Consider the following 57,671-nt stretch of genomic DNA (forward strand, 5'->3'; position numbering starts at 1 on the left):
AAACCTGTGAAGATATCTTCACAGGTTTTCATTAATTTTTTTAATAATCGTCAACCTATTTTAGGACGACTCAAAAGAATAAAAATGTATCTTTCGAAAAAAATTACACAACATGAAAATTATTAGTAATTCAATAAATAGATTTATTAATTTAGAAACATCTTCAAGTATACTATTATTTATAGTATCTATAATTGCCGTGCTTTGGGCAAATTCTTCTTTTGGGAACTTTTATGAAGATTTTTGGAACCATCAATTTACAATTGGATTTGCAAATTCAGATTTTCATTTAGCCAAACCATTAATTTTATGGATTAATGATGGTTTAATGGCTATTTTCTTTTTTGTAATTGGTTTAGAAGTTAAACGAGAAATATTGGAAGGAGAGCTTACTACTTTAAGAAAAGCTTCACTACCAATTTTTGCTGCAATTGGAGGAATGTTATTTCCTGTATTAATATTTTCTGGTTTAAATTATGGTAAAATTGGTGCTGAAGGTTGGGGAATACCTATGGCAACGGACATTGCTTTTACATTGGGAATTTTGAAATTGTTAGGTAATAGAGTGCCGTTAGGGTTAAAAATATTTTTAACTGCATTTGCAATTGTTGATGATATTGGTGCAGTATTAGTAATCGCTATTTTTTATAGCGCAAATATTCAATGGGATTTAATTATGTACGCATTGTTATTGGTGGGAGTTGTTGGATTTTTGAGTTATAAACAAGTATATTCTAAGTATTTTTATTTTGTTATTGGTTTTATAGTTTGGCTCTTATTTTTAAAGTCAGGAATACATCCAACTATTGCAGGTATTTTAATGGCTTTTACTATTCCAATTCAAAGAAAAGTAGATTGTATGTCTTATTTTAAATCTGTTTCAAGTGAACTTAATATTTTTAAAGAAAATAGTTCATCCTCCAATACATTAATGAGTAAAAAACAAATAGAGGCGGTTGGTAATATTGAAACTTTAACAGAAGAAGCTTATTCGCCATTACAACAATTGGAACATAATTTACATGGTTGGGTTTCATATATAATAATGCCCATTTTTGCGTTAGCAAATGCGGGTGTTGTTTTAAGTTTTGATGGTTTAGGAGATGCAAGTCATATAACATTAAATATTGCTTTAGCATTGGTTTTAGGTAATACTATAGGAATTGTATTAATGTCTTTAATTGGTATTAAATTAAAACTTGCAGACTTGCCAGAGGGTGTAAATTACAAACAATTATTGGGTGTTAGTTTATTAGGTGGATTAGGATTTACAATGTCTTTATTTATAGCGAATTTAGCCTTTAATGACTTAACATTAATAGCCGCTGCAAAAATGGGTATTATTATTGGCTCTTTAATAGCAGGTGTTTTAGGATATTTAATATTAAGATTTAGCTTAAAAATAAGTGTAAAAAAAGCATAAATAATTTATCGTAAATTTAAAAAGGTTGCATAATTTAATTATGCAACCTTTTTTTTTGAATATTTATTTTATTATCTCTTCAATTTCTTTTTAACTTCTACTTCTTGGTATGCTTCTATTACATCTCCAACTTCAATATCATTATAGTTTTTAATTTGAAGTCCACAGTCATAACCTTTTGCAACCTCTTTTGCGTCATCTTTAAATCTTTTTAATGATGAAAGATCTCCAGAATGAATTACTACACTGTCTCTAATAATTCTAATTTTAGAATTTCTATAAATTTTTCCACTTACAACCATACAACCTGCAATGTTTCCAACTTTAGAAATTTTATAAACCTCTCGTATTTCAACATTTCCAGTTACTTCTTCTTTTAATTCAGGAGATAACATTCCTTCCATTGCATCACGTAAATCATTAATTGCATCATAAATAATTGAGTATGTTCTTACATCAATTTCTTCATTATCAGCTAATATTCTAGCATTTCCAGAAGGTCTCACATTAAATCCAACAATAATAGCATCAGAAGCGGAAGCTAATAACACGTCAGATTCAGTAATTGCACCAACTCCTTTATGAATAATATTAACTTGAATTTCAGCAGTTGAAAGTTTTTGGAACGAATCAGTTAATGCTTCTACAGAACCATCTACATCACCTTTTAAGATAATATTTAATTCTTTAAAGTCACCTAAGGCAATACGTCTTCCAATTTCATCTAACGTAATATGACGCTGTGTTCTAACAGATTGCTCACGTTGTAATTGAGATCTTTTTGAGGCAATTTGTTTTGCTTCTTTTTCATCATCAAAAATGTGAAATTTATCACCAGCTTGAGGTGCTCCATCTAAACCTAATATTGAAACCGGTGTTGATGGTCCAGCTTCTTTCATGCTTTTTCCTCTTTCGTCAAACATAGCCTTTACTTTACCGCTATGTTTACCAGCTAACATATAATCACCAATTTTAAGTGTTCCTTCTTGTACTAAAATAGTTGATACATATCCTCTTCCTTTATCTAATAAGGCTTCTACAACCGTACCAACTGCATGTTTATTAGGATTCGCTTTTAAATCTAACATTTCAGCTTCTAATAAAACTTTTTCAAGTAATTCTTCAACACCTTGCCCGGTTTTAGCTGAAATTTCATGAGATTGTATTTTTCCACCCCAATCTTCAACTAATAAATTCATTTGAGAAAGTTGTTCTTTAATTTTCTCTGGATTTGCAGCAGGCTTATCTACCTTATTTATGGCAAATACAATTGGAACATTTGCGGCTTGTGCATGGCTAATAGCTTCTTTTGTTTGAGGCATTACATCATCATCCGCAGCAATAACAATAATTACTAAATCTGTAACTTGAGCACCACGTGCACGCATTGCTGTAAATGCTTCGTGACCAGGTGTATCTAAAAATGCTATTTTTTGACCACCTTTTAATTGCACACCATATGCGCCAATATGCTGTGTAATTCCACCAGATTCACCGGCAATTACATTTTCTTCTCTAATATAATCTAATAATGAAGTTTTACCGTGATCAACGTGCCCCATTACCGTAATAATTGGAGCTCTAGTTTCTAATTCTGCTTCAGTATCAATATGTTCTTCAATAGATTCTTCAACTTCTGCACCCACAAAATCAACAGTATAATCAAATTCTTCGGCAACAATTGTTAATGTTTCAGCGTCTAAACGTTGATTCATAGTAACCATCATCCCTAAAGACATACAAGTGGAAATAATTTTGGTTACAGGAATATCCATCATTGTAGCAATTTCACTTACAGTGACAAATTCAGTAACTTTTAAAATTTTACTTTCAGCAGCTTGTAACTCTTGGTCTATTTCAGTCTGTTGACGATGTAAATCTCTTTTATCTCTTCTGTATTTTGCCCCTTTACCTTTTTTAGATTTCCCTTGAAGTTTTTCTAAAGTTTCACGTACTTGTTTTTGTACATCTGCTTCTGATGGTTCTTCTTTAATTATAGGTTTTCTAACTCCACGTTGTGCATTTCCACCTCTTGCTCCAGCACTTCTATTTTGAGCAACTCCTGGAGTTCCAGGTTTTTTATCATTTGAAAAAGGTGTTTTTTTAATTCTTCTTCGTTTCTTTTTATTAGCGTCTGAAGCAGCATCTCCTTCTTTTTTGGTTGTAGCAGCTGGTTCAGGTTTTTTCTTTTTAGGTCGTTCAAACTGTTTTAAATCAATAGTTTTTCCAGTAATTCTTACCCCTTCTAATTTTTTGTATTTTGTTTCAATAGATTGAGGCTCGTTAGACTCTACTATTTCTTCCGTTTTTTTAGTTTCTTCAACTTTAGGAGCAGCAGATTGTTGCTTTTCTGGTTTTACAAACTCTTTTTTAGGAGCAGAAACTGTTGGAGTTTTAGGTTTTTCGGTTTCAATAACTTTACTAACTTTAATTGGATCAGCTACTTTTGGTTTTTCCTCAATTATAGGAGTTTTTTCTTCAACTTTTTCGGGCTGAATTTTTACTTCCTCAATTTCTTTTGGTTTTGTTTCAGTAATTGGCTTTTCTTCAGAAATCAATTTATTTTCAGAAATCGGTTTTTCTTCAACTTTTTCTTGAATTTTTTCTTGAACTGGAGGAGGCGTAGGAACAGTTTCTTTTTTAGGTTCAATATTAATTTTACCAACTGTTTTTACCTCAAGTTTATCAGCTTTGGCTTTAACTACAACTTTTTTAGCTTCTTCCTCAATGCGATGTTTCTCTTGCTTCTCTTCTAAAGCAATACGCAATGCTTCTTTTTCTTTTCGTTTTTCTTCACCTACCTCTTTTGAAGCTGCCTTTTTAGTTCTGTCAGTTTGAAAACCATCCAATAATATTTCGTATTCATCATTAGAAATTTTGGTTGTTGGTCTAGCTTCAATATCAAAGCCGTGACTTGTTAAATGCTCAACAGCCCTGTCTAATGAGATATTTAATTCTCGTAATACTTTGTTTAGTCTCAATGTTTTGTTGTCAGCCATATAGTTATTTTTTAGCCAATTATTTTGTGAAGTTTTAAAGGGAATTAGTCTTCAAATTCTTCTCTTAATATTTTTTGAACCTCAATAATAGTTTCTTCTTCTAAATCGGTTCTACTTAAAAGTTCAGCTACATCTTTTTCAAGTACGCTACGCGCAGTATCTAAACCTATCTTTTTAAATTCTTGAATTACCCAAGCTTCTATTTCATCAGAGAATTCTGTTAATTCAACATCATCTTCAGCTTCAACACCTTCTCTTTGAACATCTAGTTCATAGCCAGTTAATTGAGAAGCCAAACGTATATTTACACCATTTTTTCCAATTGCTTTAGAAACTTCTTCTGGTTGTAAAAATACATCAACTCTTCCTTTTTTTCCGTCTTCTCGTCCTTCTTCTTCATGAATTTTCATTGAAGCAACTTTAGCAGGGCTTAAGGCACGAGCAATATACAATTGTGTATTTTTTGTAAAATTAATTACATCAATATTTTCATTTCCTAATTCACGAACAATTCCGTGAATACGAGAACCTTTCATACCAACACAAGCTCCAACAGGATCAATTCTATCATCATAAGAATCAACAGCTACTTTTGCTTTTTCGCCAGGTATTCTGGCAACCCCTTCAATAGTAATTAAACCATCAAATACTTCTGGAATTTCTTGTTCAAATAATTTCACTAAAAATTGAGGTGAAGTTCTAGAAAGAATGATAACAGGTTTGTTACCTCTTAATTCAACAGTTTTTACAATTCCTCTAACTGAATCACCTTTTCTAAAATAATCTGAACGAATTTGTTCGCTTTTTGGTAATACTATTTCATTTCCATCATCATCTAACAAAATTACAGCATTATGACGAATATGATGAACTTCTGCACTATAAATATCGCCTTCTAACTCTTTAAAGTGTTTAAAAGTATTTGTGCTATCGTGTTCATGAATTTTTGAAATTAAATTTTGGCGTAAAGCTAAAATAGCTCTTCTTCCAAGGTCAATTAACTTAACTTCTTCAGAAACATCTTCCCCAATTTCAAAATCTGGTTCAATTTTTCTAGCTTCAGCAAGTTCAATTTCCTCATTATCATCTTCAGACATTCCATCAGCAACAACAATTCTGTTTCGCCAAATTTCTAAATCTCCTTTATCTGGATTTATAATAATATCAAAGTTATCATCTGACCCAAATTTTCGTTTTAAAGCTGCTCTAAAAACTTCTTCTAAAATTGCCATTAGGGTAACTCTATCAATATTTTTATCACCTTTAAATTCTGAAAATGATTCAATTAATGCTAAATTTTCCATTCACTCTCTTTATTAAAATATTATTTTCACTTTTGCCTCTGCAATATCTTTAAATGATACTGTTGTTGTTTTTACTACCGTAATTTTGCCTTTTCCAACTGGTTTTGGTTCACGGGATGTCCATTCTAAATCTATACTTTCTGAAGCTACTTTTTTAAGTATTCCTTCAATTTTTGTGTTATCCTTTAATCTAACAGTTAAAGTTCTGTCAATATTTTTAATATACTGTCTGTTAACTTTAATAGGTTGTGCAACATCTGGTGTAGTTACTTCTAAAGAAAAATCTTCTTCTTCACGGTCTAAATTATTCTCAACACCTCTGCTAACTCTTATACACTCATTTAATGACACACCATTATCCCCATCAATTTCAACATAAATTTTGTTATCTGGTAAAAATTGAAGGTCTATTAAAAAGAGTTCGCTATTTTCTTGAATAGCTTGGTCAACTAAATTTGTTATTTTTATTTTATCCATTTTTTATAAAAAGAGGGGACTTATCGTCCCCTCCTTAGCTTCTAAATCCTAATAATTCTGTGCAAATATACTAAGATTTTTTTAATTGATAAAAAATCATCCTTATTATTAATATAAAATTATTAACTTTACATTAAACGGAATAATATTAAACAGATAATATGAAGAGTATTTTAGTCCCTGTAGATTTTTCAAAGCAAGCAGAGTATGCTGCTAAAGTGGCATCAGTAATTGCAAAACAAACAAATGCCAAAATATTTTTATTGCATATGTTGGAACTGCCTACAGGTATAATTGACCCAGCCAGTTTTGGTTCAGCAAATAATTCACCTACGGCGTTGTTGTTTTTGCAAAGAGCTCACGAAAATTTTGAAGATTTTAAAAAACTTCCTTTCTTGAAAGGTGTTGAAGTGGAGGATTCAGTGCAATTTCACAAGGCTTATGATGGTATTATTGATGAAAGTAAAAAACAAGAAGCAAGTCTTATTGTAATGGGATCTAAAGGAGCTTCAGGTATTGAGGAGATGTTAGTAGGTTCAAATACAGAAAAGGTTGTTAGAAATTCGGAAATTCCTGTACTTGTTGTAAAAGAGGATATTGATGATTTTAAAATTGAAAACATTGTTTTTGCTTCAAACTTTAAATTTGAAAACAGATCAGCATTTCAAAAAATATTGAATTTTGCATTGCTATTTAATGCTAAATTGCATTTATTGAAAATTAATACTATTCATAATTTTGAAACTACAAAAGATTCAAGTGATGCTATTAGAAATTTTATAAATGATTTTGATTTAGGAGATTTTTCACTAAATATTTATAATGATGTTTCTATTGAATTAGGAATCCTAAATTTTTCAAAAGTTATTGATGCAGACATAATTTTACTGAATACCCACGGAAGAAGAGGATTGGCCCATTTGTTTAATGGAAGTATTGGCGAAGATTTAACAAATCATGCTAAATTACCTGTATTAACCTTTAAACTTTAAAATAAATACTATATTAATGTATAAAAAAAGCGAATAATTTTTTATTCGCTTTTTTTTATGATTTTTTTAATTGTTATATTCTTTTGGAATTAAACATACTGGAATTGGATCCATTTTATGTTTGTTAGCGTTATTTCGATGTTTGTAAATTTTAAAAACTATTTTTTCGCGGTCGTTAAAATCCGATTCCGTTTTTCCTAATTCATCTTGTTTCATAGCCCATTCAAGTTCATCATAACTTGCGCCAATTTGGTCTTCATCTGTTCTGCTATCACCAAATAATCCATCTGTAGGTTGCGCAATTTGGATGGAATTTACAACATTTAAATATTCGGAAATTTTGTACACTTCCGATTTCATTAAATCTGCAATTGGGCTTAAATCAACGCCGCCATCGCCATATTTTGTATAAAACCCAACGCCAAAATCTTCTACTTTATTTCCAGTTCCTGCAACTAAATATCCGTGTAAACCTGCTAAATAATATAATGTTGTCATTCGTAAACGTGCGCGTGTGTTGGCTAAACTCATTGCAACAGTAGCTTCGTTTTCAATTGTAGGAACTGCATTTTTAAAATTATCAAAAGTTGAAGTTAAATCTACTTCTGTAGCAATAACTTTTTCAAAATTAGTTTTTAAATACGTTATATGTTCTCTACCTCTTGAAACCTGATTTGGTGCTTGATGAATTGGCATTTCAACACATAACACTGGGAATCCTGTTTTTGCACAAAGTGTTGAGGTTACTGCAGAATCTATGCCGCCGGAAATTCCAATAATAAATCCGTTTACTTTTGCATTGGTTGCATAATCTTTTAACCAGTTAACAATATGTTCAACAACTTTTTCTGTATTCATAATTAAACTTTTTTAGTAATTTTAGCGTTTTAAAAAATAAAAGTGTAAATATAAAAATTAATGAATAAAATTTTTGGTATTGCAGTTATTATATTCACAATTGTTTCTTGTAAAGAAGAAGCTAAAACCTTTGTAGATATATCTAATATTAGCGTTAATGTGAAAATTGACAGATTTGAACAGCAATTTTACACTGCAAATGAAAGCAATTTAGAAAAGCTAAAAAGTGAATATCCGTATTTATTTCCAACTCAAAATCCGGATAGTATTTGGCTTCAAAAAATAAATAATAGAGAAGAGCAATTATTATTTAAAAAATCTCAGGAAGTTTTTAAAAATTTTGATGATGAAAAACTACAAATAGAAGAACTGTTTCAACATATCTCTTACTATCATCCAACATTTAAATCGCCAAAAATAATTACGTTAATTACCAATTTAGATTATGAAAATAAAATAATGTATGCAGATAGTTTACTATTTGTTTCGTTAGATATGTATTTAGGTAAAAATGATGAAGTTTATAAAGATTTTCCAGAATATTTATCTAAAAATTACGACAAATCTCAATTAACAGTTGATATTGCCAATGCTATTAGTGAAAAGTTTTTAGTTAAAAGTAGAAATCGTCAATTTATAGATGATTTAATTAATGAAGGTAAAAAATTATATTTATTAGATAGTTATTTGCCATCGGCTACTGATGCTCAAAAAATTGGATATTCAAATGATGAAATTGAATGGATTTCTTTAAATGAAACTCAAATTTGGACTTATTTCATTGAAAATAATTTATTATATAGTACAGATGCTCAGCTGAATAAGCGCTTTATTGAAAATGCGCCATTCTCTAAGTTTTATATAAATATTGATAAAGAGTCGCCAGGAAGAGTGGGCGTTTGGTTGGGTTGGCAAATTGTGCGTTCTTATATGAAAAATAATAATGTAACTTTGCAACAACTTTTGCTAACAAATGCAGATGAAATTTTTAAAAAATCTAAATACAAACCAAAAAAATAATGGCTGTAAAAAATACTTCTAAAATTGAATTTATTGTAGGATTGGACGAAAATAAAGTTCCTGAAAAATTACATTGGACAGCTAATGATGGCGCAATTAATAATGAAGAAGCAAAAGCATTATTAATATCGGTTTGGGATCATAAAGCCAAAGAAACATTACGTATGGATTTATGGACAAAAGATATGCCTGTTGATGAAATGAAACAGTTTTTTCACCAAACTTTAGTTACAATGGCCGATACTTTTGAAACAGCAACAAATGATGTTAAAATGAGTGCAACTATGCGCGATTTTTGTGATTATTTTGCAGAAAAATTAGAGCTTAAAAAAACTAACTAGCCGTTTTAATTAATTCGATAATTTCTTTGTAATCGTATGGGTTGGAAAGAAAGTCTTTATCAGAAACATCAATTATTAAAGTATTTAAATTTTCTTCCGTATTTATAAAAGTGGAATAACCTTTATGAATTTTATCTAAATATGCTGGCGCAATATTTTGTTCATAATCACGTCCTCTTTTTTTAATGTTTTCAATTAAGCGAGGTGTGTTTTGGTATAAATAAATGTATAAATCGGGTTTAGAAATTTCTTTATACATAATATCAAACATTTTACGGTATAAAAAATATTCTTCTTTTTGAAGTGTTACCTGCGCAAAAATTAATGATTTAAATATATAATAGTCTGATACAATAAAGTTTTTAAATAAATCAAATTGCGCCAAATCATCTGATAATTGTTGATATCTATCCGCTAAAAAACTCATTTCTAACGGAAAAGCATAACGTTCATTATCTTCGTAAAACTTTGGTAAAAAAGGATTGTCAGCAAAACGTTCCAATACAATTTTCGCATTAAAATCTTCTGCTATTTTAGTAGCTAAGGTTGTTTTTCCAGCACCAATATTCCCTTCAATAGCTATATAATTATACTTTTCTGATAAACAAATTGGGCGTATTAGTTTTAAATCAACTTTTTCAATAGCACTGGAATCATTACAATTAGATAAACAAACCTGAATTTGTTGTTTTTCAATGGGATGCATAAAATTTGGAGCAATTTCAGCTAAAGGAACCATTACAAATTTTCTTTTCAGCATTTCTTTATGAGGAACCATTAATTCTTTGGAGATAATTATTTCAGTATCAAAAAGTAATACATCAATATCAATAGTTCTAGCTTGGTAACCCGCTTCCGTTTTTCTATTTCTACCTAATTGTAACTCAATTTTTTGAATTTCAATTAATAAATTTTCAGGATTTAAACTTGTAGCAACTTGTAAACAAATATTAAAAAATTCATCACTTTCAAAACCCCAGGCTGCTGTTTTGTAAACCGAGGAAATTTTGGAAACCTTCCCAATTTTTTCTGCTATTAAATTTACAGCTTGCTGTAAATTTTCTGCCTTATTACCAAGGTTGCTTCCAAGAGATAAATATGTTGTTCTAACTATTTGCATAAACTGACTGCAAAGAAAAGAAAAGTATTATTTAAAAATATATCTTTGTGCCTCAACTTATAAACATTTGTGTATTTTTTGACACAACAAAATTAATTTACTATGAATTTTTTAAGAAATTTAATTGCATCAATATTTGGAACCCTAATTGCATTAGGAATTATCCTTGTTTTAATTGTTTTAATTGCTTCGGCAGTAGGCGAAACTGAAAAAATAAGTGTGAAGGAAAATTCGGTTTTAGAAATTAGATTAGAAAAAACCGTAAAAGACTTTGCGCCTAAAAGCGATAATCCGATAGATGAAATATTTGGGTTTAATGATGATAAAATTGCATTAAACGATATTATTAACGCTATTGAAAACGCTAAAGATGATGCAAATATAAAAGGAATAAGCATTAGCACAATGGGCGTTGGTGCTGGAGTTTCTCAAACTCAAGCCATTAGAAATAAACTAGAAGAATTTAAAGCATCTGGCAAGTTTATAAATGCGTATGCGGATGTTTATGACCAAAAATCATATTATTTAAGTTCAATTGCAGATTCTATTTTTTTAAATCCGCAAGGTTCAGTAGATTTTAAAGGACTTTCTTCAGAAATACTTTTTTATAAAGATTTAGAAGATAAATCTGGTGTTACCATGGAAGTTATTCGCCATGGAAAATATAAAAGTGCTGTGGAACCCTATTTATATAATGAAATGAGTGAAGCCAACAGAGAGCAAATTTCTTCTTTTTTAAATGCTATTTGGATCGAAATTTTAGAAGATGTATCAAAAAGTAGAAATATAATAGTAGAAGAGTTAAACAACATTGCAGATAATCTATTAGGAAGAAATGCCGATTTAGCCTTAAGAAATAATTTAATTGATGGTGCAATTTATAGCGATGAATATGAAAATAAATTAAAATTAGCAGCAGGAATTGCTATTGATTCAGATTTAAATAAAATTACTATTGAAGATTATATTTCAACAGGAAAAGGAAGAATTTCTTCTTCAGCCTCAAATAAAATAGCCGTTATTTATGCGCAGGGAGAAATTATGTATGGAAAAGGTGATGAAAACTATATAGGTCAAGATTTAATTATTAAAGCGTTAAAAACCGCACGAGAATCAAAAGAGGTAAAAGCAATTGTTTTGCGTATCAATTCTCCAGGTGGTAGTGCTTTGGCTTCAGAATTAATTTGGAGAGAAATAGAACTTACTAAGAAAACATTACCAATTGTTGTGTCTATGGGAGATGTTGCAGCATCTGGAGGTTATTATATAGCTTGTAACGCAACTAAAATTATTGCGGAACCAACTACTATTACAGGTTCTATAGGCGTTTTTGGGGTAATACCTAATATAAGTAAACTGGCTAATAAAATAGGAATAAATGCCGAGCAAGTTAGTACTAACAAAGGAGCTAGTTATAGTGCTTTTGAACCAATGAGTGATAGTTTTAGAGCGGTTACAACTGAAGGTGTAGAACAAGTGTATAATACATTTTTAGATAGGGTTTCTGCTGGTAGAAACATAAGTTTTGCAGCTGTTGATAGTATTGCACAAGGTAGAGTTTGGAGTGGAGTAGAAGCTAAAAAAATAGGTTTAATTGATGAACTTGGTAATTTAGATGATGCCATTGCTGCTGCTGCTGAATTAGCTGAAATTACAGATTATAAAGTTAGAAACTATCCAGATTATAAAATTGAATTGGAAGACAGATTTGGTGGTTTTCCTTTTATGAAAACAAAAGAAAAATTGTTAATTGAAGAGTTTGGTGAAGAAAATTATAAAATTTATAAGACCGTTAAAAGTTTTTCAAATTTAAAAGGAATTCAGGCACGAATGCCTTATATAATTGAAATTCATTAATTAAAAAATATGAACTTTAGTTTAATAGGGTTTAATGTTATAATAACACTATTTATATATTAAATTAACCTAAAACGTTTTCGTAAAATAGTTATATGTCAAAATAGCATATAAACATGAAAAATTTGATGTATTTTAAACGCTACTACTGCAGTATATTTGTAGTATAATAATTAAGGTTTAGAAAACGTATACATAATTATTACTATTATATATTTGGTTAACGTTAAAATGGGGCTATTCATAAGGCCCCATTTTTATTTTTCTATGGTTTTCAAAAAAATAGAAGTTTTTAACTATTATTTTTGAACTACCAATTGTTTCATTTCATTTCTATATTTTAACGGACTTTTTCCTGTAAACTTTTTAAATAGTTTATTAAAATGGGAGAAGTTATTAAAACCACTTTCAAAACAAATATCAGTAATACTTGTTGGATTTTCGGCTAATAGCTTTGTGGCGTGTACAATTCTAAACTCATTTACAAATTGCGTAAATGTTTTACCAGTAACTTTTTTAAAATATCTACAAAATGCGGGAACTGTCATACTTACTTTTTCAGCAATCTCATCTAGTGGAATAGATTGTTTAAAGTTTTTACTTACATGTCCAAAAACAATATCTATCTTTTTGTTGTCTTGAGGTTCAACTTCAAAAGCAAAACCATCAACATTTAATAATGAATAATTATTAGTTGTGGCTAAATCTTTTAAAACATCTAAAAATTTTATAATTCTGTCAAAACCATCATAATGCAATAAAGCTTCAATTTTTGGTCCAATTACCTTTTTAGCTTCTACATTATATATAATACCTTTTTTTGCTCTAGCAAATAGGGCTTTTACTTGTTGCATTTCTGGTATTTCTAAAAAGCTTTCTCCTAAAAAGTCTTCTTTAAATTGTACAATAACTTCGGTTCCATTTGTTGAAAAACGATCCGTAAAGCCACTATGAGGTAAATTTGCCCCAATTAATATAAGCTGACTATTATTAAAGTAGGATAGATGACTTCCAATATGTCTTTTTCCTTTTCCTTTATTTACATAAACTAATTCTAACTCAGGATGGAAATGCCAAAAAGGTAAATTTATTTCAATTTTCTCATTATGCTCTCTAACATTTAAAGAACTTCCAAAGGAAGGGTTTATTTTTCTAAATGCGGGTTTAGTAGTTATCATATTTTTTTTGGTAAAAATAATAAATTGGTTTGAATGGATATATATAAAATTCACTTAAAAGTATTTTAAATTAACCTAAAACGTTTTCGTAATAGTTTTTAATGTTAAAAAAGAACATAAAGATGAAAAAATTGAAGAGTAAAGTTTTCGTTTTTCGATTTAAATTTGCAGTATACTAATTAATAAAAATCAAAAATTATGAAAAATCTATTTAAAAAAAGTGCTATAGTTCTATTGATGTTAACAGCAAACTTGGCAAGTGCAAATGTTAATTTTGAAAATATTAAAATTTTTTCAGAAAACACAAAATCGTTAAACCTTGAACTTATTAACAATGATGGTGGTTTAGATGTATATATTAAAGATATATATGGTGTTGAGCTTTACAAACAGCAATTTAATGGTAAGCAATTTTCAAAAAAGTTTGACTTAACATTATTGCCTGATGGAAATTATTTTTTTGAAATTGAGGGACAAACCAAAATTAGTTTGCTACCATTTAAAGTTTCAGGGTTAAAAGTTGAAGTTTTAGAAATGAAAAAAGAATTAATTCATAAGCCAATTGTTAGAATTCAAAATGATTTAATTTTCATTTCAAAATTTTCACCGGGGAAAGAGTTATTAAAAATTGCATTTTATGATGCGGATGATAATTTATTACTAGAAGAAAAATTAAGTAATAATATTATGGCTGGGAAAGTATTTAATATATCAAAACTTACTTCAGGTGAGTATAGATTAATAGCAAAAGATAGTGATAATAGAACGTATGTTCATAAAATTGTAAAGTAAAATAATTTATATTAATTCAATTAATTTTAGTTTAGTTTAAAAAAGGCACTATAAATAGTGCCTTTTTTTATGCTTTTAAATAAGTAACAAAGCTATAATTGTAGTTGTTTTGTTCATCTGCATTAAAATTTTCACGTGATACTTCCTTCCAAATTTTGGTATCAATTTTCGGAAAAAATACATCAGCTTCAAAATTATGATGGACAAATGTTAAATCTAATTTGTCCGCAACATCAAGTGCTTGATTGTAGATTTCTGCTCCACCTAAAATATAAGGGTTTTCATCACTTTTAGCAGCGTTAAGAGCTTCTTTTAGAGAGTTAACTACAATGCAACCTTCAACCTTGTAATTTGTATTACGTGTAATTATTATAGTTGTTCTGTTGGGTAAAGGTTTCCCTAACGATTCAAAAGTTTTACGTCCCATAATGATATGATGATTTAACGTAACTTTTTTAAAGCGTTTTAAATCGGCAGGTAAGTGCCAAATTAGTTTATTGTTTTTTCCTAATGCATTGTTTTCGGCAATTGCAGCAATAATTGTAATCATTCTTGGTTTAAATTGTTTTGTTTGTTCTCCTTTTTTTTTAATTCTAGCGCTGTTTTTAAACTATCAATTTTAATTTGACTTTCCTTGGTAATTTCTTTTTCCAATTCAGCTATTTTTAATTCTTGTTTTATGGTTAATTTCTCAATTTGTGCGCGTTCCCAATTTCTGTCCATAAATTTTTTAGTTACAAAAACATTTATAACATGTAATACAAATAAGAAAAACCATAGAAGGATTGCCCACACAAACCAGTCTTCAACAATATTTTCGCCAACTTTAAATATTTTATTTAAGATAATTAAAAAAACGGATCCTACTAAAAATAGAATAAAATGAAAATATAACCATTTTTTTTGCTTTACTCTGTAGCGAGCGTTTTCGTATAATTCTTGTTGTTCAGTATTTTGGCTCATAGTTACATGTTTTTAACCCATTCTTTAATATATTCTGTAAAGTCTTCAGTTTCTTTTAACTTGTCATCCTGTGTTTTGTCAAACACAAAATTTAATAACTTAGCAATATTTTTATCGGAAGTATTAAAAAGAATTTCAATCGATTGTAGCATTTTTAAATCATCAATTTCAATAATTCTTTCAATTATTTTGTTTTTTAGTTCAAGTGAATTCATAATTCTTTTTCTTTATAAACCTTAAAGTTATTAAATGTTTGTGACAAGGCTTATTAAAGAATTATTAATTTTTTAAAATTAAACTGAAACAATTCCTCTGATGTGTGGGTGTGGATTGTAGTTTTTTAAAGTGAAATCTTCAAAAGTAAAATCAAAAATGCTTTTTATTATTGGGTTGATTTCCATTTGTGGCAAAGTACGAGGTTCTCTTGAGAGTTGCAACTTTATTTGTTCGCTGTGATTGCTATAAATATGTGCGTCGCCAAAAGTGTGTATAAAATCTCCTGGTTTTAAATCGCATACCTGTGCCATCATCATTGTAAGTAACGCATAAGAAGCTATATTAAAAGGAACTCCTAAAAATATATCGGCACTTCTTTGGTATAATTGACAAGATAGTTTTCCTTCTGTAACATAAAACTGAAAAAAAGCATGACAAGGAGGTAAGGCAGCTTTTCCATTTGCAACATTTTCTGAAAATGAAACAGAAGTATCTGGTAGAACACTTGGATTCCATGCACTAACCAACATTCTTCTACTATCTGGATTTGTTTTTATGGTGTTAATTACTTCTGAAATTTGGTCAATTCCTTCACTATTCCAATTTCTCCATTGATGTCCATAAACTGGACCTAAATCTCCATTTTCATTTGCCCAAGCATCCCAAATTTTAACACCATTTTCTTTTAAATATTCAATATTTGTATCGCCTTTTAAGAACCACAATAGTTCGTGAATAATAGACTTTAAATGGAGTTTTTTTGTTGTAAGCATGGGAAAACCTTCACTTAAATCAAAACGCATTTGATACCCAAAAACACTTTTTGTACCAGTTCCAGTTCTGTCTTCTTTCAGAATTCCTTTTTCTTGTACGTGTTTAATTAAGTCTAAATATTGTTTCATAATAAATAAAAAGTTTTGTTTAGGTTATTATCCTATAATCATTCCTGCAATGGTTGCGGATAAAAGCGATGCAATTGAACCACCAATAAGCGCTTTCATACCAAATTCCGACAATGTTTTTCTTTGTGATGGAGCTAAAGATCCAATTCCTCCAATTTGAATTCCAATAGATGCGAAGTTTGCAAAACCACACAACATATAAGTAGCCATTATCACCGATTTATTATACGTAAAATGAGTTGCGCTTGCTACATTTTTTAATTCTGCTAACTGAATATATCCAACAAATTCACTAGCTGCTAATTTCACACCTAGTAATTGGCCCATAAGCATAATATCTTCAGTTGCTACACCTATTAACCACATTAAAGGTGCGAAAATTGTTCCTAAAATAGATTCCAACGTAAATTTTTGATACGGTGTATTTGCCGCCATCCAATCGTTTAAATTAGTAACATCTCCAAACCAACCTAAAATACCATTTAGCATGGCAATTAAGGCTACAAAAACCAATAACATTGCGGCTACGTTTGCAGCTAATTTTAATCCTTCAGTTGTTCCGTTAGCAATGGCATCTAAAATATTAGAACCAATTTTATCTTGTGAAACATTCACATCTGTATTAATAGATTCTGTTTGAGGATATAGAATTTTTGAAATTACAATTGCTCCAGGCGCAGCCATAACAGAAGCAGCTAATAAATGTTTAGCAAATTGTAAACGCAAAACAGGATCGTTTCCACCTAAAAAGCCAATATATGCAGCTAAAACTCCACCAGCAACAGTTGCCATTCCCCCAATCATTACCAACAATATTTCGGAACGATTCATGCGCTCTAAATAAGCTTTAATCATTAAAGGAGCTTCAGTTTGTCCTAAAAATATATTTCCAGCCACTGATAAACTTTCAGCCCCAGATATATGTAGTAATTTTGTAAGTACTAACGCCAAACCTTTTACAATAATTTGAATTATACCTAAATAAAATAATAAAGATGTTAATGCAGAGAAGAAAATAATGGTTGGTAGAATTTGAAAAACAAATATGAAACCAAATGAATCTCCGTTCATTAAATCGCCAAATAAAAAGATACTTCCAGCGGCAGTATAATCTAATATATTTGTAAAAATACCTCCAATAAATTCAAAAATAGCTTGTATAAAAGGGACTTTTAAAACCCCAATTCCAATTATTAGTTGTGCAGATAAACCAGCACCAACTGTTTTCCAATTAATTGCTTTTCTATTACTGCTAAATAAATAGGCTATAAGTAATAATGAAACCATTCCTAAAGCCCCACGTAACAAAGAATTTATAGAAAAACCTTGGTTGTCTATAATTGTTGAATTAATAGTGTCTTGTGCGTTAACTGTAATTATGCTAAATAGGAAAAGGGCAGATAAAGAAATCTTTTTTATCATATGTGAAACTTGTTATTAAGAAGTACGTTTGTTTATTTCGTCTCTAAGTTTTGCAGCTAATTCGTAATCTTCATTTAAAACAGCTTGGTCTAATTTTTCATTTAACTGTTTTAGTGAGTCTTTTGAGTAGGAAGCTTCTTTTTTAGGTTTTTTAATTAAATTTTCAATGGTTTTGTCTTCTTTTTCAGGCGATAATTCATCTTTAATTTTCAAATAAATTCCGGCCTTATCAAGAATGTTTTCATACGTAAAAATAGGCGCATTAAACCGTGTAGCTAATGCAATAGCATCTGAAGTTCTGGTATCAATTATTTCTTCAATATTATCGCGTTCACAAATTAAGCTTGAGTAAAAAACACCGTCAACTAATTTATGTATAATAACTTGTTTAATAATGATATGAAATCTATCAGCAAAACTTTTAAAAAGGTCGTGAGTAAGCGGTCTTGGAGGTTTAATCTCTTTTTCTAAAGCAATGGCAATTGATTGCGCTTCAAAAGCACCAATAACAATTGGCAAGGTTCTACTTCCTTCCACTTCACTTAAAACTAGTGCATACGCACCACTTTGCGTTTGACTATATGATATGCCTTTTATGTTTAAACGAACTAAACTCATAAGTTAAATTTAACAAAAAAGGCTGTCTAATCAAAGGACTTGATGTCCAATAATTAGACAGCCTTATTTAAGAGGCACAATTTAGTAAAATTTATGCGTTATTTGCTTTAAATTCTTTTAACTTTTCAACTAATTTAGGAACAACTTCAAAAGCATCCCCTACAATTCCGTAGTCTGCTGCTTTAAAAAATGGAGCTTCAGCATCGGTATTTATAACAACTTTTACTTTTGAAGAGTTAATACCTGCTAAATGTTGAATTGCTCCTGAAATTCCAATAGCAATATACAAATTAGAAGCTACTGGTTTTCCAGTTTGCCCAACGTGCTCACTATGAGGCCTCCATCCTAAATCTGAAACTGGTTTAGAACAAGCAGTTGCAGCTCCTAAAACGCTTGCTAACTCTTCAACCATTCCCCAATTTTCAGGACCTTTTAAACCTCTTCCGCCTGAAACAACAATATCTGCATCGGCAATAGTTACTTTTCCTGAAGTTTGTTCAATAGAAACGGATGTTAAATTACTCTCTACAATAGCTGGAGAAAATTCTTCAACAACACCAGAAACTTCATTTTCAACCAATCCAAATGAATTTTTGGACAATGATAGTACTTTTATAGCCGTGTTTATTTGTGTGAAATTAGATGCCTTGCTTGAGAAAGCTTTTCTTTTTAAAGTAAATGGTGATGTAGAACTAGGTAATCCTAAAACGTTACTTGCATAACCTGCATTTAAATTTACAGCAGCTATAGGTGCAACATATAAACCGTTTGCATTAGAATCTACCACAATTACTGTTGAACTTTCTTTTTCAGCAGCTTGTTTAATAATGTCTGCAACAACTTTAGCGTTAAATTTTAAACTTGGGTTGTTTACAATTAGCACTTTTTCAGCACCATATTTATGTAATAACTTAGCATCATTAGCATTTATAGCTAATACAACTACATTTGTTCCTAATTGTTCTGCAACTTTTTTTCCGTAAGATGTTACTTCAAAAGCAGATTTCTTAAATTTTCCTTCCGATGTTTCGGCAAAAACTAAAACTGACATATATTTTTGATGTTTTTGTATTAGACTTAAATTAAATTACTTTGGCTTCGTTGTGTAATAAACTAATAAGTTCATCAACGTTATCAACAATTTTACAAGCAGATTTTGCTGCAGGTTTTTCAAAAGAAACTGATGAAGTGGCATTTTCATTTACTGAAGGCTCTACAACAGTTAATTTTTTTTGACGCGCCATCATAATTCCGCGCATATTTGGAATTCTTAAATCTTTTTCTTCAACTAAGCCTTTTTGACCAGCAATAATTAAAGGTAAGTTAGCTGATAAAATTTCTTTACCACCATCAATCTCTCTTTGAATTGAAGCTTTATCACCTTCAATTTCAAGCCCTACGCAAGCATTTACAAAATTATAATCTAATAGGGTAGCCAACATTCCTGGTACCATTCCACCGTTATAATCTATAGATTCTTTACCAGCTAAAACTAAATCAAAACCACCGTTTTTTAAAACTTCAGCTAATTCTTTAGCTACTGTAAATCCGTCTATAGCTTCAGCATTTACTCTTATTGCTTCATCGGCTCCAATGGCCAATGCTTTTCTTAATGTTGGTTCTGTAGTAGCATTTCCAACTGTTACCACAGTAATTGTTGCTCCTTGTTTTTCCTTAAACCACATGGCTCTTGTTAAAGCAAACTCATCATAAGGATTTATGACAAATTGCACGCCATTACTATCAAATTTTGAATCATTTTCTGTAAAATTAATTTTTGAAGTAGTGTCTGGAACGTGACTAATACAAACTAATATTTTCATTTTATTATATTTTTGAGTATTTAATTTAAAATTAGTAGTTATTTAATGATATTTTTACGAATGTACTACTTTTTTTTAAAAATACTATGCACGCATAGTAAAATTTTATAAAACGTAATTTTTTTGATAGTAAAATAAGAATTGTTTACTTTTGCAAACTGTAAATATTTATATATAATGAAGACTATACAATTTAGAGAAGCCATTTGCGAAGCAATGAGCGAAGAAATGAGAAGAGATGAATCTATCTTTTTAATTGGTGAAGAAGTTGCTGAATATAATGGTGCATACAAAGCATCAAAAGGAATGCTTGATGAATTTGGAGCAAAACGTGTTATTGACTCTCCAATTGCTGAATTAGGTTTTGCAGGAATTTCTGTAGGAGCTGCAATGAATGGGAATAGACCAATTGTTGAATTTATGACGTTTAACTTTGCATTGGTAGGTATTGATCAAATTATAAATAATGCAGCTAAAATCAGACAAATGTCTGGAGGTCAATTAAATTGTCCTATTGTTTTTAGAGGTCCAACGGGTTCTGCAGGTCAATTAGGAGCAACACACTCACAAGCTTTTGAAAACTGGTTTGCAAACACTCCTGGTTTAAAAGTTATTGTTCCATCTAATCCTTATGATGCAAAAGGTTTATTAAAATCTGCAATTAGAGATAATGACCCAGTAATTTTTATGGAGTCAGAACAAATGTATGGTGACAAAATGGAGGTGCCAGAAGGTGAATATTTGATACCTATTGGTGTTGCTGACATTAAAAGAGTTGGTACGGACGTAACAATTGTTTCTTTTGGTAAAATTATTAAAGAAGCCTATAAGGCAGCTGAAATTTTAGAAAAAGAAGGAATTTCTTGCGAAATTTTAGATATGAGAACTATTAGACCAATGGATTTTGAAGCCATTTTTACTTCAGTTAAAAAAACAAACCGATTGGTTGTTTTAGAAGAAGCTTGGCCATTTGCTAGTATTTCTTCTGAAATTACATTCCAAGTTCAAGAAAATGTTTTTGATTATTTAGATGCTCCAATAAGAAGAATTACTACAGCAGATACTCCAGCAGCTTATTCTCCAGTTTTAATGGAAGAATGGCTACCAAACTTTAACGATGTTGTTAAAGCGGTAAAAGATGTGATGTACAGAAAATAATTGGTATAAAATTTGCGTTATAAATTCCTTTCAGGGTTTTCCTGAAAGGAATTTTTTATTATGAGAAATAAGTTAAAAAGTATATTTATTCTGGTAATACTGTTTTATGTGAACAGTTATGCTCAGGTAAAAATTAGTGGTCTTGTTGTTGACGAACAAAATCAATCAATTCCATTTGCAAACATTGTATTTGTTGGTTCAACTATTGGAACTGTATCTGATGAAAATGGAAAGTTTTATTTAGAATCAGATAATACATATACACAAATTGAAGTGTCTTTTTTAGGATATGAAACCAAAAAACTTTCTGTAAAAAGTAGAGATTACAATTTAAGAATTGTGTTAACAGAAGAAGCAGCACAACTTGGAGAAGTATTTATTTATGCAGGAAAGGTAAAGAAAAAGGGAAACCCAGCTATTGCTATTTTAGAAAAGGTTTGGGCAAGAAAACGCCAAAATGGCATCTATTTGTTTGATCAATATCAATATGAAAAGTACGAAAAACTTGAATTTGATATGAACAATGTGGATAGCACCTTTATGAAGAAAAAGCTCTTTAAAGGAATGGAATTCATTTTTGAAGAAATTGATACATCTCATATTACAGGAAAATCATTTTTACCAATATTTATTAATGAATCGGTTTATAATTCATATGGTAGAAATAAAGGGGTAAAAAAACTTCGGGAAGATTTAGTTGCTAATAAAAACTCTGGATTTAATTCTAATCAAAATGTAATTGCATTTATTAAAGATTTGTACGTAGACTATAATGTATACGACAGTTATATTAAAATTTTTGACAAAAGTTTTGTAAGTCCAATTTCAAAAGCTGCTGGGGTTTCAACCTATAATTATGTACTGTCAGATAGTGCTTATATAGACAATAAATGGTGTTATAACATTATTTATTATCCAAGAAGGAAAGGTGAATTAACTTTTAAAGGTGATTTTTGGGTAAATGATTCCACTTTTGCTATTAAAGAGATTAATATGCAGGTTAATAAAAGCGCAAATATTAACTGGGTAAAAGACATTTATATTGAGCAAGAATTTGATGTTTTAAACGATTCTATCTTTTTATTGAAACGAGATTATATGATGTCCGATTTCAGTATTAGTAAAAAAGATAAATCGAAAGGATTGTATGGAAAACGTACAACCATGTATAAAGATTATCAATTCAATCAATTGAAAGATGAGAAGTTTTATGCCAAAGAAAGTAATATTTACGAAGAAAAAATTTATAATAAAAATGAAGATTATTGGAGCGTAAATAGGCAAGAAAAATTAAATGAAAATGAGTTAGGCATCTATAAAATGCTTGATACACTTACAACAGTTCCAAAATTTAAACGATTGTATAATTTAGTGTCCATTTTAGGCTCTGGGTATGTTGAATTTAATAATTTTGATTACGGTCCAATTTTTTCAACTTTTGGTAAAAATGATGTTGAAGGTTGGCGAATAAGAGTTGGAGGAAGAACCTTTTTAGGCGGAAATGAACCTTGGCGACTTCAAGCGTATACAGCATATGGTTTAAAAGATAACCAATTTAAATACGGTGTTTCTGGTAAATGGATGTTGGAACCAAAAAGCAGATTTACTATTGGCGCCGGAAATAGAAGAGATATTGAACAAATAGGCGTTAGCTTAACCACAACAAATGACGTGTTAGGTAGAAGTTTTGCATCATCATCATTGTTTTCTTCGGGTGATAATAGCAAATTAACATCTATAAGTTTATCTAACGTATTTATGTCTTTTGAGCCTAAGCAAAATTTAGAATTTAGATTAGGAGCATCATACAGAACCTTAAAATCTGCATCGCCAGATACTTTTAATTTAGATTATTGGGTTGATAAAGAAAACAATATAAAAAAATCGGACGTAGTTCAAAGTGAATTAGATTTTTCAATTAAATATACACCAAACAGAAAAACAATTGGTTATGGTGTTGAAAGAAATGAAGTTTCAAGCACCTATTCAACGTTGTTTTTAAATTATTCGCGTGGAATTAAAGGCGCTATTAATAGTGATTTTGATTATGAAAAAGTACAGTTTTACTACAAACAACCAATTTTAATTGGTGGATTAGGTAGAATGTTTACAACTTTTGAAGTAGGTAAAACTTTTGGAGAAGCTCCTTTAGGATTATTAAATGTTGTACCAGGAAATCAATCGTATTTCACTATAGAAAACACGTATTCATTATTAGATTATTATGAATTCGTTACAGATACCTACGCATCGTTGCACGTAGAACATAGTTTTAATGGTCGATTTTTATCCAGAATTCCATTGTTACGAAAATTGAATTTAAGAGAAATAGTTGGGGTAAAAGGTGTTTGGGGAGAAATTTCTGATAAAAATAAAGCGTTAAATGCTTCAAATATTAACTATTTAGCTCCAGATAAACCATACATAGAGTATAATGTGGGTATTGGCAATATATTTAAAGTTTTTAGGTTAGATTTTAGCTGGAGAGGGAATTATAGAGATGTGCCTAATGCAAATAATTTTGCAATTAAAGGCGCTTTTGGGTTCCATTTTTAAAAATCAAAAGAAATCTTAATAAATACATTTTGAAATTTGTATTTTTGTATAATTAAATAAAAGAAAATGAGTACTGAAACTAAAAAAAGCAAAGTAACTTTTGACGTATTAATTGAAATACCAAAAGGAAGTAGAAATAAATATGAGTACGATTTTGTATTGCATAAAATTCGTTTCGATAGAATGTTATTTTCCTCAATGATGTATCCTGGAGATTATGGATTTATTCCAGAAACACTGGCTTTAGATAAAGATCCATTAGATGTTTTGGTATTAGGTAGTGAACCAACATTCCCAATGTGTGTTATGGAAGTAAAGCCAATTGGAGTTTTCCATATGACAGATGAAAAAGGACCTGATGAAAAAATTATTTGTGTTCCTGTATCCGATCCTATTTGGAATGAGTTAAATGATATTTCTGATATGAACCCTCATCAAGTAAAAGAAATTGAACATTTTTTCCAAGTATATAAGGATTTGGAAGAAAAGAAAGTAGACGTTGGTGGCTGGGGAGATGTTGCTGAAGCTATTGAATTGGTGAAAACAGCGGTAGAACGTTACGATTTAAGTGAACATAAAAAGAAAAGAACTTTTACCATATAAAAAAGTAATTGTTAATTTATTTACGAAAAGCTATTCTTAGAAAAAAAGAGTGGCTTTTTTTTTATTTCCCATATTTGACTACATTTAGCGCACCAAAAATATTAATAACTAATTTAAAACTTAAATCAAAAAATGGAATTATTAGTAAATTATTTACCCTTGTTTGGGGTATTAGCACTTGTCTTTGTGTATTTAAAAAACAGATGGGTGACTAAACAAGATGCAGGGAATGAAAAAATGGCAAAAATCGCAAAGAATATTGCGGTAGGAGCTATGTCTTTTTTAAAAGCAGAGTATAAAGTATTGCTAATTTTTGTAGTAGCTGTAGCAATATTATTATTTTTAAAAGGAGATTATGAGGAAAACTCAAATGGAATGATTGCATTTTCATTTATTGTTGGCGCAATATGCTCAGCATTAGCAGGTTTTATTGGAATGCGTGTTGCAACAAAAGCAAATGTTAGAACAACACAGGCGGCTAGAACTTCATTAGGAAGAGCATTGGAAGTTGCTTTTGCTGGTGGATCAGTTATGGGAATGGGAGTTGTAGGCTTAGGTGTTTTAGGTTTAAGTAGCCTTTTTATGATGTACCAAATCTTGTGGCCAGGCGCTGAAAACTTATCTATGGTCCTTAATGTGCTTTCTGGTTTTTCATTAGGAGCCTCATCAATTGCATTATTTGCACGTGTTGGTGGTGGTATTTATACCAAAGCAGCTGATGTAGGTGCTGATTTAGTTGGAAAAGTTGAAGCTGGTATTCCAGAAGATCATCCATTAAATCCAGCTACAATTGCTGATAACGTTGGAGATAACGTTGGAGACGTTGCTGGTATGGGAGCAGATTTATTTGAATCGTATGTAGGTTCAATTATTGGTACAATGGTATTAGGAGCTTTAATTATTACGCCAGATTTTAATGGTTTAGGAGCTGTATATTTACCATTAGTATTGGCTGCGGTAGGTATTGTAATGTCAATTATTGGAACTTTTTTCGTGAAAGTAAGAGAAGGAGGAAATCCACATCACGCCTTGAATTTTGGTGAATTTGGATCAGGAGCATTAATGGTTGTTGCTTCTTATTTCGTTATTACTGGAATGTTACCTGAAACAATTGAAGGATTACCATTTGGTGCAAAAGGTGTTTTTTATGCTACATTGGCAGGTTTAGTTGCTGGTTTTGGAGTTGGAAAAGTAACAGAATTTTATACTGGCACAGGTACAATTCCTGTAAAATCTATAGTAAAACAATCTGAAACAGGTTCAGCAACAAATATTATTGCAGGTTTAGGTGTTGGTATGATGTCTACATTTATGCCAATTATTATGATTGCAGCAGCAATTATTTTATCACACTATTTTGCAGGATTATACGGTATTGCTATTGCTGCAGTTGGAATGTTAGCAAACACAGGAATTCAGTTGGCAGTTGATGCTTACGGTCCAATTTCTGATAATGCTGGTGGAATTGCTGAAATGGCGGAATTACCTAAAGAAGTTCGTCAGCGTACTGATAAATTAGATGCAGTTGGTAATACAACGGCAGCTATTGGAAAAGGATTTGCGATTGCTTCAGCTGCGTTAACTGCATTAGCGTTATTTGCAGCATATATGGCAACAGCAAATATATCTGCAATTGATGTTTCTAAGCCAGAAATTATGGCTGGATTGTTAGTAGGTGGAATGTTACCTTTTGTATTTTCTGCATTGTCTATGAAAGCCGTTGGTAGAGCAGCAATGGCAATGATTGAAGAGGTTCGTCGTCAGTTTAATGATATTCCAGAGTTAAAAGCAGCCTTAGTAGTTATGCGTAAGTATGACTCTGATATGTCAAAAGCTACTGAAGAAGATAGAAAAATATTTGATGCAGCTGATGGGTTTCCAGAATATGATAAATGTGTTGAAATTTCAACAGAAGCATCTATTAGAGAAATGGTGTTGCCTGGATTGTTAGCGTTAGTAGTTCCAGTAACTATTGGGTATATAGGTGGTGCTGAAATGTTAGGAGGTTTATTAGCAGGTGTTACTACTTGTGGTGTGTTAATGGCTATTTTCCAGTCTAATGCAGGTGGAGCTTGGGATAATGCTAAAAAAATGATTGAAGAGCAAGGAAGAAAAGGATCTGAAGCACATAAAGCCGCTGTAGTTGGAGATACTGTAGGAGATCCATTTAAAGATACTTCAGGACCTTCATTAAATATATTATTGAAATTAATGTCGGTTGTGGCATTGGTAATTGCACCAAGTATTGCTTTAGAAAAAAGTGATATTGGAGCATCAAATTATGAAGTGATTCCAACGGAAGTAATGGCAACTGATATTTCAAGAAATGTTGAAATTAAATTTGTATCAAATGATGATAATACTGTTACAGCAACAGTTGTTACTGCAATAAATGAAAATGGTATTAAAACAAGTCACGAAAAAGTATTTACAGGTTCAGAGGAGGAAGTTAATTCTCAAATTGAAAATTTAAAAAAGGAAGATTTTGGAAACTTAACAAATAAAACAATTCCAAAAAAATAGTTAAAAAAGTATCATAATTACTAATTTACAAACATAAAATGCTCGCTATTAGCGAGCATTTTATGTTTGTAATAAATAGAAATAAAATATAAATACGTTTAAAATTTTATGATTCTTCTTTGGTTATTAAAAAAATAGTATTTATTCAATATTAAATTATTAAATTTATACATTATTAACGACTAAATGGTATTATTTAAAATGGAGTATTTTAGTAATCTAATTTTAACTAGAGAAAATACAAGTACTTATTTTAATATTTTTAATTCCAATGTCTACCTGCCTTTAAAAACAATCACTAATCTTTATTTATATAACCAATGAAAAAAATTATTATAATTTTAGTTGTATTAATGTTTCCAATGCGCAGTATGGCAAGTGAAGCAGATCTTGTAATCCCAGATTCTATTAAGGATCAAACTATTTTATATTGGGGATTTTTAATAACCATAGCTGGGCTACTTTTTGGATTTTACCAATTTGTGCAAGTAAAAAAAATAAGAGCTCATAAATCTATGTTAGATGTTGCTCAGGTTATTTTTGAAACTTCAAAAACTTATTTAATTCAACAAGGAAAATTTATTCTAATTTTATTTGCATTTATAGGTACAGCAGTAGCTTTTTATTTTGGATTTTTATCAAAAGACCATGTCACTGGAGAGAACTTATTTGGAATAGGCGGCGTTTTGATGATTCTTGGATGGATGATTCTTGGAATTTTAGGATCTTATGCAGTAGCTTGGTTCGGAATAAGAATGAATACTTTAGCAAACTCGCGTATGGCTTTCGCTTCTTTGGAAAGAAAACCGATTAAATTATTAAATATTCCATTAAACGCAGGAATGAGTATTGGTGTAGTATTAATTTCTTTGGAATTATTATTAATGCTGATTATTCTTATGTTTGTTCCAGGAGAGTATGCAGGAGCTAGTTTTATTGGTTTTGCCATTGGAGAATCTTTAGGAGCTTCGGCTTTACGTATTGCAGGAGGTATTTTCACTAAGATTGCAGATATTGGTTCTGATTTAATGAAAGTAATATTTAAAATTGGTGAAGATGATCCACGAAATCCGGGTACTATTGCAGATTGCGTTGGTGATAATGCAGGAGATTCTGTTGGGCCAACAGCAGATGGTTTTGAAACCTATGGAGTTACCGGCGTTGCTTTAATTTCTTTTATTTTATTAGCGATTACGGATACTGCTTTGCAAACTCAACTATTAGTTTGGATTTTTGTAATGCGTATATTAATGATTATCACTTCAATTGTTTCTTATTGGATTAATGGAGCTATTACAAAAGTAAAATATAGTAATGTAGATGATTTGGATTTTGAAAAACCACTAACATCGTTGGTTTGGATTACATCTATATTATCTATGGTTGTAACCTTTGTTGCAAGTTATTTTTTAATTGGAGATATAGGGGATAGTTTATGGATTACTCTTTCAGTAATTATTAGTGCTGGTACGCTTGGTGCAGCGCTTATTCCAGAGTTCACAAAATTATTTACAAGCCCTAAATCTACTCACGTAAAGGAAGTTGTTGAAGCTTCAAAAGAAGGTGGAGCATCTCTTAATATTCTTTCCGGATTAGTAGCGGGTAATTTTAGCGCATTTTGGTTAGGGATGGTATTCTTTTTCTTGATGTTTGTTGCTTACTATGCTTCAACGTACGGTTTAGGTGAGATTATGATTTATCCATCTATTTTTGCTTTTGGATTAGTTGCTTTTGGTATGCTAGGTATGGGGCCAGTTACAATAGCTGTTGATAGTTATGGACCAGTAACTGACAATGCACAATCTATTTATGAATTATCTTTAATTGAAGAAGATGTTAAAGCCATTACTTCTGAAATTGAACGGGATTTTGGTTTTACTCCAGATTTTGAAAAGTCAAAATATTATTTAGAAGCAAATGATGGTGCTGGAAATACTTTTAAAGCAACAGCTAAACCAGTATTGATTGGTACAGCTGTGGTAGGTGCAACTACCATGATTTTTGCTTTGATTTTGGTAATTGAGCATTCATTAGGTATTAAACCAGAGCAAGTATTAAATTTATTGAATCCATTCACTATTTTTGGATTTTTATTAGGCGGAGCAGTTATTTATTGGTTCTCAGGAGCAAGTATTCAGGCTGTAACTACTGGGGCAAGTCAAGCGGTTGCTTATATTAAAGAAAATATTAATTTAGATCCTAATGCTCCTAAAAAGGCAGATGTAGAAAAATCTAGGGCAGTTGTTAAAATTTGTACGCAATATGCACAAAAAGGAATGTTAAATATTTTCATTGCAGTTTTCTCTTTTGCATTAGCATTTGCTTTCTTTTCTGCACCAACAGGAATTGTTGAAGGTATGAGTGAAGCAGATTTATTACTTGCTGCAGCACCTGTTTCATTATTTGTAAGTTACCTTATTTCTATTGCATTTTTCGGTTTGTATCAGGCTATTTTTATGGCAAATGCAGGTGGATCTTGGGATAATGCTAAAAAAGTAATTGAGGTAGATATGCAAGAAAAGGGAACTGATTTACATGCCGCTTCTGTTGTTGGAGATACTGTAGGTGATCCATTTAAAGATACTTCTTCTGTGGCACTTAATCCAATTATTAAATTCACAACATTATTTGGTTTATTAGCGATGGAAATTGCTATTTCTCCTTTATTTAGAGAGATTGCTCCTTATTTTGGTATTCTTTTCTTGGCTATAGCATTGTATTTTGTGTATAGATCATTCTATAAAATGCGTATTAATAGTTAATAATATTCTATGAAATAAAAAACGGGTTACTTTATGAAGTAACCCGTTTTCTATTTATAATTTTTTTTGAAATAAATTATTTCCTAAAATAAGCCGTTTATTTGGGCATCAATTTTATCAATAATTTTACCTAAATCCTCTTGATTTTCAACAAAATCTAAATTATCAACTTCAATAATCAATAAATTTCCTTTGTCATATTTTGTAATCCAAGCTTCATAGCGTTCATTTAATCTGCTTAAATAATCAATACTAATAGAGTTTTCATAATCTCTTCCTCTTTTATGAATTTGACCAACTAACGTAGAAATTGAAGCTCTTAAATAAATTAATAAATCTGGGGGAGAAACTAATCTCTCCATTAATTCAAATAAAGATTCATAATTTGTGTAATCTCTATTTGGCATTAAACCCATTGCATGTAAGTTTGGCGCAAAAATTCGGGCATCTTCATAAATAGTTCTATCCTGAATAATATTTTTACCACTTTCTCTAATTTCTAATATTTGGCGAAAGCGACTATTTAAAAAATACACTTGTAAATTAAATGACCAACGCTCCATTTCACTATAAAAGTCATCTAAATACGGATTGCCTTCAACAGATTCATAATGTGGTTCCCATTTATAATGTTTGGCTAAAAGTTTGGTTAGGGTGGTTTTACCTGCTCCAATATTACCAGCGATGGCTACGTGCATATTTTAGATTTTAGTGATAATGAAAACGCTAAAATACTTAATTTTTTCGTGAATTAGCAATACAATTTTAACGCATTAATAAATCAGTTTGTATCCGAATCCTCGAACGTTTATAATTTGTATAGCAGGATCGCTTTTTAATTTTTTTCGAAGTTTAGTTATAAACACATCCATACTACGTGCATTAAAAAAATCATCATCACCCCATAATTTTTTCAGAATGAAGGAACGTTCCAAAACTTGATTATTATTTTTTATTAAGTAATAGAGTAAGTTAGCTTCTCTATGTGTTAAATTTTCTGTTGTTTTATGAAATGTTAATGTTTGCTTTTTTAAATTAAAAACAAATTCGCCAAATGCAATGGTTTCAGAGGTTATTTCATTTTGTCCTCTTTTAAGTAAAGCGTTAATTCTTACAATTAACTCTTCCATACTAAAAGGTTTTTTTAAATAGTCGTTTCCACCAATATTAAAGCCTTCTACAACATCTTCTGTTTGTGATTTAGCTGTTAAAAATATAATTGGAATGTTTGGGTTTTCTTGTCTAATTTCTTTGGCAAGTGTAAAACCGTCTTTTTTTGGCATCATTACATCTAAAACTAGTAATAATGGTTTTTCAAGTTTATAAACTTTATAGGCTTCTTCGCCGTTTGCACATAATAGCACTTCAAAGTTGCGAGTTTCTAAACTTTCTTTAATAATTTGGCCTAATGATGGTTCGTCTTCAGCCAATAATATTTTTACAGTATTACTCATTTGGGAGTGTTATTTTAAACAGCGTGTTATTGTTTTTATCATAAATAATTTGAACTTCACCACCATGTTTTTCAATTATTTTTTTGGTATAATATAAGCCAATTCCAAAACCTTTTACATTGTGTGTATTGCCCGTTGGTATTCTGTAAAATTGCTCAAAAACTTTGTCTTTTTGTGCTTTATGAATACCATTTCCATTGTCTTTTATGAGTAAAATACATTGGTTTTTTGAAGATTCTAATTCAACAGTAATTGTATTTCCACCATATTTTATGGCATTATCAATAATATTTCCAATGGCATTTTCAAAATGAAAAACATCTAAATTTAAAACTAAATTTGAAGCGTTATTAATAAATTTGAATATTTTTTCGGCGTTTATTAATTTATATTTATCAATAGTAGTTTCTATAACTTCGGCAACAGTAACAAGCTCTTTTGTGAGTGTTAAAGACTCGTGGTTTAAAGCTGCAGTTTCCAATATTTTCTCCACCATTAAACTCAACTTTCCAACTTGAGAATTTGCCATCTCAATATATTTTTCCGATTTTGCTTTATCATTTAAGGCATTAAAGTTTTTCATAGCTTCTAAAGCTGTAGAAATGGTGGCAATTGGTGTTTTAAATTCGTGAGTTATATTGTTTATTAAATCGTTTTTTACTTCGGCTAATTGTTTTTGTTTATAAATTGTTTTTAACAAATAAACTAAACTTGCAATAATGCTAATAGAAAGTAATAATGATAATAAAATACTTATAAATGAGTTTCTTAATAAAATTTTGGTTTCATTAGTAAATAATAATTCTAAATTACTGTGGTGCGGTAAGAATGTTGATTTTGAGGATGTTACAAGGTGTTTTTTTGGAAAATGTTCTAGATTAAATCCAGATGTTTTTTCAATTAAACTATCATCAAAAACACGTTGTTTGTAGTTGTATTTTAGGGCGTAGTTTACATTAAGCTTATGGCGCTTAAATTCTTCAGATAAATAGGAATCTAATTTGGTTAAATCTAAAGTATCTCTAGATATTGATATAAATACTTTTGAAATTAAGCTATCTATATTTTTTGGAATAGAACTTCTATTATAAGTAACAAAAGGGTAGTTGTCATTATTAGGGCCTTTTATTAAAAGAGGTTTTTTATTTTCTTGTTTAGCAATGTTTTGAAGTGTGCTATCCACTTTTTTTCGCAAATCCCAACGCGAATTATTTTTTACAACAATGGTATCTGAAATTTTCTTTGATTTTCCAGCTTCTGTAGAAGTATAAGTAATGATTCCAGATTTAGTTAAATTGGCAAAATAAGCTTCAACAGAATTATCTAAACTAAATTGAACTTTACTTATTAAATTCTGCTTATTAATTTCATATTCTCGGTAATTCCAATATACTTGAACCATAATTGTAATAATAATGGTCAACGCAATAAAATATACTACCAATTTGTAATTAGCCTTATTCATAATAACAAAGTTAAGTACATAATTTGTATTATTCTAGCCAGTTAACAATAGTTAACACTCTTTAACTGATTGTTGTGGAATAACCTGATATATTTGTATTGAAATTATTTATAAATAAATTAAAATATGAAAAATTACATTTTAAAATACATAACCGTTTTTACATTACTTTTTGGAACTTCTATTACTGCTCAAAATTTTCAGGGAATGGCTGTTTATCAAACAAAATCTAAAATGTCTATGGATTTGGCTGGTTCTGGAATTCCAGCAGATAGAATTAAAATGATTGAAGAGCGAATGAAAAATATGCTAGAAAAAACATATGTATTAACGTTTGATAAATCGGCATCTATTTATAAAGAAGAACAAAAATTAGATCAAACAGGCGGAGGTCCTGGCGGAGGAATGCGTTTTATGATGGTGGGTGGTGGAGCTTCTGGTGATTATTATAAAAATACCCAAACTAAAACATCTACAAAAGAAAATGAGTTTAGCGGTAAAAACTTTTTAGTGAAAGATAATTTGGTGACTTACAATTGGAAAATGGAACAAGAAACCAAAATGATTGGTCAAAATATGTGTTTTAAGGCAACAACAATTGTTGAAATGCCAGTAAGAAATACATCTTTTAACTTTAGAAGACCTGAAGATAGAAAGGAAGAAGAAAAAGAACCTGAAGAACCAAAAATGGAAGCTGTAATTGTAACAGCTTGGTATACATTAGATATTCCTGTAAGTCACGGGCCTGGAGATTATTGGGGTTTGCCAGGTTTAATTTTAGAAATAAGTTATGCTGAAACTAATATTTTATGCACTAAAATTGTGATGAATCCTAAAGAGAAAAGCGTAATTAGTGAACCAAATAAAGGGAAAGTTGTAACGCAAGAAGAATATGATACTATTTTAAAAGAAAAAATGACAGAGATGCGTGAACGTATGCAAAATGAGCGACAAAAAAGCGGTAATGACGGTCATTTTAGAATGAGAGGTTAATTTTTTATCATTTTCAAATTCAAATTAAATTCATGAAAAACGCAGCGTTTTTATTTTTAGCATTCTTTCCTATAATAATGTTTTCACAAAATGTAAAACTTGAAGGCATTGTAAAAGATGCAAGTGGAAACCCTTTAGAAATGGCCAATGTAATTGCCTTTAAAAAAGGAACCAATTTTTTACAATCGTATTCAATAACAGATTCAAAAGGGAATTATAAATTATCATTAGAAGATGGAGAGTCTTATAATTTAAAAGTAAGTTATTTGGGCTATAACACAAAAAATGTTGAAATTGTAATAATTCCACAATCTAAAGATAGAGTAGAAAATATTACCTTAGAAGAAGCCAACGAATCTTTAAATCAAGTAGAGATTACTTATGAAATGCCTGTAAAAATTGTTGGAGATACCATTGTTTATAATTCCGATTCTTTTACAAATGGTACCGAAAAAAAGTTAGAAGATGTGCTTAAAAAATTACCAGGAGTAGAAATTGATGATAACGGAGAAGTAGAAGTTGAAGGTAAAAAAGTGGTAAAAGTTTTAGTTGAGGGGAAAGAATTTTTTGATGGAGACTCTAAAGTGGCAACACAAAATATTCCAGCAAGCGCTATTGATAAAATTCAAGTGCTTAAAAATTACAACGAAGTTTCTGGAATGAAAGGCGTTACCAATAACGAAGATAATATAGCTATAAATATTAAATTAAAAGCAGGTAAAAAGCGTTTTTGGTTTGGTGAAGTAAATTCTGGTGTTGGAGATAATGAAAAATATTTAGCCAAACCAAAATTGTTTTATTATAGTCCAGAAAAAAGCATCAACATTTTAGCTGATGTTAATAATATTGGTGAAGCTCCGTTTACAATGCGAGATTATTTCCGATTTACAGGTGGTTTACGTGGCGGAATGCGTGGAAGTGGAACTAGTTTTAATGTGTCATCTGGCGGTTTAGGATTTATGACTGCTCAAAACAATAAAGCTGAAGAAATAATCTCAAAATTTGGCGCGCTTAACTTTGGTTTATCACCAAAAAAGAACCTCGATTTTAACGGTTTTGCTATTGTAAATGATTCCAAAACAAATATGTTTACAAACTCAAACACAGTTTATAATAAACTAAATTTAACCGAAGATTCAGCTAATAAAGCTACCCAAGGAAGCAAATTAGGAATGCTAAAATTTAGCACTACTTACAAGCCAAATACCAATGTGCATATAGATTATGATATTTTTGGAAAAATTTCTGAACAAACAGAATTACAAGATGTTACCTCCACAAGTAGAAGTGCCGATACTTACAAAGAAGAAAAACCATTTTCTGTAAATCAAAACTTTAATTTGTATTATACCATTGATGAAAAAAATATTTTCTCGGCAGAAATGCAGCATTTATATCAAAAGGATAAACCATTGTATAATTCATCAGCCACAACGCAACCTTTTGTAATTATTCCAACGGCTAATGCTGAGAGTATTTTTGATATAATTCAAAATAAAAAATTAAGCACCAATAAGTTAGATGCTAAATTTGACTATTATTATTTATTAACACCAAAAAGCAATATCAATATTTCTTTAGGAACAACGTTTAGTAAGCAAAATTTAAGATCGCATATTTCTCAAAATTTAGATAATGAAACAGTGTTAGATTTTAATGATAGCACTTTAAATAATGATGTAGATTTCAATTTTTCCGATATATTTTTAGGAGTTCATTACAAAATGGTTTCAGGTATTTTCACTTTTAATCCAGGAGTTAGTTTGCATCAATATGCAACAAAAGACACGCAATTAGGAACTGAAAATAAAGATACACAAACAAAATTATTACCAGATGTTTATGCAAATTTACAATTTAAATCTTCTGAAAGTTTACGATTCAATTATACAATGTCTACACAATTTTCTGATGTAGATAATATAAATGAAGGATATATTTTAGCTAATTACAAATCGTTAACAAAAGGAAATAGAGATTTAGAAAATGCTTTGTATCACAAATATTCATTGAGTTATTTTAGTTTTAGTATGTTTTCATTTACCAATATAAATGCTTCGGTTAATTATACTAAAAAAGAAAATGGCGTAAAAAATAATACGCAATTGGTTGGAATTGATAGAATATCATATCCTGTAAATTCTAATTTAGCAGATGAAACAATGTCTGCATATTTTAGATACGGCAAAACATATAGCCGATTAAAAACTAATTTAACTGCAAATATTTCAAACTCAACGTTTAATAATATTGTGAATGATGAAGAAATTAAATCAAAATCAGTTTCACAAAGTTATCAAGGTAGTGTAGCAACAAAATTTAAAAATGCGCCAAATTTTGAAATCGGTTACGAGAAATCATTTAACAATTACACCAATTCAAATAGTGAAACAGACAGACCTTTTGCAAATATTGAAATCTCATTTTTAAAGAGCTTCATTTTTACATCAGATTATAGTTATTACAATTACAAAAACACTTTTGAAAACTCTAATAACAAAACAAAAAACACGTATTCATTTTTAAATGCTAATTTATATTATCAGGAAAAAGATAGTAAATGGGAATTTAAACTATCGGCTAGTAATTTAACAAATAACAAGTCTATAAATACAGATAGTTATAATGAAATTTCCGATAGCAACGCAACATCTGTGTATTTTGTTCAACCACGTTTATATCTACTTTCAGTAAAATATAATTTATAAAAACCGCCACATTATTATTTATGAAAAATCAAAAATCTACCCAATTTTATATGAGAATTGTACACCGTTATTTGGGTTTTTTCCTAGCAGGAATAATGACTGTTTATGCCTTGAGCGGAGTTTTACTCATCTTTAGAACAACAGATTTTTTAAAAACTGAAAATCTGGAAAATACAAAGTTATTACCATCTTTAACCATAAATGAAGTAGGAAAAGCTTTAAAAATTAAAGATATTGAACTAATAAAAGCAGAAAATAGTATTTATTATTTTAAAAATGGCAGCTATAATACTCAAACTGGAGCAGCAGAATTTACATCTAAAAAGTTGCCTTATGTATTGGATAAAATGTCACATTTACATAAAGCATCAACAAATGAACCTTTATATTGGCTAAATATTTTCTTCGGCGTTTCCCTGTTGTTTTTTGCAATTTCTTCGTTCTGGATGTTTTTACCAAAAACCAAAACTTTTAAAAAAGGATTGTATTACACATTGGGAGGCATAATTTTAACCTTAATTATGCTATTTATATAAATAGAATACGTAAAATTCGGGCATTCCCTTTCAGGTCGGGCTATTGCACTCGCTTTTTGCTGAGAAAAACAGCAAAAGAGCTCAAACAAAGCGCTATCCCTAATGCAAATAAAAACGTAACTTTAGTAAAATAACGAGTTTCGTTTATTAAATTTTAGAATTTATAGACTAATTTTATGAGCAAATTTATAGGATGTCAAATTATTTCAGATTGGTTATTTTAAGTTGTTTTGTTAGCGTTTTTGCAACATCATTTGGGCAAAATAATTCAGAAAACAATCAAATAAATGCAACTATTTTTACAAAATTTAATACGTTTTTTGAGAAAGAGATTAAAAATCAAGGGATAAAAGGCGATTGGATTTTTAAATTAAATGAAATAACAGGACTACATAATTTTGATTTTAATAACGACGAATTATTAGATGTATTTATAGAATTTAATGCCATTCCCATTGAAGGTGGTGGTGTAACTTATTTTTACGCAGTTCTTTTTCAGAATATTAATAATGCGAACTACAAATTAATAAATTATTTAGAGAGTGATAATTTAATTTTTAAACAATATACTGACGATAATTATATTTTTTTTAATAGAAAAACGAATGTGAATATAAACTTTAAACTAATCAATTTTAAATTTGTACAAATATTGTAATATTTTATTAATTCAATTAAAATATTAAAAATATTTAGTAAGTTAGCTGTTTAAAAATAAATGTAAAAAAGACATTTAATATCCAAGATAAGATGAACTTACAAAACGAGATTTACGATTTAATAATTGACTCTCCAGGAAGAATTAACATTATTGGTGAGCATACAGATTATAATAATGGATTTGTTTTACCTACTGCCATTGATAAAAAAATTAGGTTTAAATTTAGAAAAAACAATTCACTAAATATTTGTAATGTTCATAGTGCAAATTTTAATACAAGTTTTTCTTTTGATTTAAAAGCTGTTAAGCCAAGCACTCAACAATGGGAAAATTATATTTTAGGAGTAATTCACGAAATTCAAATTTTATCAAATAATTTAAGTGGTTTTGACTGTGTTTTAGATAGTGATATTCCGGTAGGATCTGGGATTAGTTCTTCTGCGGCATTAGAATGCGGTGTAGCTTTTGGCTTAAATGAATTGTTTAATTTAGGACTTTCTAAATTAACAATAGTTGAAATTGGGCAAAGAGCAGAACATAATTATGTAGGGACAAAATGTGGAATAATGGATCAATTTGCCTCAGTGATGAGTAAAGAAGGTCATGTAATTTTATTAGATTGTCAATCATTAGATTTTGAGTACGTTCCAATTAAAATTGAACCTTATAAAATAGTGTTGTTAAATACAAATGTGTCACATAATTTAGCGTCAGGCGAGTATAATATTAGAAGAAAACAATGTGAGGATGGAGTTAGAATTATTAAAAAGAAATATCCAAAAGTAAATTCATTGAGAGATGTTTCTCCAGAGATGTTAGCTGAATTTAAAATGGATTTGGATGCTCTTGTTTTTAATAGGTGTTCTTATGTTGTAAATGAAAAAGTACGTGTTCTTGAAACGGTAGAGGCGCTGAAAAAAAATAAATTAGATCTTGTTGGTCAAAACATGTACAAAACGCATGAAGGTTTGTCCAAATTGTATGAAGTTAGTTGTCCAGAATTAGATTTCTTAGTAGATTATTCAAAAAAATTTATTGAAGTTATTGGTGCGCGTGTTATGGGAGGTGGATTTGGAGGTTGTACAATTAACATTGTTCATAAAGATTTTATGGAGCAGTTTATAAATAGAGCTTCAAAAGTATATTTTGAAAAGTTTAATATTAAATTAACAGCTTTTGAGGCAATGCCAAGTGGAGGAACTTCAATTGTAAATCAGTAGAACTAAAAAACAATGAATTTTTAAAAAAAAACTAATCCATCTTTTTTTTTAATGAATAATGTTTAAATTCGCTTTGGTTTATTAAAAAAATCGTTTTCCTACAAAAATTGTAATTTCATATTATAGTTTTAAGAGGATTTTAAAATATAAAATTTTATTAAAAAGAAATTAAACTAAACTATATATAAAATTATGACTACACATTTCGAATTCTGGGATTATTTCATATTTATAGCCTACGCTGTTTTAATACTAGGTGTGGGTTTATGGGTTTCCAGAGATAAACAAGGCCATGAAAAAAATGCAGAAGATTATTTCTTGGCAAGTAAATCTTTGCCTTGGTGGGCAATTGGAGCATCATTAATAGCTGCAAATATTTCAGCAGAGCAATTTATTGGAATGTCAGGCTCCGGATTTGCTTTAGGTTTGGCAATTGCATCTTATGAATGGATGGCAGCCATAACTTTAATTATAGTGGGTAAATATTTTTTACCAATTTTTATTGAAAAAGGATTGTATACAATTCCAGAATTTGTTGAAAAACGATTTTCAACTAATTTAAAAACTATATTAGCTGTATTTTGGATTGGTTTATACGTGTTTGTAAACTTAGCTTCTGTACTATATTTAGGTAGTTTGGCGTTGGAAACTATTATGGGAATTCCAATGGTTTATGGAGTTCTTGGTTTAGCATTATTTGCTGCCGCATATTCTTTATATGGAGGACTTTCAGCAGTTGCTTGGACAGATGTTATTCAAGTTATATTTTTAGTATTAGGTGGATTGGTTACAACCTATATTGCTTTAAATACAGTTTCTGATGGGCAAGGAGTAATTGCTGGCGCTAAAACTATTTATGAAGCTGCACCAGAGCGTTTTGCAATGATTTTTGATGAGTCAAATACTTATTATGATATGTTACCTGGAATTGGAGTTTTAATTGGAGGAATGTGGGTTGCCAATTTATATTATTGGGGATTCAATCAATATATCATTCAAAGAACTTTAGCGGCAAAATCATTAAGAGAAGCTCAAAAAGGTATTTTATTAGCTGCAGGATTAAAGTTGATAATTCCATTAATTGTTGTTATTCCTGGAATTGCAGCGTATGTAATGGTTAATGATCCAGAAATTATGGCAAGATTAGGTGCCGGATCATTACATAATTTACCAACATTAGATCAAGCTGATAAAGCGTATCCTTGGTTGTTGCAATTTTTACCAACAGGAATGAAGGGAATTGCATTTGCAGCCTTGGCAGCAGCAATTGTATCGTCTTTAGCTTCTATGCTAAATTCTACATCTACAATTTTTACAATGGATATTTATAAACAATATATCAATCCAACAGCAAGTGATAAAACTACTGTTAATGTAGGTAGAATTTCGGCGGCTGTAGCATTATTAATAGGAAGTATTATGGCTCCATTGTTAGGAGGGATTGATCAAGCTTTTCAATTTATACAAGAGTATACAGGAATTGTGAGTCCTGGTATTTTAGCAGTGTTTATGTTAGGTTTATTCTGGAAGAAAACAACAAATAGAGCTGCTATTGTTGGAGCTTTAGTTTCAATTCCAATTGCAATGTACTTTAAAGTTGCACCAAACGGATGGTCTGAAAGTATGCTATTTGTAAATATTCCATTTATGGATCAAATGGCGTATACTGTATTATTAACAATGATAGTAATTGGCGCAGTTAGTTTGTTACAAAATAAAGGAAAAGATGATGCAAAAGGAATTCCTATAACCAAGCAATTATTTAAAACATCACCAACATTTAATATTGGAGCATTTGCAATTATGATTATTTTAGTTGCGTTGTATGCTATGTTTTGGAATTAATATTTAAATTTTGTTGTAAAAAAAGAGTTGGTTTACCAACTCTTTTTTTTTTAATTTAAGTTCCAGCTAATATAATTGCTAGATGATTCTAATTTATTTTCTAGTTCATCGGGTAAATTTGGAAAAAAATCAATTCCAGTAATTTCTTCAATTTCATCAATGCTTGTAACAAATTGATAGAGCCCTTTTTCAGAATCTTCATGTGGCATTAAAAAAGCAATTGCTTTAATTTCAGGTTCGTGATAATCTAAAATAATTTTATAAAAATAGTTAGGTACAGCTACTTTTTCAGTTCCTATAGTTTTTAGGTTCTTAGAAAGAACACCTCCAGTAACTATATATAGTTTGTCATATTTTTGAGCCCAATAACGTACTTTTTGTTCTAATCTATTCCATATGCCACCGTTAAATTCATAGCTTTGGGGAGAAATATTAGAAGTAAAAAAGGTTTCATTAAATGCTTCTTCAGAAAATTTTCTGTCACCTGCTGGGCATAAGTGGCCTTTGTTGTATCCAGAGTTTTTGAAATTTCTATAATGTGCACTTTTTGTTGAAACTTTTGGATCTAATTCAAAATATGGTCTTTTAATATTTGTGTTTGAAAGCTGATTCTTATTTAAAGCATAAGCCACCCATTCAGCCTGTTCGTATTCTTCATTATAAGATAATGAATAATACTTATGATGCACAATTTGATTTGTTGTTGAGGTTGGTAAAAAGTTTACATCAGTTTCAACAATATCAGTTGTGCTATTTGTAGTGTTTAATTTACCGGAATAGTTATCATAAATATAAAAACCAACAGCAAAAACGAGTGTAATTATAGTATATATTATTTTTCTATTTTTCACTTTTTAATGGTATTTCAACAAAGTTGCTAGTTTTAGGTAACTCTTCAAAAATTGTAATAAATTGTTGTGGAGGTGAAGTTAATTTACGTTTTATTAAATCAATCCAAGCGCCATAAACTTTTATTTCAGCAGCTAATTTTCCTTCTTCATTAAAAATTTGGTGGTTAAATCTCCAGCGTTCAATACCTTTTGATACGCCTTCCAACTCCATTTTTACAGTAATATTTTCGCCAATGTGTATTTCTTTTAAAAAAGTAGTTTCTTCTTTAAATAAAATTGGACCAATATTTAATTTAGCAAATTCATTTATTGAAAGCCCATGTTCTTGAAAAAAACGTACTCTAACTTCTGCAGCATAATCGTTATATGCTGTGTGACGCATATGTCTGTTTGGGTCAAAATCTGACCATTTTGTTTTGAAATTGATTTCGAAATTCATATTTATTTTTTTTAAAGCAACAAATATACTTTAATAATAAGGGATTGCAATAAATACCAGTTCAAACAAGAATAATAATAACTATTTTTTTTATTTTAATGTAGAGATATAATAATTGTAATTTAGTGCTACTAGTAAATTAGTTTTTCACATCCAATGCATCGCGCAGGGCGTTTCCAATTAACATAAAAGCCATCACTAAACTCATAATGGCTAACCCAGGAATTATGGCTAAATACGCTTTTCCTAAAATTATATAGCTATAGTGATCTTTAATCATACCGCCCCAAGAAGGAGTAGGAGGTTGGGCGCCAATACCTAAAAAACTAAGTCCGCTTTCTATTAAAATTGCTCCTGCAAAATTTGCTGCGGAAATAACTATAACAGGAGCCATAATATTTGGTAAAATATGGTTGAAAATAATTCTGAAATTTGAAAAACCTAAAGCCTTGGCAGCTTCAACGTATTGCATTTCTTTGGTGCTCATCACTTGTCCACGAACTACACGAGCAACTTCAACCCACATTGTTAAACCAACGGCAATAAAAACTTGCCAATAGCCTTTTCCTAAAGCCAATGTAATTGCAATTACTAGTAATAAAGTTGGAATAGACCAAGTGATGTTAATTAACCACATTATAAAAGCATCTGTTTTACCACCAAAATATCCTGCAATGGCACCTACTGATATTCCAATTATTAACGAAATAAAAACAGCAATAAACCCAATAAAAAATGATATTCGTGCACCAACTAACATTCTACTCAATAAATCTCGCCCGTACTTATCGGTTCCTAAATAGAATTTTTTGGTAGTTATAAAGTTGGAAATGTCTTGGTTTTTAAATAGTGAAATAGGTAAATTTTTAGTTAAACTTTCAGCATTGTTTTCAACAAAAGTATGTATAGTTAGCGTTTCTTTTGAAAGCGTATATTTTGAAATTGGAATTTCGGTTTGTTGATTTTTATTTCCAAAAATAAGTTTGTTGAAAATTGATTGACTAATTTCATTTGAAGATGGTATTGTTAACATTAAAACTTCAAATCCAGGTTTTTTTGAATGAATTTCTAAATGCATTTGATTAGCATTGCTACTATTATCAGGTGCCAAAAAATAAGCGAAAACAGCAATAAATCCACATAGTACTATAAACCAAAAACTAAACACTCCAGTAAAGTTTTTTTTAAACTTCTGGAGTGCAAGTGCTGTTAATGAATTGTGATTAGATTTCAATTTTTAATCGTTATCAAATAAGATTAATTTTTAACTAAATGATATGCTGGCTTTAATTTTAATTCACTTAAAACATGGATAGCTTCTTCAATATAAACATCCTTTTTTAAACTAGTATGCCAAGCAATTCTTTTATCGGCCAAATCTGTATCAGATTTCACTAATTCTTGCTCATATAAAGGTGATGTATACGTTAAATTAGTGGTAAAATCTTTTAAATCTTTAAACTGTAAAGACTGAGTTATATTATTATCTAAATCTTTTTTATAATCTTCTAAATCTAAATGAACCAATGTATCATCTTGAGCAGATTTCAACCATTTTGCATTGCTGTCAATCAATTTAAAATATTTGTTTGAAGCCACTCTTTTTTTACTATTATTAATTACTTCATTAAAATTTTCATAATTATTCCATAAATTATATGTAGCCGGATTTACTTTATCAAATTTTAAAGCATTTGGCAAATCACGTTCACCAATTTCCATATAACTAAATCTACTTGGTAACATAATATCCGAATGTACACCTTCTAGTTGTGTAGAGCCACCATTAATTCTATAAAACTTTTGAATTGTCATTTTTAAAGCTCCAATATCTTCTTTTAAATTATGATATCTATTAATGTCTAAAACGCTTTGTACAGTTCCTTTACCATATGTTTGTCTTCCACCAATAATTATAGCACGATTATAGTCTTGCATTGCTGCTGCAAAAATTTCAGAAGCTGAGGCAGAAAGTTCATTTACTAAAATTACTAAGGGTCCATCCCATTGAATTTTTGGGTCTTCATCTTTTCTAACATCAGGTGCTCTGTCTCTATATTTTACTTGTACAACAGGACCTTTATTTATAAATAACCCAGATATTTCAATAGCTGTTTCTAAAGAGCCACCACCGTTGTTTCTTAAATCAATAACTAAACCTTCAACATTTTCTTTTTTAAGGCGCTCAATTTCTTGTGCCATATCGGTTGCAGAGTTTCTATAGCTTTCTTCGCCAAAATCAATATAAAATTTTGGTAAGTTTATAATACCAAAAGTTTTACCATCTTTTTTTACAACGGATGACTTCACAAAAGTTTCTTCCAATTCAACAACATCTCTTATAATTGAAATTATTTTAGTTGTTCCATCTAATTTTTTTACTGTCAACCTAACTTCCGATCCTTTTTCACCTTTAATAAATTCAATAGCATCGTCTAAACGCATTCCAACAATATCTAAAGGTTCTTCATTCCCTTGGGCAACTTTTACAATTAAATCGCCAACTTCTAATTCTCCTTGTTTCCAAGCAGGTCCACCTGAAATTAATTCACTTACACTTGTATAATCGTTTTTCTTTTGTAAACGAGCTCCAATTCCTTCCAGTTTACCAGCCATAGAAATGTCAAATCTCTTTTTCACAGTTGGATCAAAATAGGAAGTATGAGGATCAAATTCTTCAGCAATACAGTTAATATAAGTTGAAAACCAATCGGAATATGTTAATTCGTCAATTCTTTCATATAAATCGGTCATACTCTCTAAAGTAGCTTCTCTTGCTTCTTTTTCAAGTTCGTCCATAGATTTTACAACATAACTATTATCTTCTTTTTTCTTGTCATCTTCAGCATTTATTTTATCGTATAACCGAGAAAGTGTAGTAAATTTAAGTTGTTTGTACCATGTATTAATTAATTCTTCTTTTGATTTGGCAAAAGGTAATTTATCTGAATCAACATCTAAAATTTCTTTTTTATTAAAGTCGAATTTAGAAGCTAAAATGTCCTTATAATAATCTTTAGAATCGTTTGTTCTTTCAATTAATCTTTCATAAACCAAATAAAAGAATGATAAATCTTCGCTATTTATTTGATCGTCAATTTGAAATTTATATGCTGAAAATTCATCAATATCAGCCTGTAAAAAATAACGTTTTGAAGGATCTAAATTTTCAATAAATGCATTAAATACATGTTCAGAAAAAGTATCATCAATTTCTTTAGGTTCGTAATGTCCTTGAGTTAACACATATTTTAAAATAGTTATTAAAACCTTATCTTTTGGATCGGAATCTGTGCTTGCGTTTGTTTGATAACTTGTAAATAATGTTACAACAAACAGTAACGGCAAAAATATTTTTAAATTTCTAATCATCATCTATCTAATCAATTGTTGTTAGTAATGTAATATTACACTAAAATAGTGCCAATATTTTAGTTAAACGTCTAATTTAACTTTTTTTTATAAATTACAATAAATACTTTGGTTGTTTTGCCTTTTTTGTCATCCAAAGTGGAAACAAGAACGGAAACATTCCATTTATAAAAAACCTAGTTTTATATACAATAATAACTAAATAATTAATTCTTCTTGCATTACAAAATGTTAAATTTAATTTAAACGAAACCCAATAAATTATAGTAGCTTTGTTTTTTAATTAGATAAAAATGAATACAAAACCCTTAATTTTAGTTACCAATGATGATGGTATAACGGCACCAGGAATAAGAACTTTAATTGCTGTTATGCGTGAAATTGGTGACGTTGTAGTTGTAGCGCCAGATAGTCCACAAAGTGGAATGGGACACGCAGTAACTATAAATGAAACTTTATACTGTAATGAAATAACTGTTGATGATGGCCCACAAAGAGAGTATAAATCATCAGGAACTCCGGCTGATTGTGTAAAACTAGCTGTAAGTGAAATTTTAGATAGAAAACCAGATTTATGTGTTTCAGGAATAAATCACGGATCAAATTCATCTATAAATGTAATTTATTCGGGAACCATGAGCGCTGCTGTTGAAGCTGGTGTTGAAGGAATTCCTGCCATTGGATTTTCATTATTAGATTATTCTTGGAATGCAGATTTTGAGCCATTAAAAGAGCATATTAAAAAAATTGCTTTAAATGTGTTAGAACAAGGGTTGCCAGATGGTGTTGTACTCAATGTAAATTTTCCTAAAAGTAAAGAATTTAAAGGCGTGAAAGTTTGCCGACAAGCACGTGCAAATTGGGTGGAAGAATTTGATAAACGAATAAACCCGCAAGGGAGAGTATATTATTGGCTAACGGGTAAATTTGTAAATATGGATAAAGGTGAAGATACTGATGAGTGGGCTTTGGCAAATAATTACATTTCAATTGTGCCAGTTCAGTTTGATTTAACTGCGCATCATTTTATTCAAAAGTTAAATAGTTGGAACTTATAAAGTAATGAAAAAGGAGATAGCTATCGGTTTTTTAACAGCAATTGCTGCAACTGCATTTGGCTGTTTTATTTTTATAGAATATTTTTCTTCATATGATTTTTCTAAAAGTTTAGAATTAATTAAAGAAGGAAATTTAGAAGGAAAAGTATTGGTTTTGGGTGCAATAGCTAACTTTTTTGTTTTTTTTATTTTTTTAAAGAAAAAGCAAATTTACAGAGCTCGTGGTGTTTTAATTGAAACTTTTTTATTGGCATTTATAGTTTTATTTTTAACCTTTTTTAATAAATAATCCATAAAATGAGATACTATATAATTTCGGGTGAAGCTTCTGGAGATTTACATGGTTCAAATTTAATGAAAGCTATGTTGGAAGAAGATCCAAAGGCAGAAATTAGATTTTGGGGTGGCGATTTAATGCAACAAGTTGGAGGGACTTTAGTAAAGCATTATAAAGAAAGAGCCTTTATGGGGTTTGCGGAGGTAATTAAAAATATTCCAACTATTTTAGGATTTATAAAATTTTGTAAAGAGGATATTTTAAATTTTAATCCAGATAAAATTATTTTTATTGATAATTCTGGTTTTAACCTTCCTATTGCTAAATGGGCTAAGGCTCAAAATTTTAAAACAGTTTATTATATTTCTCCGCAGGTTTGGGCTAGTAGATCTGGCAGAGTTAAGGCTATAAAAAGAGACATAGATGAAATGTATGTTATTTTGCCTTTTGTGAAAGACTTTTATAATAAACATGATTATAATGTTACTTTTGTAGGGCATCCATTATTAGATGCTATTTCCGGTAGACCAATGGTTAATGAAAAGCAATTTAAAGAAGAAAATCAGCTTTCCATTAAACCAATAATTGCATTATTGCCCGGAAGTAGAAAGCAGGAAATTAAAAAACTATTAGCTGTAATGCTTAAAATGGCTGATAAATTTACGGATTATCAATTTGTAATTGCTGGTGCTCCAAGTCAGGATTTTGAACTTTACAAACCATTTATTACAAAGGATAACGTGAAATTTATTAGTAATAAAACATACGATTTGTTGTCAGTTTCCTATGCCGCCATTGTTACTTCAGGAACTGCAACTTTAGAAACGGCATTGTTTAAAGTACCTGAAATAGTATGCTACAAAACAAGTTGGTTATCCTACCAAATAGGTAAGCGTTTAATAGATTTAAAGTTTATTTCTTTGGTAAATCTTATAATGGATAAAGAAGTTGTAAAGGAATTAATTCAGGATGATTTTAATGAGAAAAATTTGGAAAAAGAACTGCATAAAATTTTAAATGAAACAACTAGAAATAAGTTGTTTTTAGATTATTTTGAATTGGAAAAAAAACTAGGTGGAAAAGGCGCTTCTAAAAAAGTGGCAGAATTAATTGTTAAATAAAAGACTCTGAAACATTTTATAGCTTCAGAGTCTTTAAGAAAATTGATTGATTACTAATATTTTTATTTACAAACTGCTTCTAATACATCTTCAATATCACCAGGTGTACTCATAATTTTCATAAAAGTTCCCATAGTTAATTCTGGCCAATGTAAGGCAAGTCTGTATTTTCCGTGCAACATAGTTGCTTTGTTTCCTTGTAAAATAATTTCATAAGGTAAAGCCGCAACGTGGGCTTCACCAATAATTGGTAAAAAATGTGCTTCACCTTCTTCTTTGTTTTGTAAACCAACACCAAATACTGCTACTTTTTCATTAGCATACACTAATTTATAAACTTCAACAGTATTTCCTTTTTTAGCTTTTAAGTTATTTTCAATAACTTTTAAACCTTCTTCAAATGATGAAAATTCATTTAAAGTTACAGGATCGGAAAAATAAGGCATCATAATTTTATAATGATACTTTTTTAAATTCTCTGCCTTTACAGTACCGCCAAATGGTGTAAAACTAGTTCCAAGACCTGAAAAAGTTGATTTTAAATCTGCGCTAAACTTCTGAAAGAAAGTTTTGTATGAGTTGTAGCTATCACCTAAATAAGCTCTTAAAATATAGTCTGGATTGGTATAAGAAATAGTTACTTTTCCATTTTTTTGTTCTAAACCAACTTTAAAAGTTGCAGCAAGTGCACCTCTGTCTTTTACTTTAACAACGGTGTTTTTTAAATCAGTTCTTGTAAAAGCAATTACTTTTAAACTGCTTTTGTTTGATGGGTTATAAGTTCCTAAAACTGTATAAGAATTACTTTCTAAGGCATTTACAACCTTTTCAGTAATTTGTTGAATTGATTCGTTTGATTCTCCAATTTTAATATACGGACTTAAATCTTGTGCAAAAGAATTAACACCAAACATTAAAATTAGGATACTGGTAAAAATAAGATTTTTCATAAATTGATAAATTATTATTCGTCAAAATTACCTTATATTAATACCGTCAATTATGATATTAATCATTCTGTAACTATTGTTACCGTAAATTAATTTTCTGAAAATGAAAAGCGCAGAAGTTTATAATTTATTAGAACAACATAAAAATGTTAGAGGTATTGGAAACTGGAAAAAGAATAATTATGGTAACTTGGAAAGTTTTGGAATAGGACTAACGCAATTAAAAGTAATAGCAAAGAAAATTGGAAAAAATCATGACCTAGCTATAGATCTTTGGAAAGAACCAAATTATGATGTTAAAACCATTTCAATTTTAATTGAAGAGCCCAAAAAAGTAGATATATTACAGGTGGAATTAATGGTGAATGAAGCAAAAATGTGGATGTTATGCCACACGTGGGTTCAAAATTTGTTTTGTAAAGTCTCGTTTTCTTTTGATATTTCTGAAGAGTGGAGAATGAGCGTTGTTGATATAAAACGTAGAGTTGGTTATGCTTTTTTATACTATTTAGCGAGAGATAAAAAAGTGTTAGATGCTTATTTTATACCTATTTTAAATGTTATTGAAAAGGAAATTCAGCAAGAAGAGAATTTTGTAAAAGACGCTATGAATAATGCATTATTTTCAATTGGCCAACGCTCTAAATTCTTAAATAATAGATGTATTGAAATTGCCAGAAATGTTGGAAAAATTGAAGTTAATTATGGTGATAATTCTTGTGAAGCGGTGAATGTAATTAAACATTTAACTTCAAAAAGGATGCAAAATAAATTTAATTAAAATATTTTTTATTAACTTTATCATGCTATGATGAAGTTTTTGAAATTTGTTCCAATACAAATTACTTTCTTTTTAATTATTGGAGTTTTAATAGGTAATTACTTTGTAATTAATGTAATACAATTAACAATTGTTAGTTGTGTAGTTGTTTTGTTTTTAGGGATTGCTTATTTTTTTGCCAATAAAAATCTAAACTATTTTAATTCACTTTTTACCATATTCGGTTTTTCTGCAGCCTTATTAATAGGTGTTGCCTCTATAACTTTTCAAAACCAATTAAATAATGTAAATCATTATTCGAATGCCAAAAATTTCAAGATTGATGTTCCAATTGAATCAGTTTTAAAAATTAGAAAAGTATTAAAACCCAGCGCAAATTATAATAAATATGAAGCCTTTATTTTAGAAACTAATCAACAAAAAACAATTGGTAAATTCTTGGTAAATATTAAAAAAGACAGTTCAAAAAATCAATTATTTGTTGATGATGAATTATTAGTAAAAACCGAATTTAGAGCTATACCAAAACTATTGAATCCTTACGGTTTTAATTATGAAAAGTATTTAAAAAATCAGCAGATTTATCATCAAGTGTATGTAAATAGCACTTCATATTTAGAGTTGACAAACAATTCAAAAACAATTTTTGGAATTGCCGCTAATATAAGAAATGCAATAAATTCATCACTTATAAAAAATGGATTTAAAGACAATGAATTAGCTTTAATTAATGCCTTATTATTAGGGCAACGGCAAACTATTTCAGAAGATTTACTAGATAGTTATAAAGATGCCGGAGCAATTCATATTTTGGCGGTTTCGGGTTTACATGTTGGTGTAATTTTATTGTTGCTGTTGTTTTTATTTAAAAGTTTACATCAATTTAAAAATGGGAAATTAATAGCCACCGTTTTAATTATTTCTTTGTTGTGGTTTTATGCAATAATTGCAGGTTTATCTGCATCAGTTGTAAGAGCAGTTGCTATGTTTACAGCATTGTCTATTGGGTTGCATTTAAATAAACCATCAAACATTTATAACAACTTAGTAATTTCAATGTTTTTCTTGTTGTTATTTCATCCATTTTACCTGTTTGAAGTTGGTTTTCAATTAAGTTATTTAGCTGTGTTTTCAATAGTTTGGGTGCAACCAAAATTATATGATTTATGGATTTCTGAAATTTGGTTTTTCAGAAAAATGTGGCAATTATTTACAGTTTCCATTGCAGCTCAACTCGGAATTTTACCATTAAGTTTATTTTATTTTCATCAATTTCCTGGATTGTTTTTTGTTGCTAACATGTTAATTATTCCATTTTTAGGTTTCATTTTGATTGCAGGAATTGTAGTCATAATTCTTTCGGTTAGTAATTTATTACCTCAATTTGTTGGTTATTTATATGAACTTGTTTTAAGTTTTATGAATGAACTTATAACGTGGGTTTCTAGTTTTGACACCTTTGTAATTAGAAATATTTCCATGTCATTTTTGTTAATGATAAGTGTTTATTTGTTTTTTATTTTGATGTTGAAATTCATAGAGAAAAAATCGTTTCTAAGAGTCATTTTGGTTTTATCATCAGTTGTGTTTTTACAATCTGTTTTATTTTTTGAAAAGTACCAAATTCAATCTCAACAAGAATTTATAGTTTTTAATTCTAGAGAAAGTATTATTGGAATAAGAAATGGAGATTATTTAGAATTAACATCAAAACTGAATTCTATTACAAAGTCCTATTTAATAGGAACAGGAATTAGGAACTATCAAAAATTAAATTCGGGAACAAAACTATTTCATTTTAAAAACGAAACAATTTTAGTGGTAGATAGTTTGGGTTTATATAATTTTAAGTCTCTAAAACCTACAATTGTTGTATTGCAAAATTCTCCAAAAATAAATGTAGCACGTTTAATTAAAATTGTTCAACCAAAAATAATTGTGAGTGATGGTACAAATTATAAAAATGCTGCTTTAAGTTTTGAACAGGCGTGTTTAAAAAATAAAACTCCTTTTCACAGTACGTTGCAAAAAGGAGCTTTTTTAGTAAAATAATAATTAATTATTCTACAAATTCGTGTTTGAAATTTGAAGTGTACTCTCCAAACTCTTCTTGTGATTTTATGTTTTTATAAGCATCGGTAGCAAATATTTTTAAAAATATTTCTAACTGACGTGGAGTTTGATATCCTGTAACAGGTGTTAATAAAGTAGATTTTTCATCTAAAAACAACATAGTTGGATAGGCTCTAACTCCAAAGTAACCAGATAATTCATGCGAGGAATTTCTTCCACTAGTATTTGGATTAAACCCTGGGTTTTTATATGTTTTTCCTAGAAAATTAATGGTTTCTCCACCTTCAGCATTAAATTTTACAGCATAGTAATTTTCATTAATATATTTTGCTACATCTTTGTTGCCAAAAGTGTTTTTATCTAACATTTTACAAGGGCCGCACCAAATGGTATAGGCATCTATAAAAATCTTTTTTGGGTTTGTTTTTTGAGCTTCAACAGCTTTTTCTAAGGACATCCATTTTATTTCCTGTGCATTGGTTGAAACCCATAACAATAGCAGTGTAGCTATAAATAATTTCTTCATTTTTAATATTTTATGTTTATCTGATTAGTTTGACGCAAAAATGTTGCCAAATTTACAGTTAATTTTTAATTTACTTTACTCCGTGCATTAATTTCTTTAAAACCGGACTTAATAATAACGCAATTACACCAATAATTATTGGTACAACAGTAAAAATTAAAAAGAATGTTGAGATATCATATTTGGTTGTAATATCATCAATCATTGCACCCATTTTTCCAGAAGTTTTGTTTCCAATGGCCAATGCTAAATACCAAACACCAAACATAAATGCAATCATACGTGGAGGAACCAATTTACTTACATAAGATAGTCCTACAGGGGAAACGCATAATTCTCCCAACGTATGAAATAAATAAGCAAAAATTAACCAAACAATACTAACAGAAGCCGTTTTTGCTCCTTGTGGAATTCCAGAAGCACCGTATGCTAATATTCCAAATCCGATAGCTAAGAAAAACAATCCAATCGCATATTTTGCTGCTGGTTTTGGGTTGTACTTACTTTCCCACCATTTTGAAAATAATGGTGCAAAAGCTATAATAAATAAGGAATTTAAAATTAAAAACCACGTTGCCGGAATTTGAACTTCATTATCCTTTTTTCTTATGATAGTTGCCGGAATGTTGTTATTGATTAAATCGGCTTGTTCGTTAGTTAAATATTTAAAATTTGTTCCTTTTTTATCTAAATCTAAAATTGAAATTTTATCATCTTTTAAAAATTCGTTGGATGAAATTACAACTGTTGTGTTTTCTGTAATTTCTGCATTTTCAGGAATTACTGTTTCAGCAGTAATAGAAATAGGTTTAGAGTCTTCAGAAGGAATTTTATACGTATTATATGAAATTTCATAAGAATAGGTATTAAAGTTGTTATAAATTTTCCAAATAACAATTCCCCAAATTAATAGGAAGCTAAACCCTAAAATTAAATTTGAAATAAAATATTTTTTGAAGGTTTGTTTAAACAATAAATATAGGACATACGTGATAATTCCAATTGGAACTACAGTAATAATTACATCAACAATATTAAAAATAAAGGCTGCATTCCCCGATAGAATTCTGCTTGTATAATCTTTCGCAAAAATACTCATAGATCCTCCGGCTTGTTCAAAAGAAGCCCAAAAGAAAATAATAAAAAATGCAAATATGACAACAGCGATCATTTTATCACGTGTAATTCTGCTATAACGAAGAATTCTGGTGGTAATTAAGAATATAAAAAGCAGTAATGTTATTAAAATTGTATGACCAGAATAATCGGTTCCTCCAAATTCTAAAAAGTTAGTTTCTCCAATTTTTGAAAGCGGATCGTTAATTACCCAAGTTAATCCTAATACTGAAATAATGGTAATTAAAGCTTTGTCTACAATTGTAAATGGATTTAATTTATCTTCAATTTTTTTATGGTCATCTGCTTCAATAGTTTTATCTTCTTTATTAGGTTTGTTACCAACATCACCAAAAATACCTTGTGCAAAAGTAAATTGTAACAGTCCTAATAACATAAAAATACCAGCCAAACCAAATCCCCAGCTCCAGCCTAAAATTTCACCTAAATAACCACATAACATAATTCCTAAAAATGCTCCAGCGTTAACACCCATATAAAAAATGGTATACGCTCCGTCTTTTTTCTCTGGAAAATCTTTATATAGAATTGAAATAAATGAAGTCATATTTGGTTTAAAAAAACCAGTACCAATCACTAATAAAAGCAATCCTAAGTATAAAAAAAATGGATTAGATTCTATAGCCATACTTGCGTGACCTAAGGTCATAATTATGGCTCCAATTATAATTGCTTTTCTATTTCCAAGATATTTGTCGGCTAAAGTTCCTCCAATAATTGGAGTTAAATATAATAAAGCCAAATAAGTACCGTAAAGTGCTAATGCATTTTCACGAGGCCAATCCCAGCCACCAATTCCTAAAGCACTCACTAAAAATAATACTAATAAAGCACGCATTCCATAAAATGAAAAACGTTCCCACATTTCAGTAAAAAATAACACAAATAATCCAGAGGGGTGACCTAAAACTTGAGTGTCAAAAAATTCGTTTCTTTTTAAATCCATTTTTGTAAATTAAAATTTAGTTTCCTGCTTTTGCAGCTGCTTCTTTTGGTCTAATCACTAATTTATCGTAAATACTTAACGCAAGAATTGTTACAATACCAATACCAACAATCACATACCATATTTTATTTGGCTGATAATTATCCCAAATAAGTTGAGTCATTTCAGATTGTGACATGCCTAATTTTTCTGAAGCAGAAGTGAAATAATCATTTTTAGTAAATTCTTTAGTTATTTCTGGCATTTCAATGGCTCGTTTTGCCATTTCACTTTGTAATAAACTTAACTTGTCTGACCAAGCTTCATATAAGTTTCCAGAGATAAAAGTTGTTATAAAGTTACCTAAAAATATAGGTAAAAAATAGGTTCCCATATACAATGCTTCTTTTCCTTTTGGAGAAATTAAAGCTATAAAAGATGAAAAAGTAGGGTTTGTCATCATTTCACCAATAGCAAAAATAACAATACCTAAAATAGTGTAAAGTCCATTTCCAGTATAAAATGTAATTCCAATACCAATTGAAGCTATAATGAAACCTGTAACCATAGCACTTACGTGACGCATTCTTAAAACAAAATATGACACAATTAATTGGAAAACAATAATAGCGCCGGCATCAATATTAATCAACATTTCTGGATTTACAGAAGTTCCTCCACCACTCATAAAACTAGCTAGCCAAGGTGAAACTTCAGCAATAGAATTGTGTAAAGCACTTGTGTCTACCCAATCTTCAATAAATGTAGGCAATGTGTAGAATAGTTGATTGAACATAGTCCAAAAACCTACCATAATAACTAATAAAACTGAAAGTCTTGTATCTTTAACTGCTTCAATAATATTTTTAAAAGAACTTAAAATGGCTTCTCCAATTGTTTCCTCTTTTTTCTCTCTTGATACTTCTTTATAAAAAAGAATTAATATAATTAAGTTAATTGCGATAACAATAGATGCTTGTAGAAAAATTATTTTCCATCCGTATTGGGTTCTTAAGGTTGAAGACATTGCAGGTCCTACAAACCCACCAATATTTACCATCATATAAAAAATACCAAAACCTAATGTTGAATTAGATTCATCAGTGTTTTTTGTAATGATAGCTGAAGCTACGGGTTTAAACATAGCAGCACCAATAGCCACCCATAAAAAGACTAAAAAAACAGAAGAATAACTAGATACTTCGCCCATAAAATAATAACCTGTCATTAAAAGAACATATGCTATTATTAAAGAAAGTTTATAACCAATTTTATCAGCAATGACTCCAGTAATCATTGGGAGCAAATACAATATTGCCGTAACAATACCCATAATCTGCCCTTTTTCAGTATGCGTAAATCCTAGTCCGCCATCGTCAGTAGAACCTGTTAAGTAAAGTGCAAGCACAGCAAATAATCCATACCATGCCCAGCGTTCAAATAATTCCATTCCACTAGCAACCCAGAAGTTCTTATTGTAAGACTTCATTACTCCAAAAAAAGATTTTTTTTCTGTACTCATAAGTAGTTATTTTAAAGAAAAGCTCAAGAAAAATATAACTTGAGCTTTTTTGATTTTAATTATTTCTATTTAAACTCATTTTTTAATGAATTCCTTTCATTGCTTTATTTAAAAATGGAGATAATAGTAAAAGTAATACTCCAGATCCTAACATAACCATTGTTATAAATGGATATAGTGCAAAATCATATTTTTGTAAAATACTTTCTAACATACCAGCCATATAATTACCTGCGGCGAAACTAGCCATCCAAAGTCCCATAACAACAGAAACTAATTTTGCTGGAGCTAATTTAGTAATCATTGATAAGCCAATTGGAGATAACATTAGCTCTCCTAATGTTAATAAAGTATATACAGTAACTAACCACCAAGGAGAAACAAGATTTCCAGCATCAGCTATATTTGATGCCTGTGTCATTACCCAAAAAGCTAAAGCTCCTAAAAACAAACCTAGAGCAAATTTTACTGGAGTACGAGGGTTCCATCCTTTTTTATCTAACCAAAGCCACATTAAAGAAAATAGAGTAGCAAAAATTAAAATAGCAAATGAATTTACATTTTGAAACCAAGTAGCAGGCATTTCCCAGCCGAACATAACTCTGTCTGTGTTTTCTTTTGCAAATAAGCTAAAAGTACCACCAGCTTGTTCAAAACCAGCCCAAAAAACAATATTAAATAGCGCTAGCACAATAATTACAGCCATTCTACTCCATTCATTGGCTCCATTTGTGCCTTTAAATATTATAAAAGATAAACTAACTATTATGGCAGCAAAACCAATGTATGTAATGTAAGTTCTTGCGGTGTCTGGTAAAAATCCCCAGATATAAATAAGGGCTAATGTTCCCAAAATTAAAGAGACAGTATAAATTAAAATTGTAGACCAATCTTTGCTGTCTAGTTTTGTTTTATTTTCATCTACACTTTCATGTAGTCCATTATTTTCTAACGTAGTTTCTCTCCAGTTTAACCAAAGCACACCTATTATCATACCAATACCGGCAGCAAGAAAACCATAACCCCAGTTTACGCTTTCACCTAAGCCACCAGCTATAAATGTTCCTAAAATTGCACCTAAATTAATTCCTAAATAAAAAATATTGAAACCAGCATCTTTCATTGGGTCATTATCGTTATAGAAAGATCCTACTACTGTAGAAATATTTGGTTTAAAAAATCCATTACCAATTATAAGTACACCTAAACCAAAGTGAAATAAAAATAAACGAGATTCAGTGTCTAAAGAGTTGTCTAAAAATGAACTAGCTGCCAATAAAAATTGACCTACAGCCATAACTAATCCACCAATATATACGGTTTTTCGTTGGCCTAAAAACTTATCAGAAATCCAACCACCTAAAATGGGTGTTAAATATACCAATCCAGTAAAAATAGCATACATTTCTAAAGCCTCTTCTCTATTCAAGCCAAAGCCATCATTTACTAGTTCTGCTGTTAAATAAAGTACCAATAAGGCACGCATTCCATAATAACTAAACCTTTCCCACATTTCTGTAGCAAATAAAGTATATAAACCTTTTGGGTGGCTTTTTCTAAATGGTATTTCTTTCATATTTTTAAAAATTAGTGTTTAATAAGATTTTACTTATGCTATAGTTGATAATAAGATTTTTAATAATTCTATTAAGGGTTTTTTTCACCCAAATTTTCTTCGATAAATTTAGTCATTTTATTGAATAAATGAACTCTAGTATTTTTTCCTCTGTAAATTCCGTGAGTTCTGTCTGGATAAATGGCTTGTTCAAAAGGTTTGTTTGCTTCTATTAAAGCATTTGTCATTCTCATAGAGTTCTGAAAATGAACATTATCATCACCACTTCCGTGCA

The 57,671-nt window shown here is 29.7% G+C and carries 49 protein-coding genes (1 of these 49 running past the window's edge); 22 read left to right on the forward strand and 27 right to left on the reverse strand.

The annotated features are described in order from the left end of the window. Window positions 1-112 precede the first annotated feature (112 nt). Window positions 113-1,423: a Na+/H+ antiporter NhaA gene (nhaA, locus tag JEY78_RS13165; protein WP_291852204.1), complete on the forward strand. Its 1,311-nt coding sequence runs from the start codon at window positions 113-115 to the stop codon at window positions 1,421-1,423. Between the two features lie 71 nt (window positions 1,424-1,494). Here nhaA and infB read toward each other — a convergent pair whose 3' ends face one another. The 3 genes from infB to rimP are packed head-to-tail and all read right to left on the reverse strand — an operon-like array spanning window position 1,495 to window position 6,203. Further along, on the reverse strand, window positions 1,495-4,422 hold the full coding sequence (gene infB / locus JEY78_RS13170) for a translation initiation factor IF-2 (protein WP_291852207.1): 2,928 nt from the start codon (window positions 4,420-4,422) through the stop codon (window positions 1,495-1,497). Between the two features lie 44 nt (window positions 4,423-4,466). Then, the gene (gene nusA, locus JEY78_RS13175) at window positions 4,467-5,726 is read right to left on the reverse strand and encodes a transcription termination factor NusA (protein WP_291852210.1); all 1,260 of its coding nucleotides are present in this window, start codon (window positions 5,724-5,726) and stop codon (window positions 4,467-4,469) included. 12 nt (window positions 5,727-5,738) lie between these two features. After that, window positions 5,739-6,203 (reverse strand): ribosome assembly cofactor RimP, encoded by a 465-nt coding sequence (rimP, locus tag JEY78_RS13180; RefSeq protein ID WP_291852213.1) that lies wholly within the window; start codon window positions 6,201-6,203, stop codon window positions 5,739-5,741. A gap of 161 nt (window positions 6,204-6,364) precedes the next feature. Here rimP and JEY78_RS13185 point away from each other — a divergent pair, with 161 nt between their 5' ends. Then, window positions 6,365-7,195 (forward strand): universal stress protein, encoded by an 831-nt coding sequence (locus JEY78_RS13185; RefSeq protein ID WP_291852216.1) that lies wholly within the window; start codon window positions 6,365-6,367, stop codon window positions 7,193-7,195. Between the two features lie 66 nt (window positions 7,196-7,261). On the opposite strand, the gene nadE is transcribed toward JEY78_RS13185, so the two are convergent. Beyond that, window positions 7,262-8,053: an NAD(+) synthase gene (gene nadE, locus JEY78_RS13190; protein ID WP_291852220.1), complete on the reverse strand. Its 792-nt coding sequence runs from the start codon at window positions 8,051-8,053 to the stop codon at window positions 7,262-7,264. A gap of 60 nt (window positions 8,054-8,113) precedes the next feature. On the opposite strand from nadE, the gene gldB reads away from it, so the two are divergent. Together gldB and gldC are read left to right on the forward strand one after the other, a co-directional pair. Beyond that, on the forward strand, window positions 8,114-9,073 hold the full coding sequence (gldB, locus tag JEY78_RS13195) for a gliding motility lipoprotein GldB (protein ID WP_291852223.1): 960 nt from the start codon (window positions 8,114-8,116) through the stop codon (window positions 9,071-9,073). Beyond that, a complete protein-coding gene (gldC, locus tag JEY78_RS13200) occupies window positions 9,073-9,414 on the forward strand; it encodes a gliding motility protein GldC (RefSeq protein WP_291852225.1) in 342 nt (113 codons plus the stop codon). The genes gldB and gldC overlap by 1 nt, the downstream gene beginning before the upstream one ends. Here the strand turns inward: gldC and folK are convergent. Next, window positions 9,407-10,534, reverse strand: a complete 1,128-nt coding sequence (gene folK / locus JEY78_RS13205) for a 2-amino-4-hydroxy-6-hydroxymethyldihydropteridine diphosphokinase (protein WP_291852228.1) — start codon at window positions 10,532-10,534, stop codon at window positions 9,407-9,409. The two genes, gldC and folK, sit on opposite strands and share 8 nt — an antisense overlap. Before the next feature lie 102 nt (window positions 10,535-10,636). On the opposite strand from folK, the gene sppA reads away from it, so the two are divergent. Then, window positions 10,637-12,391 carry a signal peptide peptidase SppA gene (sppA, locus tag JEY78_RS13210; protein WP_291852231.1) on the forward strand — a complete coding sequence of 585 codons (1,755 nt, stop codon included), beginning with the start codon at window positions 10,637-10,639 and terminating at the stop codon, window positions 12,389-12,391. Between the two features lie 299 nt (window positions 12,392-12,690). On the opposite strand, the gene JEY78_RS13215 is transcribed toward sppA, so the two are convergent. Beyond that, entirely contained in the window at window positions 12,691-13,569 is an 879-nt protein-coding gene (locus JEY78_RS13215; protein ID WP_291852235.1) for an AraC family transcriptional regulator, read from the reverse strand. 198 nt (window positions 13,570-13,767) lie between these two features. Between JEY78_RS13215 and JEY78_RS13220 the strand changes: the two genes are divergently transcribed. After that, window positions 13,768-14,361 (forward strand): hypothetical protein, encoded by a 594-nt coding sequence (locus JEY78_RS13220; protein WP_291852238.1) that lies wholly within the window; start codon window positions 13,768-13,770, stop codon window positions 14,359-14,361. Window positions 14,362-14,428: 67 nt separating this feature from the next. On the opposite strand, the gene JEY78_RS13225 is transcribed toward JEY78_RS13220, so the two are convergent. The 8 genes from JEY78_RS13225 to JEY78_RS13260 all read right to left on the reverse strand — a co-directional run bounded on the left by JEY78_RS13225 (window position 14,429) and on the right by JEY78_RS13260 (window position 20,305). Continuing rightward, window positions 14,429-14,911, reverse strand: coding sequence for a dihydrofolate reductase (locus JEY78_RS13225; RefSeq protein WP_291852241.1), 483 nt, complete (start codon window positions 14,909-14,911; stop codon window positions 14,429-14,431). Further along, window positions 14,908-15,324, reverse strand: a complete 417-nt coding sequence (locus JEY78_RS13230) for a 2TM domain-containing protein (protein WP_291852244.1) — start codon at window positions 15,322-15,324, stop codon at window positions 14,908-14,910. The genes JEY78_RS13225 and JEY78_RS13230 overlap by 4 nt, the downstream gene beginning before the upstream one ends. A 2-nt stretch (window positions 15,325-15,326) precedes the next feature. Then, complete coding sequence (locus JEY78_RS13235) at window positions 15,327-15,539, reverse strand: hypothetical protein (RefSeq protein WP_291852247.1); 213 nt, start codon at window positions 15,537-15,539, stop codon at window positions 15,327-15,329. Window positions 15,540-15,617: 78 nt separating this feature from the next. Beyond that, window positions 15,618-16,442: a thymidylate synthase gene (locus tag JEY78_RS13240; RefSeq protein WP_291852249.1), complete on the reverse strand. Its 825-nt coding sequence runs from the start codon at window positions 16,440-16,442 to the stop codon at window positions 15,618-15,620. Window positions 16,443-16,469: 27 nt separating this feature from the next. Beyond that, window positions 16,470-17,864 (reverse strand): nucleoside transporter C-terminal domain-containing protein, encoded by a 1,395-nt coding sequence (locus JEY78_RS13245; protein WP_291852252.1) that lies wholly within the window; start codon window positions 17,862-17,864, stop codon window positions 16,470-16,472. A 15-nt stretch (window positions 17,865-17,879) separates the two neighbouring features. Next, window positions 17,880-18,482, reverse strand: a complete 603-nt coding sequence (locus JEY78_RS13250) for a bifunctional nuclease family protein (RefSeq protein ID WP_291852255.1) — start codon at window positions 18,480-18,482, stop codon at window positions 17,880-17,882. A 91-nt stretch (window positions 18,483-18,573) separates the two neighbouring features. Next, on the reverse strand, window positions 18,574-19,533 hold the full coding sequence (locus tag JEY78_RS13255) for an electron transfer flavoprotein subunit alpha/FixB family protein (protein WP_291852257.1): 960 nt from the start codon (window positions 19,531-19,533) through the stop codon (window positions 18,574-18,576). A gap of 31 nt (window positions 19,534-19,564) precedes the next feature. Beyond that, window positions 19,565-20,305, reverse strand: coding sequence for an electron transfer flavoprotein subunit beta/FixA family protein (locus JEY78_RS13260; protein ID WP_291852259.1), 741 nt, complete (start codon window positions 20,303-20,305; stop codon window positions 19,565-19,567). Window positions 20,306-20,482: 177 nt separating this feature from the next. On the opposite strand from JEY78_RS13260, the gene JEY78_RS13265 reads away from it, so the two are divergent. From JEY78_RS13265 to JEY78_RS13285, 5 genes are all read left to right on the forward strand, one after another. Continuing rightward, the gene (locus JEY78_RS13265) at window positions 20,483-21,463 is read left to right on the forward strand and encodes a pyruvate dehydrogenase complex E1 component subunit beta (protein WP_291852262.1); all 981 of its coding nucleotides are present in this window, start codon (window positions 20,483-20,485) and stop codon (window positions 21,461-21,463) included. Window positions 21,464-21,523: 60 nt separating this feature from the next. Then, window positions 21,524-24,019, forward strand: coding sequence for a DUF5686 and carboxypeptidase-like regulatory domain-containing protein (locus JEY78_RS13270; protein ID WP_291852267.1), 2,496 nt, complete (start codon window positions 21,524-21,526; stop codon window positions 24,017-24,019). Window positions 24,020-24,085: 66 nt separating this feature from the next. Then, entirely contained in the window at window positions 24,086-24,622 is a 537-nt protein-coding gene (locus JEY78_RS13275; RefSeq protein ID WP_291852271.1) for an inorganic diphosphatase, read from the forward strand. Window positions 24,623-24,754: 132 nt separating this feature from the next. Next, on the forward strand, window positions 24,755-27,145 hold the full coding sequence (locus JEY78_RS13280; RefSeq protein ID WP_291852273.1) for a sodium-translocating pyrophosphatase: 2,391 nt from the start codon (window positions 24,755-24,757) through the stop codon (window positions 27,143-27,145). A gap of 320 nt (window positions 27,146-27,465) precedes the next feature. Continuing rightward, a complete protein-coding gene (locus JEY78_RS13285; protein ID WP_291852276.1) occupies window positions 27,466-29,907 on the forward strand; it encodes a sodium-translocating pyrophosphatase in 2,442 nt (813 codons plus the stop codon). A gap of 83 nt (window positions 29,908-29,990) precedes the next feature. On the opposite strand, the gene JEY78_RS13290 is transcribed toward JEY78_RS13285, so the two are convergent. The 3 genes from JEY78_RS13290 to JEY78_RS13300 all read right to left on the reverse strand — a co-directional run bounded on the left by JEY78_RS13290 (window position 29,991) and on the right by JEY78_RS13300 (window position 32,826). Continuing rightward, entirely contained in the window at window positions 29,991-30,605 is a 615-nt protein-coding gene (locus JEY78_RS13290; protein ID WP_090225747.1) for a deoxynucleoside kinase, read from the reverse strand. Window positions 30,606-30,680: 75 nt separating this feature from the next. Then, on the reverse strand, window positions 30,681-31,361 hold the full coding sequence (locus JEY78_RS13295; RefSeq protein WP_291852283.1) for a response regulator transcription factor: 681 nt from the start codon (window positions 31,359-31,361) through the stop codon (window positions 30,681-30,683). Continuing rightward, window positions 31,354-32,826: a HAMP domain-containing sensor histidine kinase gene (locus JEY78_RS13300; protein WP_291852287.1), complete on the reverse strand. Its 1,473-nt coding sequence runs from the start codon at window positions 32,824-32,826 to the stop codon at window positions 31,354-31,356. The genes JEY78_RS13295 and JEY78_RS13300 overlap by 8 nt, the downstream gene beginning before the upstream one ends. A gap of 126 nt (window positions 32,827-32,952) precedes the next feature. On the opposite strand from JEY78_RS13300, the gene JEY78_RS13305 reads away from it, so the two are divergent. The 6 genes from JEY78_RS13305 to JEY78_RS13330 all read left to right on the forward strand — a co-directional run bounded on the left by JEY78_RS13305 (window position 32,953) and on the right by JEY78_RS13330 (window position 40,789). Beyond that, the gene (locus tag JEY78_RS13305) at window positions 32,953-33,819 is read left to right on the forward strand and encodes a GLPGLI family protein (RefSeq protein WP_291852290.1); all 867 of its coding nucleotides are present in this window, start codon (window positions 32,953-32,955) and stop codon (window positions 33,817-33,819) included. A 32-nt stretch (window positions 33,820-33,851) separates the two neighbouring features. Continuing rightward, window positions 33,852-36,527, forward strand: coding sequence for a carboxypeptidase-like regulatory domain-containing protein (locus JEY78_RS13310; protein WP_291852294.1), 2,676 nt, complete (start codon window positions 33,852-33,854; stop codon window positions 36,525-36,527). 20 nt (window positions 36,528-36,547) lie between these two features. Further along, a complete protein-coding gene (locus JEY78_RS13315; protein ID WP_291852296.1) occupies window positions 36,548-37,063 on the forward strand; it encodes a hypothetical protein in 516 nt (171 codons plus the stop codon). 193 nt (window positions 37,064-37,256) lie between these two features. Next, entirely contained in the window at window positions 37,257-37,721 is a 465-nt protein-coding gene (locus tag JEY78_RS13320; RefSeq protein WP_291852299.1) for a hypothetical protein, read from the forward strand. 92 nt (window positions 37,722-37,813) lie between these two features. Continuing rightward, complete coding sequence (galK, locus tag JEY78_RS13325) at window positions 37,814-38,944, forward strand: galactokinase (RefSeq protein WP_291852302.1); 1,131 nt, start codon at window positions 37,814-37,816, stop codon at window positions 38,942-38,944. Window positions 38,945-39,136: 192 nt separating this feature from the next. Next, window positions 39,137-40,789, forward strand: a complete 1,653-nt coding sequence (locus JEY78_RS13330) for a sodium/sugar symporter (RefSeq protein WP_291852305.1) — start codon at window positions 39,137-39,139, stop codon at window positions 40,787-40,789. 50 nt (window positions 40,790-40,839) lie between these two features. Here the strand turns inward: JEY78_RS13330 and JEY78_RS13335 are convergent, their stop codons facing one another. The 4 genes from JEY78_RS13335 to JEY78_RS13350 form a co-directional block, all read right to left on the reverse strand. Continuing rightward, complete coding sequence (locus JEY78_RS13335; protein ID WP_291852308.1) at window positions 40,840-41,640, reverse strand: DNA/RNA non-specific endonuclease; 801 nt, start codon at window positions 41,638-41,640, stop codon at window positions 40,840-40,842. Beyond that, window positions 41,630-42,079, reverse strand: a complete 450-nt coding sequence (locus JEY78_RS13340) for a thioesterase family protein (RefSeq protein ID WP_291852311.1) — start codon at window positions 42,077-42,079, stop codon at window positions 41,630-41,632. Before JEY78_RS13340 ends, JEY78_RS13335 begins: the two co-directional genes overlap by 11 nt. 139 nt (window positions 42,080-42,218) lie before the next feature. Continuing rightward, window positions 42,219-43,313: an ABC transporter permease gene (locus JEY78_RS13345; RefSeq protein ID WP_291852313.1), complete on the reverse strand. Its 1,095-nt coding sequence runs from the start codon at window positions 43,311-43,313 to the stop codon at window positions 42,219-42,221. A gap of 23 nt (window positions 43,314-43,336) precedes the next feature. Beyond that, complete coding sequence (locus JEY78_RS13350) at window positions 43,337-45,454, reverse strand: carboxy terminal-processing peptidase (RefSeq protein ID WP_291852316.1); 2,118 nt, start codon at window positions 45,452-45,454, stop codon at window positions 43,337-43,339. Window positions 45,455-45,744: 290 nt separating this feature from the next. On the opposite strand from JEY78_RS13350, the gene surE reads away from it, so the two are divergent. The 3 genes from surE to lpxB are packed head-to-tail and all read left to right on the forward strand — an operon-like array spanning window position 45,745 to window position 47,907. Beyond that, on the forward strand, window positions 45,745-46,509 hold the full coding sequence (surE, locus tag JEY78_RS13355; protein ID WP_291852319.1) for a 5'/3'-nucleotidase SurE: 765 nt from the start codon (window positions 45,745-45,747) through the stop codon (window positions 46,507-46,509). Between the two features lie 4 nt (window positions 46,510-46,513). Next, entirely contained in the window at window positions 46,514-46,798 is a 285-nt protein-coding gene (locus JEY78_RS13360) for a hypothetical protein (protein WP_291852322.1), read from the forward strand. Window positions 46,799-46,806: 8 nt separating this feature from the next. Then, window positions 46,807-47,907 (forward strand): lipid-A-disaccharide synthase, encoded by a 1,101-nt coding sequence (gene lpxB, locus JEY78_RS13365; protein WP_291852325.1) that lies wholly within the window; start codon window positions 46,807-46,809, stop codon window positions 47,905-47,907. A gap of 62 nt (window positions 47,908-47,969) precedes the next feature. Here the strand turns inward: lpxB and JEY78_RS13370 are convergent, their stop codons facing one another. Further along, window positions 47,970-48,857 (reverse strand): hypothetical protein, encoded by an 888-nt coding sequence (locus JEY78_RS13370; RefSeq protein ID WP_291852329.1) that lies wholly within the window; start codon window positions 48,855-48,857, stop codon window positions 47,970-47,972. Window positions 48,858-48,960: 103 nt separating this feature from the next. Here JEY78_RS13370 and JEY78_RS13375 point away from each other — a divergent pair, with 103 nt between their 5' ends. Together JEY78_RS13375 and JEY78_RS13380 are read left to right on the forward strand one after the other, a co-directional pair. Next, the gene (locus JEY78_RS13375; RefSeq protein ID WP_291852332.1) at window positions 48,961-49,638 is read left to right on the forward strand and encodes a DNA alkylation repair protein; all 678 of its coding nucleotides are present in this window, start codon (window positions 48,961-48,963) and stop codon (window positions 49,636-49,638) included. A gap of 27 nt (window positions 49,639-49,665) precedes the next feature. Beyond that, entirely contained in the window at window positions 49,666-51,690 is a 2,025-nt protein-coding gene (locus tag JEY78_RS13380; RefSeq protein WP_291852335.1) for a ComEC/Rec2 family competence protein, read from the forward strand. A gap of 7 nt (window positions 51,691-51,697) precedes the next feature. Here the strand turns inward: JEY78_RS13380 and JEY78_RS13385 are convergent, their stop codons facing one another. From JEY78_RS13385 to JEY78_RS13405, 5 genes are all read right to left on the reverse strand, one after another. Beyond that, complete coding sequence (locus JEY78_RS13385; RefSeq protein ID WP_291852338.1) at window positions 51,698-52,237, reverse strand: thioredoxin fold domain-containing protein; 540 nt, start codon at window positions 52,235-52,237, stop codon at window positions 51,698-51,700. Between the two features lie 70 nt (window positions 52,238-52,307). Continuing rightward, the gene (locus JEY78_RS13390) at window positions 52,308-54,320 is read right to left on the reverse strand and encodes a peptide MFS transporter (protein WP_291852341.1); all 2,013 of its coding nucleotides are present in this window, start codon (window positions 54,318-54,320) and stop codon (window positions 52,308-52,310) included. Window positions 54,321-54,336: 16 nt separating this feature from the next. Then, window positions 54,337-55,821, reverse strand: a complete 1,485-nt coding sequence (locus JEY78_RS13395) for an MFS transporter (RefSeq protein ID WP_291852344.1) — start codon at window positions 55,819-55,821, stop codon at window positions 54,337-54,339. 82 nt (window positions 55,822-55,903) lie between these two features. Beyond that, window positions 55,904-57,397: a peptide MFS transporter gene (locus JEY78_RS13400; RefSeq protein WP_291852347.1), complete on the reverse strand. Its 1,494-nt coding sequence runs from the start codon at window positions 57,395-57,397 to the stop codon at window positions 55,904-55,906. Window positions 57,398-57,468: 71 nt separating this feature from the next. Next, on the reverse strand, window positions 57,469-57,671 hold the 3' end of the coding sequence (locus tag JEY78_RS13405; protein WP_291852350.1) for a S9 family peptidase. 1,966 nt of this gene lie beyond the right edge of the window; the window shows 203 of its 2,169 coding nt (coding positions 1,967-2,169); its start codon lies off the right edge, out of view — the gene reads right to left on this strand; it ends in the stop codon at window positions 57,469-57,471.

This window comes from Lutibacter sp. (assembly GCF_016342705.1).
GTDB lineage: Bacteria > Bacteroidota > Bacteroidia > Flavobacteriales > Flavobacteriaceae > Lutibacter.

What these genes read in the sequence shown, in the direction of transcription:
- JEY78_RS13280 (WP_291852273.1), top strand. Translation starts at nt 24,755, where the DNA reads ATGGAATTATTAGTAAATTATTTACCCTTGTTTGGGGTATTAGCACTT.
- JEY78_RS13305 (WP_291852290.1), top strand. Translation starts at nt 32,953, where the DNA reads ATGAAAAATTACATTTTAAAATACATAACCGTTTTTACATTACTTTTT.
- JEY78_RS13245 (WP_291852252.1), bottom strand. Translation starts at nt 17,864, where the DNA reads ATGATAAAAAAGATTTCTTTATCTGCCCTTTTCCTATTTAGCATAATT.
- galK (WP_291852302.1), top strand. Translation starts at nt 37,814, where the DNA reads ATGAACTTACAAAACGAGATTTACGATTTAATAATTGACTCTCCAGGA.
- JEY78_RS13290 (WP_090225747.1), bottom strand. Translation starts at nt 30,605, where the DNA reads ATGCACGTAGCCATCGCTGGTAATATTGGAGCAGGTAAAACCACCCTA.
- gldB (WP_291852223.1), top strand. Translation starts at nt 8,114, where the DNA reads ATGAATAAAATTTTTGGTATTGCAGTTATTATATTCACAATTGTTTCT.
- JEY78_RS13185 (WP_291852216.1), top strand. Translation starts at nt 6,365, where the DNA reads ATGAAGAGTATTTTAGTCCCTGTAGATTTTTCAAAGCAAGCAGAGTAT.
- JEY78_RS13350 (WP_291852316.1), bottom strand. Translation starts at nt 45,454, where the DNA reads ATGATGATTAGAAATTTAAAAATATTTTTGCCGTTACTGTTTGTTGTA.
- rimP (WP_291852213.1), bottom strand. Translation starts at nt 6,203, where the DNA reads ATGGATAAAATAAAAATAACAAATTTAGTTGACCAAGCTATTCAAGAA.
- gldC (WP_291852225.1), top strand. Translation starts at nt 9,073, where the DNA reads ATGGCTGTAAAAAATACTTCTAAAATTGAATTTATTGTAGGATTGGAC.
- JEY78_RS13220 (WP_291852238.1), top strand. Translation starts at nt 13,768, where the DNA reads ATGAAAAATCTATTTAAAAAAAGTGCTATAGTTCTATTGATGTTAACA.
- nusA (WP_291852210.1), bottom strand. Translation starts at nt 5,726, where the DNA reads ATGGAAAATTTAGCATTAATTGAATCATTTTCAGAATTTAAAGGTGAT.
- JEY78_RS13235 (WP_291852247.1), bottom strand. Translation starts at nt 15,539, where the DNA reads ATGAATTCACTTGAACTAAAAAACAAAATAATTGAAAGAATTATTGAA.
- JEY78_RS13300 (WP_291852287.1), bottom strand. Translation starts at nt 32,826, where the DNA reads ATGAATAAGGCTAATTACAAATTGGTAGTATATTTTATTGCGTTGACC.
- surE (WP_291852319.1), top strand. Translation starts at nt 45,745, where the DNA reads ATGAATACAAAACCCTTAATTTTAGTTACCAATGATGATGGTATAACG.
- JEY78_RS13370 (WP_291852329.1), bottom strand. Translation starts at nt 48,857, where the DNA reads ATGAAAAATCTTATTTTTACCAGTATCCTAATTTTAATGTTTGGTGTT.
- nhaA (WP_291852204.1), top strand. Translation starts at nt 113, where the DNA reads ATGAAAATTATTAGTAATTCAATAAATAGATTTATTAATTTAGAAACA.
- JEY78_RS13255 (WP_291852257.1), bottom strand. Translation starts at nt 19,533, where the DNA reads ATGTCAGTTTTAGTTTTTGCCGAAACATCGGAAGGAAAATTTAAGAAA.
- JEY78_RS13270 (WP_291852267.1), top strand. Translation starts at nt 21,524, where the DNA reads ATGAGAAATAAGTTAAAAAGTATATTTATTCTGGTAATACTGTTTTAT.
- JEY78_RS13310 (WP_291852294.1), top strand. Translation starts at nt 33,852, where the DNA reads ATGAAAAACGCAGCGTTTTTATTTTTAGCATTCTTTCCTATAATAATG.
- JEY78_RS13250 (WP_291852255.1), bottom strand. Translation starts at nt 18,482, where the DNA reads ATGAGTTTAGTTCGTTTAAACATAAAAGGCATATCATATAGTCAAACG.
- folK (WP_291852228.1), bottom strand. Translation starts at nt 10,534, where the DNA reads ATGCAAATAGTTAGAACAACATATTTATCTCTTGGAAGCAACCTTGGT.
- nadE (WP_291852220.1), bottom strand. Translation starts at nt 8,053, where the DNA reads ATGAATACAGAAAAAGTTGTTGAACATATTGTTAACTGGTTAAAAGAT.
- JEY78_RS13265 (WP_291852262.1), top strand. Translation starts at nt 20,483, where the DNA reads ATGAAGACTATACAATTTAGAGAAGCCATTTGCGAAGCAATGAGCGAA.
- JEY78_RS13390 (WP_291852341.1), bottom strand. Translation starts at nt 54,320, where the DNA reads ATGGATTTAAAAAGAAACGAATTTTTTGACACTCAAGTTTTAGGTCAC.
- JEY78_RS13400 (WP_291852347.1), bottom strand. Translation starts at nt 57,397, where the DNA reads ATGAAAGAAATACCATTTAGAAAAAGCCACCCAAAAGGTTTATATACT.
- JEY78_RS13285 (WP_291852276.1), top strand. Translation starts at nt 27,466, where the DNA reads ATGAAAAAAATTATTATAATTTTAGTTGTATTAATGTTTCCAATGCGC.
- JEY78_RS13240 (WP_291852249.1), bottom strand. Translation starts at nt 16,442, where the DNA reads ATGAAACAATATTTAGACTTAATTAAACACGTACAAGAAAAAGGAATT.
- JEY78_RS13380 (WP_291852335.1), top strand. Translation starts at nt 49,666, where the DNA reads ATGATGAAGTTTTTGAAATTTGTTCCAATACAAATTACTTTCTTTTTA.
- sppA (WP_291852231.1), top strand. Translation starts at nt 10,637, where the DNA reads ATGAATTTTTTAAGAAATTTAATTGCATCAATATTTGGAACCCTAATT.
- JEY78_RS13260 (WP_291852259.1), bottom strand. Translation starts at nt 20,305, where the DNA reads ATGAAAATATTAGTTTGTATTAGTCACGTTCCAGACACTACTTCAAAA.
- JEY78_RS13385 (WP_291852338.1), bottom strand. Translation starts at nt 52,237, where the DNA reads ATGAAGAAATTATTTATAGCTACACTGCTATTGTTATGGGTTTCAACC.
- JEY78_RS13360 (WP_291852322.1), top strand. Translation starts at nt 46,514, where the DNA reads ATGAAAAAGGAGATAGCTATCGGTTTTTTAACAGCAATTGCTGCAACT.
- JEY78_RS13215 (WP_291852235.1), bottom strand. Translation starts at nt 13,569, where the DNA reads ATGATAACTACTAAACCCGCATTTAGAAAAATAAACCCTTCCTTTGGA.
- JEY78_RS13330 (WP_291852305.1), top strand. Translation starts at nt 39,137, where the DNA reads ATGACTACACATTTCGAATTCTGGGATTATTTCATATTTATAGCCTAC.
- infB (WP_291852207.1), bottom strand. Translation starts at nt 4,422, where the DNA reads ATGGCTGACAACAAAACATTGAGACTAAACAAAGTATTACGAGAATTA.
- JEY78_RS13395 (WP_291852344.1), bottom strand. Translation starts at nt 55,821, where the DNA reads ATGAGTACAGAAAAAAAATCTTTTTTTGGAGTAATGAAGTCTTACAAT.
- JEY78_RS13225 (WP_291852241.1), bottom strand. Translation starts at nt 14,911, where the DNA reads ATGATTACAATTATTGCTGCAATTGCCGAAAACAATGCATTAGGAAAA.
- lpxB (WP_291852325.1), top strand. Translation starts at nt 46,807, where the DNA reads ATGAGATACTATATAATTTCGGGTGAAGCTTCTGGAGATTTACATGGT.
- JEY78_RS13375 (WP_291852332.1), top strand. Translation starts at nt 48,961, where the DNA reads ATGAAAAGCGCAGAAGTTTATAATTTATTAGAACAACATAAAAATGTT.
- JEY78_RS13230 (WP_291852244.1), bottom strand. Translation starts at nt 15,324, where the DNA reads ATGAGCCAAAATACTGAACAACAAGAATTATACGAAAACGCTCGCTAC.
- JEY78_RS13320 (WP_291852299.1), top strand. Translation starts at nt 37,257, where the DNA reads ATGTCAAATTATTTCAGATTGGTTATTTTAAGTTGTTTTGTTAGCGTT.
- JEY78_RS13315 (WP_291852296.1), top strand. Translation starts at nt 36,548, where the DNA reads ATGAAAAATCAAAAATCTACCCAATTTTATATGAGAATTGTACACCGT.
- JEY78_RS13340 (WP_291852311.1), bottom strand. Translation starts at nt 42,079, where the DNA reads ATGAATTTCGAAATCAATTTCAAAACAAAATGGTCAGATTTTGACCCA.
- JEY78_RS13295 (WP_291852283.1), bottom strand. Translation starts at nt 31,361, where the DNA reads ATGAGTAATACTGTAAAAATATTATTGGCTGAAGACGAACCATCATTA.
- JEY78_RS13275 (WP_291852271.1), top strand. Translation starts at nt 24,086, where the DNA reads ATGAGTACTGAAACTAAAAAAAGCAAAGTAACTTTTGACGTATTAATT.